Annotated in this window: 64 protein-coding genes and 1 pseudogene; 18 read left to right on the top strand and 47 right to left on the bottom strand. The window is 65.1% G+C overall.

Going from position 1 to position 51,868, the window contains the following annotated elements; translation table 11 throughout:
• The 14 genes from ACYQ8K_RS22200 to ACYQ8K_RS22265 all read right to left on the bottom strand — a co-directional run.
• A partial coding sequence (locus ACYQ8K_RS22200; protein ID WP_459972449.1) for a DnaB-like helicase N-terminal domain-containing protein occupies window positions 1-548 on the bottom strand: 548 nt, incomplete at its 3' end.
• An 11-nt stretch (window positions 549-559) separates the two neighbouring features.
• A complete protein-coding gene (locus tag ACYQ8K_RS22205; RefSeq protein ID WP_459972427.1) occupies window positions 560-1,801 on the bottom strand; it encodes a hypothetical protein in 1,242 nt (413 codons plus the stop codon).
• A gap of 758 nt (window positions 1,802-2,559) precedes the next feature.
• Entirely contained in the window at window positions 2,560-2,820 is a 261-nt protein-coding gene (locus ACYQ8K_RS22210; protein ID WP_084954305.1) for a hypothetical protein, read from the bottom strand.
• A 48-nt stretch (window positions 2,821-2,868) separates the two neighbouring features.
• Complete coding sequence (locus tag ACYQ8K_RS22215) at window positions 2,869-3,606, bottom strand: hypothetical protein (protein WP_051641659.1); 738 nt, start codon at window positions 3,604-3,606, stop codon at window positions 2,869-2,871.
• 169 nt (window positions 3,607-3,775) lie between these two features.
• Entirely contained in the window at window positions 3,776-5,515 is a 1,740-nt protein-coding gene (locus ACYQ8K_RS22220; RefSeq protein WP_051641660.1) for an SNF2-related protein, read from the bottom strand.
• Window positions 5,512-5,925, bottom strand: coding sequence for a hypothetical protein (locus ACYQ8K_RS22225; protein WP_051641661.1), 414 nt, complete (start codon window positions 5,923-5,925; stop codon window positions 5,512-5,514). The genes ACYQ8K_RS22220 and ACYQ8K_RS22225 overlap by 4 nt, the downstream gene beginning before the upstream one ends.
• Entirely contained in the window at window positions 5,922-6,554 is a 633-nt protein-coding gene (locus ACYQ8K_RS22230) for a DUF1643 domain-containing protein (RefSeq protein WP_225337344.1), read from the bottom strand. Before ACYQ8K_RS22230 ends, ACYQ8K_RS22225 begins: the two co-directional genes overlap by 4 nt.
• 42 nt (window positions 6,555-6,596) lie before the next feature.
• Complete coding sequence (locus ACYQ8K_RS22235; RefSeq protein WP_225337335.1) at window positions 6,597-7,412, bottom strand: DUF6551 family protein; 816 nt, start codon at window positions 7,410-7,412, stop codon at window positions 6,597-6,599.
• A 204-nt stretch (window positions 7,413-7,616) separates the two neighbouring features.
• On the bottom strand, window positions 7,617-8,129 hold the full coding sequence (locus ACYQ8K_RS22240; RefSeq protein WP_459972429.1) for a WhiB family transcriptional regulator: 513 nt from the start codon (window positions 8,127-8,129) through the stop codon (window positions 7,617-7,619).
• Complete coding sequence (locus tag ACYQ8K_RS22245) at window positions 8,126-8,689, bottom strand: hypothetical protein (protein WP_225337333.1); 564 nt, start codon at window positions 8,687-8,689, stop codon at window positions 8,126-8,128. The genes ACYQ8K_RS22240 and ACYQ8K_RS22245 overlap by 4 nt, the downstream gene beginning before the upstream one ends.
• Window positions 8,690-8,751: 62 nt before the next feature.
• A complete protein-coding gene (locus tag ACYQ8K_RS22250) occupies window positions 8,752-9,081 on the bottom strand; it encodes a WhiB family transcriptional regulator (RefSeq protein ID WP_051641662.1) in 330 nt (109 codons plus the stop codon).
• On the bottom strand, window positions 9,078-9,638 hold the full coding sequence (locus ACYQ8K_RS22255) for a hypothetical protein (protein ID WP_225337332.1): 561 nt from the start codon (window positions 9,636-9,638) through the stop codon (window positions 9,078-9,080). Before ACYQ8K_RS22255 ends, ACYQ8K_RS22250 begins: the two co-directional genes overlap by 4 nt.
• Window positions 9,635-9,904: a hypothetical protein gene (locus ACYQ8K_RS22260; RefSeq protein WP_240631779.1), complete on the bottom strand. Its 270-nt coding sequence runs from the start codon at window positions 9,902-9,904 to the stop codon at window positions 9,635-9,637. The genes ACYQ8K_RS22255 and ACYQ8K_RS22260 overlap by 4 nt, the downstream gene beginning before the upstream one ends.
• A gap of 288 nt (window positions 9,905-10,192) precedes the next feature.
• Entirely contained in the window at window positions 10,193-10,882 is a 690-nt protein-coding gene (locus ACYQ8K_RS22265; RefSeq protein WP_245845398.1) for a hypothetical protein, read from the bottom strand.
• A gap of 179 nt (window positions 10,883-11,061) precedes the next feature.
• Here ACYQ8K_RS22265 and ACYQ8K_RS22270 point away from each other — a divergent pair, with 179 nt between their 5' ends.
• On the top strand, window positions 11,062-11,508 hold the full coding sequence (locus tag ACYQ8K_RS22270) for a helix-turn-helix domain-containing protein (protein ID WP_064939214.1): 447 nt from the start codon (window positions 11,062-11,064) through the stop codon (window positions 11,506-11,508).
• Window positions 11,509-12,308: 800 nt separating this feature from the next.
• Here ACYQ8K_RS22270 and ACYQ8K_RS22275 read toward each other — a convergent pair.
• A complete protein-coding gene (locus ACYQ8K_RS22275; protein ID WP_036473359.1) occupies window positions 12,309-13,094 on the bottom strand; it encodes a hypothetical protein in 786 nt (261 codons plus the stop codon).
• Between the two features lie 137 nt (window positions 13,095-13,231).
• Here ACYQ8K_RS22275 and ACYQ8K_RS22280 point away from each other — a divergent pair, with 137 nt between their 5' ends.
• Genes ACYQ8K_RS22280 through ACYQ8K_RS22290 form a run of 3 tightly spaced genes read left to right on the top strand, consistent with a single transcriptional unit; the run spans window position 13,232 to window position 16,535 of the window.
• Complete coding sequence (locus tag ACYQ8K_RS22280) at window positions 13,232-13,930, top strand: class I SAM-dependent methyltransferase (protein ID WP_176234870.1); 699 nt, start codon at window positions 13,232-13,234, stop codon at window positions 13,928-13,930.
• A gap of 24 nt (window positions 13,931-13,954) precedes the next feature.
• Window positions 13,955-14,605, top strand: a complete 651-nt coding sequence (locus ACYQ8K_RS22285) for a phosphoribosylanthranilate isomerase (RefSeq protein ID WP_051641663.1) — start codon at window positions 13,955-13,957, stop codon at window positions 14,603-14,605.
• Between the two features lie 49 nt (window positions 14,606-14,654).
• The gene (locus tag ACYQ8K_RS22290; protein ID WP_051641664.1) at window positions 14,655-16,535 is read left to right on the top strand and encodes an ATP-binding protein; all 1,881 of its coding nucleotides are present in this window, start codon (window positions 14,655-14,657) and stop codon (window positions 16,533-16,535) included.
• A gap of 26 nt (window positions 16,536-16,561) precedes the next feature.
• On the opposite strand, the gene ACYQ8K_RS22295 is transcribed toward ACYQ8K_RS22290, so the two are convergent.
• Both ACYQ8K_RS22295 and ACYQ8K_RS22300 read right to left on the bottom strand, forming a co-directional pair.
• Window positions 16,562-16,747 (bottom strand): hypothetical protein, encoded by a 186-nt coding sequence (locus ACYQ8K_RS22295; protein ID WP_036473362.1) that lies wholly within the window; start codon window positions 16,745-16,747, stop codon window positions 16,562-16,564.
• A gap of 137 nt (window positions 16,748-16,884) precedes the next feature.
• Window positions 16,885-17,406, bottom strand: a complete 522-nt coding sequence (locus ACYQ8K_RS22300) for a hypothetical protein (RefSeq protein ID WP_084954308.1) — start codon at window positions 17,404-17,406, stop codon at window positions 16,885-16,887.
• A gap of 342 nt (window positions 17,407-17,748) precedes the next feature.
• Between ACYQ8K_RS22300 and ACYQ8K_RS22305 the strand changes: the two genes are divergently transcribed.
• The 5 genes from ACYQ8K_RS22305 (at window position 17,749) to ACYQ8K_RS22325 (ending at window position 21,935) form a co-directional block, all read left to right on the top strand.
• Window positions 17,749-18,438, top strand: coding sequence for an HNH endonuclease family protein (locus tag ACYQ8K_RS22305; RefSeq protein ID WP_051641665.1), 690 nt, complete (start codon window positions 17,749-17,751; stop codon window positions 18,436-18,438).
• A 161-nt stretch (window positions 18,439-18,599) separates the two neighbouring features.
• Window positions 18,600-19,655: a hypothetical protein gene (locus ACYQ8K_RS22310; RefSeq protein WP_036473372.1), complete on the top strand. Its 1,056-nt coding sequence runs from the start codon at window positions 18,600-18,602 to the stop codon at window positions 19,653-19,655.
• Between the two features lie 3 nt (window positions 19,656-19,658).
• Window positions 19,659-20,120 carry a MerR family transcriptional regulator gene (locus tag ACYQ8K_RS22315; RefSeq protein WP_036473376.1) on the top strand — a complete coding sequence of 154 codons (462 nt, stop codon included), beginning with the start codon at window positions 19,659-19,661 and terminating at the stop codon, window positions 20,118-20,120.
• Between the two features lie 107 nt (window positions 20,121-20,227).
• Complete coding sequence (locus tag ACYQ8K_RS22320) at window positions 20,228-21,178, top strand: HipA domain-containing protein (protein ID WP_036473378.1); 951 nt, start codon at window positions 20,228-20,230, stop codon at window positions 21,176-21,178.
• Between the two features lie 43 nt (window positions 21,179-21,221).
• Complete coding sequence (locus ACYQ8K_RS22325) at window positions 21,222-21,935, top strand: HIRAN domain-containing protein (protein WP_459972434.1); 714 nt, start codon at window positions 21,222-21,224, stop codon at window positions 21,933-21,935.
• A gap of 146 nt (window positions 21,936-22,081) precedes the next feature.
• Here ACYQ8K_RS22325 and ACYQ8K_RS22330 read toward each other — a convergent pair whose 3' ends face one another.
• Window positions 22,082-22,639, bottom strand: coding sequence for a hypothetical protein (locus ACYQ8K_RS22330; protein WP_036473380.1), 558 nt, complete (start codon window positions 22,637-22,639; stop codon window positions 22,082-22,084).
• Window positions 22,636-23,427 carry a hypothetical protein gene (locus tag ACYQ8K_RS22335; RefSeq protein WP_139813871.1) on the bottom strand — a complete coding sequence of 264 codons (792 nt, stop codon included), beginning with the start codon at window positions 23,425-23,427 and terminating at the stop codon, window positions 22,636-22,638. The genes ACYQ8K_RS22330 and ACYQ8K_RS22335 overlap by 4 nt, the downstream gene beginning before the upstream one ends.
• Before the next feature lie 297 nt (window positions 23,428-23,724).
• Here ACYQ8K_RS22335 and ACYQ8K_RS22340 point away from each other — a divergent pair, with 297 nt between their 5' ends.
• Window positions 23,725-24,192, top strand: a complete 468-nt coding sequence (locus ACYQ8K_RS22340) for a hypothetical protein (protein WP_051641668.1) — start codon at window positions 23,725-23,727, stop codon at window positions 24,190-24,192.
• A gap of 42 nt (window positions 24,193-24,234) precedes the next feature.
• Here ACYQ8K_RS22340 and ACYQ8K_RS22345 read toward each other — a convergent pair whose 3' ends face one another.
• Both ACYQ8K_RS22345 and ACYQ8K_RS22350 read right to left on the bottom strand, forming a co-directional pair.
• Window positions 24,235-25,053, bottom strand: coding sequence for a type VII secretion target (locus ACYQ8K_RS22345; RefSeq protein WP_051641669.1), 819 nt, complete (start codon window positions 25,051-25,053; stop codon window positions 24,235-24,237).
• Window positions 25,054-25,153: 100 nt separating this feature from the next.
• A pseudogene (locus tag ACYQ8K_RS22350) lies at window positions 25,154-25,470 on the bottom strand (type II toxin-antitoxin system PemK/MazF family toxin).
• Between ACYQ8K_RS22350 and ACYQ8K_RS22355 the strand changes: the two are divergent.
• Window positions 25,469-25,783 carry a hypothetical protein gene (locus ACYQ8K_RS22355; RefSeq protein ID WP_036473388.1) on the top strand — a complete coding sequence of 105 codons (315 nt, stop codon included), beginning with the start codon at window positions 25,469-25,471 and terminating at the stop codon, window positions 25,781-25,783. The pseudogene ACYQ8K_RS22350 and the gene ACYQ8K_RS22355 sit on opposite strands and share 2 nt — an antisense overlap.
• 1 nt (window position 25,784) lies before the next feature.
• On the opposite strand, the gene ACYQ8K_RS22360 is transcribed toward ACYQ8K_RS22355, so the two are convergent.
• From ACYQ8K_RS22360 to ACYQ8K_RS22370, 3 genes are read right to left on the bottom strand one after another with little or no spacing between them, the layout of a single operon-like run.
• Window positions 25,785-26,108 carry a type II toxin-antitoxin system PemK/MazF family toxin gene (locus tag ACYQ8K_RS22360; protein ID WP_036473389.1) on the bottom strand — a complete coding sequence of 108 codons (324 nt, stop codon included), beginning with the start codon at window positions 26,106-26,108 and terminating at the stop codon, window positions 25,785-25,787.
• A complete protein-coding gene (locus ACYQ8K_RS22365) occupies window positions 26,105-26,347 on the bottom strand; it encodes a hypothetical protein (RefSeq protein WP_036473390.1) in 243 nt (80 codons plus the stop codon). Before ACYQ8K_RS22365 ends, ACYQ8K_RS22360 begins: the two co-directional genes overlap by 4 nt.
• 46 nt (window positions 26,348-26,393) lie before the next feature.
• On the bottom strand, window positions 26,394-26,591 hold the full coding sequence (locus ACYQ8K_RS22370; RefSeq protein ID WP_036473391.1) for a hypothetical protein: 198 nt from the start codon (window positions 26,589-26,591) through the stop codon (window positions 26,394-26,396).
• Between the two features lie 554 nt (window positions 26,592-27,145).
• Between ACYQ8K_RS22370 and ACYQ8K_RS22375 the strand changes: the two genes are divergently transcribed.
• Window positions 27,146-27,457 carry a hypothetical protein gene (locus ACYQ8K_RS22375; protein ID WP_139813872.1) on the top strand — a complete coding sequence of 104 codons (312 nt, stop codon included), beginning with the start codon at window positions 27,146-27,148 and terminating at the stop codon, window positions 27,455-27,457.
• A gap of 110 nt (window positions 27,458-27,567) precedes the next feature.
• On the opposite strand, the gene ACYQ8K_RS22380 is transcribed toward ACYQ8K_RS22375, so the two are convergent.
• From ACYQ8K_RS22380 to ACYQ8K_RS22455, 16 genes are all read right to left on the bottom strand, one after another.
• Window positions 27,568-28,443, bottom strand: coding sequence for a DUF1444 domain-containing protein (locus ACYQ8K_RS22380; RefSeq protein ID WP_155766721.1), 876 nt, complete (start codon window positions 28,441-28,443; stop codon window positions 27,568-27,570).
• A gap of 80 nt (window positions 28,444-28,523) precedes the next feature.
• Window positions 28,524-30,053 (bottom strand): hypothetical protein, encoded by a 1,530-nt coding sequence (locus ACYQ8K_RS22385; RefSeq protein WP_036473396.1) that lies wholly within the window; start codon window positions 30,051-30,053, stop codon window positions 28,524-28,526.
• The gene (locus tag ACYQ8K_RS22390; RefSeq protein WP_036473398.1) at window positions 30,050-30,553 is read right to left on the bottom strand and encodes a hypothetical protein; all 504 of its coding nucleotides are present in this window, start codon (window positions 30,551-30,553) and stop codon (window positions 30,050-30,052) included. The genes ACYQ8K_RS22385 and ACYQ8K_RS22390 overlap by 4 nt, the downstream gene beginning before the upstream one ends.
• Window positions 30,554-30,576: 23 nt before the next feature.
• Window positions 30,577-31,773 carry a C2 family cysteine protease gene (locus ACYQ8K_RS22395; RefSeq protein WP_051641670.1) on the bottom strand — a complete coding sequence of 399 codons (1,197 nt, stop codon included), beginning with the start codon at window positions 31,771-31,773 and terminating at the stop codon, window positions 30,577-30,579.
• A gap of 220 nt (window positions 31,774-31,993) precedes the next feature.
• The gene (locus tag ACYQ8K_RS22400; RefSeq protein ID WP_036473399.1) at window positions 31,994-33,457 is read right to left on the bottom strand and encodes an FAD-dependent monooxygenase; all 1,464 of its coding nucleotides are present in this window, start codon (window positions 33,455-33,457) and stop codon (window positions 31,994-31,996) included.
• 39 nt (window positions 33,458-33,496) lie between these two features.
• A complete protein-coding gene (locus ACYQ8K_RS22405) occupies window positions 33,497-35,158 on the bottom strand; it encodes an FAD-dependent monooxygenase (protein ID WP_158085874.1) in 1,662 nt (553 codons plus the stop codon).
• A gap of 37 nt (window positions 35,159-35,195) precedes the next feature.
• Window positions 35,196-36,290: a biotin synthase BioB gene (gene bioB, locus ACYQ8K_RS22410; RefSeq protein ID WP_244904178.1), complete on the bottom strand. Its 1,095-nt coding sequence runs from the start codon at window positions 36,288-36,290 to the stop codon at window positions 35,196-35,198.
• A 197-nt stretch (window positions 36,291-36,487) separates the two neighbouring features.
• On the bottom strand, window positions 36,488-36,922 hold the full coding sequence (locus tag ACYQ8K_RS22415) for a type II toxin-antitoxin system VapC family toxin (protein WP_225337328.1): 435 nt from the start codon (window positions 36,920-36,922) through the stop codon (window positions 36,488-36,490).
• The gene (locus ACYQ8K_RS22420; RefSeq protein ID WP_139813873.1) at window positions 36,913-38,160 is read right to left on the bottom strand and encodes a hypothetical protein; all 1,248 of its coding nucleotides are present in this window, start codon (window positions 38,158-38,160) and stop codon (window positions 36,913-36,915) included. Before ACYQ8K_RS22420 ends, ACYQ8K_RS22415 begins: the two co-directional genes overlap by 10 nt.
• A 326-nt stretch (window positions 38,161-38,486) precedes the next feature.
• A complete protein-coding gene (locus ACYQ8K_RS22425) occupies window positions 38,487-38,987 on the bottom strand; it encodes a hypothetical protein (RefSeq protein ID WP_459972440.1) in 501 nt (166 codons plus the stop codon).
• Window positions 38,988-39,109: 122 nt separating this feature from the next.
• Window positions 39,110-41,449, bottom strand: coding sequence for a hypothetical protein (locus tag ACYQ8K_RS22430; protein WP_459972452.1), 2,340 nt, complete (start codon window positions 41,447-41,449; stop codon window positions 39,110-39,112).
• A gap of 96 nt (window positions 41,450-41,545) precedes the next feature.
• Window positions 41,546-42,052 (bottom strand): hypothetical protein, encoded by a 507-nt coding sequence (locus ACYQ8K_RS22435; protein WP_081284880.1) that lies wholly within the window; start codon window positions 42,050-42,052, stop codon window positions 41,546-41,548.
• 161 nt (window positions 42,053-42,213) lie between these two features.
• Window positions 42,214-42,813 carry a hypothetical protein gene (locus tag ACYQ8K_RS22440; RefSeq protein ID WP_036473410.1) on the bottom strand — a complete coding sequence of 200 codons (600 nt, stop codon included), beginning with the start codon at window positions 42,811-42,813 and terminating at the stop codon, window positions 42,214-42,216.
• A 15-nt stretch (window positions 42,814-42,828) separates the two neighbouring features.
• Window positions 42,829-43,182 carry a hypothetical protein gene (locus ACYQ8K_RS22445; protein ID WP_051641671.1) on the bottom strand — a complete coding sequence of 118 codons (354 nt, stop codon included), beginning with the start codon at window positions 43,180-43,182 and terminating at the stop codon, window positions 42,829-42,831.
• 68 nt (window positions 43,183-43,250) lie between these two features.
• A complete protein-coding gene (locus ACYQ8K_RS22450) occupies window positions 43,251-43,712 on the bottom strand; it encodes a hypothetical protein (RefSeq protein WP_036473412.1) in 462 nt (153 codons plus the stop codon).
• Window positions 43,709-44,302, bottom strand: coding sequence for a MarR family transcriptional regulator (locus ACYQ8K_RS22455; RefSeq protein ID WP_036473413.1), 594 nt, complete (start codon window positions 44,300-44,302; stop codon window positions 43,709-43,711). Before ACYQ8K_RS22455 ends, ACYQ8K_RS22450 begins: the two co-directional genes overlap by 4 nt.
• A 106-nt stretch (window positions 44,303-44,408) precedes the next feature.
• Between ACYQ8K_RS22455 and ACYQ8K_RS22460 the strand changes: the two genes are divergently transcribed.
• Together ACYQ8K_RS22460 and ACYQ8K_RS22465 are read left to right on the top strand one after the other, a co-directional pair.
• Complete coding sequence (locus ACYQ8K_RS22460; RefSeq protein WP_459972442.1) at window positions 44,409-45,242, top strand: hypothetical protein; 834 nt, start codon at window positions 44,409-44,411, stop codon at window positions 45,240-45,242.
• Window positions 45,239-45,628 carry a nuclear transport factor 2 family protein gene (locus ACYQ8K_RS22465; RefSeq protein ID WP_225337326.1) on the top strand — a complete coding sequence of 130 codons (390 nt, stop codon included), beginning with the start codon at window positions 45,239-45,241 and terminating at the stop codon, window positions 45,626-45,628. Before ACYQ8K_RS22460 ends, ACYQ8K_RS22465 begins: the two co-directional genes overlap by 4 nt.
• On the opposite strand, the gene ACYQ8K_RS22470 is transcribed toward ACYQ8K_RS22465, so the two are convergent.
• The 3 genes from ACYQ8K_RS22470 to ACYQ8K_RS22480 are packed head-to-tail and all read right to left on the bottom strand — an operon-like array spanning window position 45,625 to window position 46,580.
• The gene (locus ACYQ8K_RS22470; protein WP_036473418.1) at window positions 45,625-46,038 is read right to left on the bottom strand and encodes a hypothetical protein; all 414 of its coding nucleotides are present in this window, start codon (window positions 46,036-46,038) and stop codon (window positions 45,625-45,627) included. The two genes, ACYQ8K_RS22465 and ACYQ8K_RS22470, sit on opposite strands and share 4 nt — an antisense overlap.
• A 24-nt stretch (window positions 46,039-46,062) precedes the next feature.
• The gene (locus ACYQ8K_RS22475) at window positions 46,063-46,377 is read right to left on the bottom strand and encodes a type II toxin-antitoxin system PemK/MazF family toxin (protein ID WP_036473419.1); all 315 of its coding nucleotides are present in this window, start codon (window positions 46,375-46,377) and stop codon (window positions 46,063-46,065) included.
• A complete protein-coding gene (locus ACYQ8K_RS22480) occupies window positions 46,374-46,580 on the bottom strand; it encodes a hypothetical protein (protein ID WP_139813875.1) in 207 nt (68 codons plus the stop codon). Before ACYQ8K_RS22480 ends, ACYQ8K_RS22475 begins: the two co-directional genes overlap by 4 nt.
• 17 nt (window positions 46,581-46,597) lie before the next feature.
• Between ACYQ8K_RS22480 and ACYQ8K_RS22485 the strand changes: the two genes are divergently transcribed.
• The 4 genes from ACYQ8K_RS22485 to ACYQ8K_RS22500 all read left to right on the top strand — a co-directional run bounded on the left by ACYQ8K_RS22485 (window position 46,598) and on the right by ACYQ8K_RS22500 (window position 48,775).
• A complete protein-coding gene (locus tag ACYQ8K_RS22485) occupies window positions 46,598-46,744 on the top strand; it encodes a hypothetical protein (RefSeq protein ID WP_156959195.1) in 147 nt (48 codons plus the stop codon).
• A gap of 92 nt (window positions 46,745-46,836) precedes the next feature.
• The gene (locus ACYQ8K_RS22490) at window positions 46,837-47,082 is read left to right on the top strand and encodes a hypothetical protein (protein WP_036474016.1); all 246 of its coding nucleotides are present in this window, start codon (window positions 46,837-46,839) and stop codon (window positions 47,080-47,082) included.
• A gap of 467 nt (window positions 47,083-47,549) precedes the next feature.
• On the top strand, window positions 47,550-47,909 hold the full coding sequence (locus ACYQ8K_RS22495) for a hypothetical protein (protein ID WP_036473420.1): 360 nt from the start codon (window positions 47,550-47,552) through the stop codon (window positions 47,907-47,909).
• Window positions 47,910-47,947: 38 nt separating this feature from the next.
• Window positions 47,948-48,775: a hypothetical protein gene (locus tag ACYQ8K_RS22500; protein ID WP_225337324.1), complete on the top strand. Its 828-nt coding sequence runs from the start codon at window positions 47,948-47,950 to the stop codon at window positions 48,773-48,775.
• A 394-nt stretch (window positions 48,776-49,169) separates the two neighbouring features.
• Here the strand turns inward: ACYQ8K_RS22500 and ACYQ8K_RS22505 are convergent, their stop codons facing one another.
• The 4 genes from ACYQ8K_RS22505 to ACYQ8K_RS22520 form a co-directional block, all read right to left on the bottom strand.
• Window positions 49,170-49,583, bottom strand: coding sequence for a PIN domain nuclease (locus ACYQ8K_RS22505; protein ID WP_036473422.1), 414 nt, complete (start codon window positions 49,581-49,583; stop codon window positions 49,170-49,172).
• Complete coding sequence (locus ACYQ8K_RS22510; protein WP_036473423.1) at window positions 49,574-49,768, bottom strand: hypothetical protein; 195 nt, start codon at window positions 49,766-49,768, stop codon at window positions 49,574-49,576. Before ACYQ8K_RS22510 ends, ACYQ8K_RS22505 begins: the two co-directional genes overlap by 10 nt.
• A 159-nt stretch (window positions 49,769-49,927) precedes the next feature.
• Window positions 49,928-50,911, bottom strand: a complete 984-nt coding sequence (gene ligD / locus ACYQ8K_RS22515) for a non-homologous end-joining DNA ligase (RefSeq protein ID WP_306460743.1) — start codon at window positions 50,909-50,911, stop codon at window positions 49,928-49,930.
• A gap of 141 nt (window positions 50,912-51,052) precedes the next feature.
• Window positions 51,053-51,868: discoidin domain-containing protein (locus tag ACYQ8K_RS22520; protein ID WP_459972447.1), on the bottom strand; the 816-nt coding region annotated here is incomplete at its 5' end.

A 51,868-nucleotide genomic window follows, 5' to 3' on the forward strand; every position in this document is an offset into this window, starting at 1 on the left:
TCTTGGATGAGATCGCCCAGCGGCGCATAGTCCTGGGAGGCGCGGTCTTCGGTGACGTCATAGACCTCGGCTTGGGCGCGATCGACTACCTCGGCGATGTCAGCGCCGTCCGCGCCGGCGTAGCCGTATTGCACCACCCGGGTGCCGGCTTGCACCAGGCGGCGCAGCACGGCCTTTTCGGCGACGATGTCGGCGTAGTAGCCGGCGTTGGCCGCGGTGGGCACCGCGGAGATCAGCGTGTGCAGGTACGGCGCACCGCCGACCCGGGCTAGCAGGCTGCGCCGGTCGAGCTCGGCGGCCACCATTACCGCGTCGGCGGGCTCGCCGCGGCCGTACAGGTCCAGGATCACGTCGTAGATGCTCTGGTGGGCTGGCCGGTAGAAGTCAACCGGGCGCAGCCTTTCCAGCACGTCGGCGATCGCGTCCTTGCTCAACAGCATCCCGCCCAGCACCGATTGCTCGGCGTCGAGGTCCTGCGGGGGCTGGCGCCGATCGTCGAGCTCGGTGTAAGCCTGCAGCCGCTGGCGGGCGCGGGTCGGTGTGGGCATCTCGAGATCGGTCATGCGGCCACCCACTGGGCGCCGTCGTGATCCTCGTCGCGGTCGCCGGCGAGTTCGGCCGCGATCACGGGCCAGCACTGATCACACACCATCGATTTCAGCGGCAGTTCGGGGCGCATGGTGGCGCGGTGTGAACCGCACAGCATGCACTGGCAGCCTCCGCTGATCGCCAGGTCCATCAGCAGGTCGGTGTCGATAGCGGATGGAGCCGCAATGTCTTCGACCGCAACGGGTTCCGCTGCGAAGTGGGCTAGGGTTTCGTGCGCCCAGCGGGTCAAGGCCGCCGCCAAAGGCATCTGCGGGAACAACCGATGGGCCCGCCGTCCCGCCGCGGCCAGCGCGGCGATCGGGTCCACGGGACGGCCGAATTTCACCTCGTGTGCCTTGAGGAGCTCGGCGCGGCCGGCGGGGCTGGTGACCGCGGCCACTTGGGCATACCAGTGCGCAGTGGTGCGTTCCTGTTCCTGGCGGGCCTGGCGTTGGGCCCGCTGCTCCCAGGCGCGTTGCAAGGGCCGCAGCCGGGGTCCGGCACCGGGCACGTTGTGGTGCAGCCGCCACAGCGCGAGGCGCCAGGGCCGCTGCAGGTCCGCCGGCATGGGCCGGCGCAGCTTGTCGAGGATCTGATCGGGCAACCACCCTGCGGCCAGCCGGTTTTGGATCTGCGCACCCAGCATGAACCTCAGGTGCTTGGGCAGCCGTGCCAGCACCTCGGGCAAGCCGGCCAGCACCTGGCGCAGTTCGTCGGTGGATACCTCAACCTCAACCGGTCGGGAGCTGTCGGGCTGCTCGTCGTTGCGGGGGGTAGGGGGGTAGAGAGATTGGTTCTTATAAGGAAGGCGCCGCGAAAAGGTGACCGAATCGGGCTCGCAGTGGCTGCCCGAGGTGATGACCCGGCCGTCGCGATCCCGGGCGAGCACGGCGATATCACCGGTGAATTGGTCGTTGATCGCCACCATTGCGCGGGTGTTGCGGCCTTGGGCTGCCCGATAGACGATCAGCCCGTCGGCCGCCAACGCCGCTAGCGCGCGCCCGACGGTTTTGAGGTCGTAGCGTCGGCCGCCGCCGGCGGCGATGAGCTCGACGAGTTGTCCGAGTGCTACCCGGTCGTCGGTGATTCGGCTCCAGCCGCACAGCAGCTTGAGTACCGCGGTCAGGACGTGGCGTCGGGCGCCTCGCAGGCCAAGCTGGGCAGCGTGTGTTTCGACGCGGCCGCGCACCATTTCGGCGTCGGAAAACGTCACCCGCTGTCGATGCCGGCAAACTTCCTGCGGCCGGCCTCCGCCGCGCCGGCGCGCGCCGACATGTGGCGTCTTTGAGCAGTTCAGACGGTGTTTCTGCGACACTTCGCCTGAATACGTTGAATTGTGTCCTGGGTAAGAGCTACCCTGGGAACTACTTGTCACGCAGTTCTCCCTGTTCAGCACGGGGACCGAGATTCGAAGTTGGCGCTTCGGACCTCACGAAACTCGGAGTTGGCGCTCCGAATTCGACCTTCTGATCGATTCCCAGATCCCCCTTCCGGGGGGTTTCTGTTTTCTGGTCCCGCTATTTTTTTGTGGCGTCTCTCCCCTGGTGTTCGGGGATGTTGGGCGGCTATTGCCTCCTTTCCGACGTGGCTTCCTGATCCGAGTCGTCGGCTTCATCCGACCATGCCTTTGACCGATGAAGGCGGACCGACACGAACTTTCCTGTTTGCTGGCTCTAGCTCGGCGTCATACGGGGGCTCGGAGTCGCTGAAATCGTGTTTGCTGAGCTGCCCCCACCGACGATTTGCCAATTAAAACCGCTGGTAGAGCACCATTTCTACGCATTGTTTGCTGGCGGCCGACCGGCGGCACCGAAGGGCTCCACGCCCTCGAAACCGTGTTTGCTGGCGCGCTAGCCCCTCCATGGGCGTGGGGAAAAGCCCAGGTCGGCCCCGGTTGTCGGGCCGGACAACCGGGACCCCAACCGCCTGGTGCTAACTGTTGCAAGCACCCGCTGTTGGGTCGGGCGCAGATCACGCGGTGGCCTTGGTCAGCTCGGCGCCGAGCGCTAGGTCGACGCCGCTGCCGACGCGTACCGACCACCCGGCGTCGGTCATCTGCTGTCGCAGAAGGGGGTCGGGTTCGAGCAGGGCCATGGCCGTCGCGGGCTCTGTAGCCTGATCACTGCGATACCAGGCGTACGGGTAGCCAGCGGGATCACAGACGACCCAGCCACGATGGCCGGACGGTCGTCCTTTGGTGGCCGCACCGTCAGCGCTCTTGGCGGATGACATGAGAACTCCTTTCCGATTTCAGCTGCACCCCTGCCGGGTGCGGGAACCTCAGAGCCGAGGGGGCATCGACAATGCGCGCCCCGGCGGCTCGGCATCGCTGCCGTCGGCAACATCCACGCCGTAGTGGTGGGCCAGGGTGATCAGCACCGAACACGGGGCGCCGACGACACACTCACCGGTCGGCACGCCCTCGCGCTCCCCCGCCCACGGCCCAGCACTGAACGTGCACTCGGCGCAGACCACGGCAGAGTCGGGACAGCACAGGGTCTCCTCGCCATGGGCCGTTGCAGCGCTCGAGCTCTCGTTGCAGGCCTGGCAGACCATGACCACGGGGCGGTGCCGGGCCGCGTGTGCGAGCAGATCCGAACGATGCCCAGGCTCACCAGCTCGCCCGGGCGGGGCATCAGCCAGAATCGCCACGAAGATGCGCCGCAGCAGATCGGGGTAGCCACCCGCGGTGGCGGCGATGACATCGCGATGCGCGCCATCAGGGAGGTAGTGCGCGATTTCTTGTTCCACTGTGCCTCGGCTCAACGCCACCACCCAGCCGCACCGCTCGCAGCGCCGCGAGGCCAGCCAACGGCTGCCGTAGGTGAAGGGGCCTAACCGCGTGGCGATGTGGTTGCAGCGTTGTCCACACACTGCATAGATTTCGGGCCGGTAGCATTCTTCGACACCTGCCGCGACGCGAGGCCCGAAAACGGCGACATCCACCGCGTGCCAACGCGACTGAAATCCATCGCTGGCCGCCGCGATGGCAAACCGCGATTCGCCATAGCCACTCATCGGGTCACCGTCGCAGTGTCGGCGGCATCGGCGGCAACTGCGCCGGCACCGGACGGCGGCGACAGCCAACGCGGATCGACCTCAACCCCGCCCTGCTGAGCTCGCGCAGTGACCAATTGCCGACGACGCTGCGCGGCAACCGTATTCACCGAAGCCCCATCGTGCTGTCTCACGCTGTTTTCTCCATTGCCGGTAACCGATCGGCCTGCTCCACCACATGGGCGGCCAATCGCCTGATCTGCGCGTAGCGCTCCGGGGTCATCCGATCCGGGGCCGGCTTGCGCACGCCATCACCAGAACCGGTGATGAGCGCATCGGCCTGCAAAGTCTTGATGTCGAGCGTCTCGAGCATCACCGGATCAGACCCGAAATCGGTGGTCGCGAAATAGGCACGCACTGGCCTGGTCTGTCCGGGCCGCCCAGGCCGCCCCATGGCCTGCTTGTGCACGCCCGGGGACCAATCCAGCTCCCCGAATACCAGCGTGTTGACCACCTCTTGCAGCCCGTCGATACCAGCCCCCGAACGCAGCGACATGATCAGCACTCGGGCCCGACCGGCCATGAAATCGTCTAAGGACCGCTCTTTTTCCCTGTCCGTCTCGCGCCCGGTGTACATCGCCGGCCGGTAGGAGCGCAGCCGTTCGGCCCAGATGTCATGCACGGCGTGATGCCACCCCAGCAGGATCACCCGCTGTTCGCTTTGCAACAGCAGCTCCACGAAGTCGGCAACAAACGGCGCCTTGGCAATTCCGGTGTGCTGACGCATCATCCAGTCGAATTGACCTGCCGCCGTCCAGCGTTCGCGAGGGTTAGCAGACTGGTCCAAGATCAGCCGGGCCAGCGCAACCGCATTACCCTCTATCTCGCTGAGCACCTTGGGATCCGACGGCACCGACTGCTCGATCGGAATGATCGGCGGAACCTCGATACCGACCTCTTCAAGCGTGCGCCGCAGCAACAGACCCTGCGAGGTCAAATATGATCTCAACGCCGTCGGGTCATACACCTGGGTTTTGGTGTCCAGCCCCGAGGTGTGGCACCACTCCCGCGCGAACTCATAGCGGTCGCCCAACGCGCCCGGGCGCAGGACGTCGATGACGTTGTAGATCTCCCCGCCGTAGTTGTAGATCGGGGTCCCCGACAGACCAACACGGTAGGTGGCCTCGCGGGCCACGGTCATCGCGGCCTTATACCGGTCGGATTGGTCCCGGCGCAGTTCCTGCACCTCATCGAAAATCACCGTGTTCACAACACCTTTGAGGTGGTGCTGCCACTTGGCCAGCTTCGAGTAACTCATCACAATCAGATCCGCGGTGCGCCCGCGGCGCCGCAGCGAATGAATCGGCCCGGTCTTGACCTCGACCGAGGTGAGCTGAGGGTAGAAGGTGGCCAGCTGGCGCCGCCACTGCTTGGGCATCGTGCCGGTCAACGTGACCGCGAGAGCCGGGCGCGCCTGCGGCCGCTCCAACAGCGCCAGGCTGGTGAACGTCTTGCCCATCCCGAGCTCGTCGGCAACCAGCACCCCGCCGGTCGCCCACACCAGATCCCGCGCGGTGCGCTGATAGCCCCGCAGCGGCACCGCCGGCGACACCCATCCAGGGCCCGCATCGACCGACAGCGCGCCGCCGGAAAGAACATGCTGCACAGCGCTTTCGGCGCGCCGATGCTCGCCGGCCATCGCCCGCAGCCGCTGGCGATCCTGCAACGAGGCCTTCATGGGCCACCGGTCGGTCAGCCATTCCAAATCCCGCGCGACCTCGAGAGTGCCCGTCAGCGTGACCGTGCCACGGGTGGTGGCGGCAACCCGCGGAAAGATCCGCTTGATGCGGATCATGACGTCGGGCTCTGCCTCGATCTCCCACACCCCTTCCGGGGCCCACCGGTACTGACCGACGACGCGCGCCGTCACAGCACCAACCCCGGCCCCGGCAGCGCGACCATCCGCACCGGCACCCCGAAAATTTCGGCGGGCATCCCCGACAGCGAGGACAGCCGCGGCGTCGCGACCACCAGCGCCCCCACCCGCTCATGCGCGGCATACCGGGCCAACTGCGCCAGCACCGACGAACCGCTGGCCCGCATCTTGACCTCGAGAGCCACGCAACCATCAACGAGGAAGTCGGGCCGGTCGCGCTGGGTGAGCCGAAATTCCCGCTCAACCCGAAAGTCGTGCTCCTGCAAGACCTGTTCGATACCGTCTTGCAGGGCGATCTCGCGCGCTGCACGGTAGATCCGCCGCCCCAGGACCGCCACAATATGGTCAGCGATTGCCACCGCATCCGCCGCGGTGTCTTGCGTGGCGTAGTGCGGCGCGCTCACTGTGCCACCACGCTGTCGAACCCAGCGAGCGCATCGCTGTCTGTCAGCAGTGCAGACCACCGCGGGTCGACGTCGATCATGTCGCGGTGCGCTCGTGCAGTCAGGCATTGCAGCGGCGTGTCTTTGCGCAGATATAGCGGGTGGCGCGGCTGTCCGCTGCAGGTCCAGCCCAGTACGGCGAGGCTGCCGCCGGTGGCCTGACAGATCCGCCACATCCGGCTGGCCACGGCCCGGGCCCGCGCCGGGTCGGCGTCAGCACCCCAGGCCAAGACGATCACGTCGTGCGCGGCGGCCTGGGCGTCGAGCTGAGCGTCATTGTCGTACTGCGGATCGTCGCTGGTCCCGATCGGATCATCCATGCCGCCAAGGTCTTTGGGGTTGGTGGCCCGCGCGGCGTACAGGTTGGTCAAGGTGACCGCGCTGTAGCCGAAACCGTCGGCAAACCCGATGTCACGCCGCGATGTGGGGTCGTCGCGGTGCTCGTCGGCGGCCGACGGGTTCAAGGAGATGAACATCAGTGCCGGCCCGGGCCCACGCCGGCAGCTCAGCCAGTACCGGTAGCGCCGATCCGACGAGAAGTGCGCTCGGCGCTCGGGGCGATGCCAGTGCGGCAGGTGAAGATCCAACATCAATGTCACAACACACCTCTTATGAGTGAAAAGCCCTGCGACTCAGGCGCTTTTGGCTGGCAGGGGACGTGAGCGCGCGTTGCGCGCCCCGCCGCCGAAGGTGCGCGCGCAGACCAAGACACGCTGTCCTGGTACGCGGCGGTTCCTGTTGTAGAGCACCATGATCGTGATCGCCATCCGCACACCTGCGGTGCCGGTCAGGGTCTCCCCCAACGCGGCAGCGTGGGTGCGCAGGGCCGGCGGAAGCACACCCAGCAGGGTGTCGGCCAGCCGCTCCGGATCGATACGGTCGCCCAGATGGTGTTGGATCAAGCCGATGCCATGGACAAGCGGCGCATCGTAGGCATCCATGCGCAGGTCCCACACCTGAAAAATCAATTCCAGGGTGTCGCGAATGAGATCGGCGCCGCCGAGGGCAAAAAGCTTCTCCAATGTCGCGGTGCAGCGCACGTTTCCGGCCTTGGGTGCGTGATGAATCTGCAGCTCCAAACTGGTCACGACGCGTTCAATCGCCAGCACGTCAGGATCACCGCTGGCCTTGCGGGCCTGCCAGTGATCCCAGGTGGACGGGCGCCGCCGTTCCCGGTTGAGCCGATCAAACAACCGGGCTTCGTCAGCTACCGTCAGACCCTCATGGATGCGGGCCACCATCGTGGCCTGGGGGTCACGCAATCGCGCAGCCTCCCAACGGTGTTGGCCATCAACCAGCGCGTAGCGCGGGTTGTGGTCGTGACCGCGATCGCTGACCTCGATCACCCCGGCCAGCCGGCGATCCCAGCCGGCGGCCAGCTTGCGGGCCCGGCCCATATCGACCGCGCGCTGATAGGACGGATCGACGAACAACTCCTCGACGCGCACCGCGTCGATGTAGCCGCCCGCGTTGGCCGCCGCCGCGGTGACACTCACACTCATCGTCATGCTGCTGTGGTCCTTCCTCGCCGCGCACCCGGTGTGCGCTCCACGCCGCCGCCGGCATAGATGTCGTGGCAGGCATCGCATCGGGTCCGGCCCGGTGAGTGCCAGGTGGCTTTGCAGTCCACGCACAACCCACGCCGGTACGCGTCATGCCCATCGGCAGGTGCCCCGCTGCCCGCCGCCGCCGGCGCTCGTCTCGCCGTGCCGCCGGCCGCCCTCATGCCGCCCCCTGGTCTTCGGCGACGACTCCTGGCCGCTGCGCGCTGCGCCGCCGTGGACACGTTCGGCCATGGTCATCCCGCCCAGGACACCGCGCTGATCACGGCCCTTGTTCAGCCCATAGCTGCGGCACTCGTCCAACACCGGGCAGTACTGGCAGATCGCCTTGGCTTCGGCCTGCACCAACGGACTACGGCTTAGCCAGTCGACCTCGGGAAACGCAGCGCACGCCCCCTTTGAGACGAAGCTGACCAAGTCCACTTCCTCGCTGGCCGGCGGCGGTTCTGGACAAGGCAACGACAAATACCGGTGCACCGAGCGGGGAGTGACCCGCAAGTAGTCGGCGATCGCATCAGGTGACTGGCCACGATTGCGCATCCGGTGCGCGGTGATTCGGTGGTTGATCGATCGCGTATTCGGTGTTGTCGCAACCTCATTCATGATCGGTCCCCCAACGTGTTCTCACGCAGCCGCCGATACTGCGCGCCGACGTCGGCGATACCCAGCCGCGCCAACGCCTCAGGAACACGGCCCGGGCCGACCGCGGCGCGCGGGCGCCCGTCAGTGGGCTTCGCGTGGATTCCTAACCGCGACATCACCGCGGTGAGCGTCAGCATCATCGACGCGCTCGGGCACGCCACCTTCATCCCTTGTCGATTGAAATGCGCCGCGGCATGCACCGCCCCGCGGCTGACTCCCACCGCTGCGGGCATGCCCTGCCCGAACAGCCACCGACCATCACGAAAGCCATAGCGGCCCAACACGGTTTGCGGATTGGCGATGACGATCGTGCCGCCGTCGGCGCCGACGTCGATCAACTCGACATCCTTGTGCGCCAGAGCCTGCGCCATCCATAAGGCGGTGGGCCCGTCCTCGAAGTGAATCCGCATCCGTTGACCGACACGCTCGATGGGTGTGAACGCCAACACCGCCGCGACGTGACGCGTACGCGTCTCGGGATCCTCACCCACAGCGCACAGATGCAACCGGACCGCAGACACGAACGAAGCGAAATCCTGCGACTGCGGCCGCGGCCGCCGCGGGGGTGCACATTTGGTCGCGTTCATGCCGAGACCCCCAGCCCGGTGAGCTCACCTGAACCCGCCTGCAGGCCAGCGATCTCACCCAACCTGGCCATCGCTAGAGCCCACTGAGTTTTCTTGCGGCGCTCGGGCACCCACACGCCGGCATACAGCCCGCTCTCGGCCCCAGAGGCGACTGCGTCACCCGCGCATTGCCGCCCCACGGGGCAGCGCCGGCACATCTGCTCGAGGTGGACCCGCACATCCTGCTTGGGCCGATGCTCAGGGGTCCACAACTCCGGGGCATCCGAGGTCTCCAGGTAGCACACGGCCTGCTTGCGCCACTGCTGCTCACGGATCACCATCATCATCGCGCACGCCCCAATACCATTGGTGTGCTCGTAATTTCAGCGATAAACCGCACCGCCATGCCGGCTACTCGCGCGGCAGCGGGCCGGGCGGGATCGTCGAAACGAATCGCTGACCACAGCGCGTCGTATTCGCGTCGCAGGAAGCCGAATCCCTCGTGGCTCGACGACAAGGCGCGCCTGGGGCCCACGGCCGCGCGCACGGCGCGCTGCTCGGCCAGTGCGGCACGACACCGGTCGCCGGCGGGCCCAATGGGGTTGTAGAGGTCGGCGATGAACCGGACGGCCATCGCGCCGGCCTGCGTAGCCTCAATGCGGGCGTGGTCGATGCGGTTGGCGCGTACGTCCTCCCAGAGCTCGTCGACCTCCTCGCCCAGCAGCATCGCGCCCTCTTCGACCGATCCCCAGATGCGCGGATAGGCGGTCAGGCTTCGGGTCAACTCCTCCCAGATAGCCAGCTCGGCGCACTGGTAAGGGCCCGCGGGGGCCGCCATCAGCTCGGCGGGTGTTGAGAGGTCTTCGATGGTGCTCGCCTCGACGAACAGCGCTGGTGTGCTCATACCAGCACCGCCTGCCGGTCCAGGCCCAGGTGCCGGATGCACTCGGCGCACGCCTCGTCGCCAGGCACGCACGGCCAGCTGCACAGCAGGCAGGAGCTGGTGCAACTACGGCAGGCCCATTGGCCGTCCACCCGGACTGGCTCGATCGGCTCCTTGCCGCACAGCGGGCAGTCAGCGAAGGCCGCGGATGCGGGCCGACTGAGGCCCAAGGAGGCGGCGACGGCCCCTGCGGCCGCGTCTAGGCCGGTGTTGGTGCACGTCAGCACCGTGGAACGGACATTGAGGGCAGAAAGGCTTGATTCCGCTGATGGGTAGCCTCTACCCTGAGATTGACTCAGCAAAGTCATCTCCTCCTTCAGGGGGGAAGACCCTTGGGCGCGAAGCTGGTACCTTCGTCGTCCAAATCCCAGAGTTAGCCCCCTTCGGGGGGTTCTCTGTTTTCTGGGACAGGGTCATCGCTATTGACATGTGCGAAAAGCGCCGCGTCCGCGGCGGGCGCAGCTAGCTCAGCAGCCGTACCACCACCTTCGAAAAGCCCTGCGCGCCAAGAAACATCACAAGATCCGTCCTTCCCCTGCCGCAGGGTCGGCGATGGCTTGCCGCACCAGCTGGCGTTGGCGGGTGCTAAGCCGGACAAGGTGGTTGGCCAGCGCCGCGGCCTCGGTGCCGTCCGGCGCCATATCCCCGGGGTAGACGACCAGCCTCGGCTCGCCGTCCGGGGCCGGAATCTCGGCAACGAACCCAAACCGAGCAACATCTTCGCCGCAGGCGTGCAGCTGCCACCCCTGGCGCAGCAACGCCAGCGCCCACCAGTACGCGATACGCACCCCGCGGTCGGGTTGGCACACCCGCCCCGGAATCGGCGCCACGCACTTACGGATCGGCGCCGGCGCGTTCATCAAGCCGAGCCCGCGCAGCAGGTCCAGGAGCTCGTCGAGCTGCTCAGTCCACCCGAGGGCACCCAGGCGCCACACCGCTTCGGCGAGCAGGGTGGGCACGTCATGGGGAAGCGCAGGGTTGTGGTCGTTGCTGCGCACCACCTCGACGAGGCGATACGAGGCCAGTCGCACACTCACGCGCGCCGCCAGCTGATTGGCATCGAAGTGCACGCCAAGCAGCAGATCGCCGCGCCGGCGCAGTTCAGTGGTCCACCAGTACACGGGACGCACGGCCTGGGCGGGCTGCTTGATCCGCGAGGTGGGAATGGGGGCGAAGCATGGCTCGAACCCGGCAAGGGAGGGCATCTGAGGCGTTGGGCGATGCCCAAGTGCGTGAGGCAGTTTCACCAAATCCTCCTCATTAAGCCGGTCTTACGCACACCATACTCTAAACTAAGACGATAAAGTAAGACACTAGGATTAACAATTTTCGGGAGCCCTCGGTGAACCTGTCTAGCTATGACGCGCCAGGCCGTAGACCTCGTATGACGCGCCGTGTGCTGCGTGGCTTCAACGCACAGACCTTCGCCGAGATCCGCCGTCACAACGGCATCAGCGTCAGCGACCTCGCCCGGGTCGCCGACGTCTCGCCGGCGACCATCTTCAACTGGGAAGGCGGCAAGGGAACCCCTCAGGTGGATCTGCTTGCCCGCGTTATGCGCATCCTCGACACTCCGATCGAGCAGGTTGTGACCATCCCCGCCGACGAGCGCTACCCCGGTGACTGGCGTGTCCTCAAAGGGCTGACCCAGCCCGAGCTGGCCGCGGCCGCCAAGATCGCCACCACCACGCTGCGCGGCATCGAACGCGCCGACGCGGCACTCACTGACACCAACGCGGCCAAGCTCGCACAACGGCTCGGAATCAGCGTCGAGGAATACCAAGCGGCCTACCAGCGCGCCCGCCAACGGCCTCCCGGCGCCCCGGTGTAACGGCGTCGCAACTCCCAGCAAATCCCTGCGGTCGACATAGCCTCGATCGGTACGCGCCGCGCAGCTGAGCTGCGTGTGGGGCAGGGCCGGCGCGCAACCAGCAGCCACAGCCACAACGGGCCTGCTGGCGAGCCTTTCCATTCCCATCGGTCCTCCGAACGCCCTATGCCTTTGCCCCGGCACCGAGGCTGGGTACAGAAAAATTCCAACAGGTCAAACGCGGAAAGTCACGAAAGTGAGCAAAGGAAAAAACGACAACTCGCCAATAACGATTCGATAACAATCGCTGGGGGCGGAGTCGGGTCGGCGAATGGGGCCAGCCGGTGAGCAGCAGGCACAGGGCGGTGGCGCCGAGGGGTGCCCAGCGGACTGCGGCAGTGGGCCGTGATGCACGGGCGCTGTGCTTTGGCGCGCTGTTTTCCGGCGTCCTTGGGGGTGGTTCTGAGGCGCTCACGGGGCGCGGTCTCCTTGCCTGGGCCTGGTGGGTATGGGTGCAGACGCTACCAACAAAAACACAGCGGTGCAATGGTTTGAAACATTGCGCTAGGTTTTTTGCTGGGGTGTAGTCCAAAGCATGCAGGGCAGCACGGCAGCGCCCGAGGGCTTCACCCCTTGGCTTGGACAGGTCCCGGCCCCTACCGCACCACTACTCGATATCGGTGACATAGCGACACAATGCGCGATCGGGCGGTCGTTCCGCGACGTCTTGCAGACCCGTTTGGTCGCGTACCAAGTCGTATTTCGTCCCGCCACATCGCGCGACTCGACGCGACTCGGCTAACGCGTCTTGCGGCCTGCGTTCAGGCAGAGTCGACGATGTCTGAGAGCGCGAGCGGCCCGTCGAACTGGTTACGCCCGGCGAGGGTGTCATAGACAGCGCCGGGATCGTCCAAGGTGACCGCATCGAGGTCGACGCCCTCGACTGAGTGTGGATCGACCCGCACCCACCGCCACGGATGGGCCACTACCGCAGCGTCATTGAGAAAACCGGTGTAGTAGCCGTCGAGAATCGTTTCACCGGGCAGCATCACAAGATGCAGCGAGCCAAAGAAGTAGCGGTCGTTGTGATTACGGAAATGACCCATCAGGTGTCGACCGAACAGCCGTGCGGTCACATCGGTTTCGTGCCCGGCCGAATGACCTTCAAAGCGCGGCGCCGGCGGATAGTTGCGGGACACGATCCCCGCTCCCCGCACGGTGACCGTCGACAGATCGACGTGCCGGTAGCCGCCACTGATCAGGTAGCCCGTCGCCCAGAGCCCTCCCAACAGCGCAGGATCTAGGCCTGGCCCGATCCCGGCGAGCACATCGTCATCCACTGCAACTGATGGGCCGCGAGGCTGTCCGTGGCCGAACAGCTCTTTGGCCGTCCAGCCCGAGAACATCTGCTCGAGCACCACACAGTGATGCCCTTGGGGAAGGGTCCGCACCTGACCTCCGACCCAGCGGTAATACTGCGATTTCGTGGGCGGAACGGCATTGCGGGGCAGGTCTAATTCCCGGGCCACGCGCTTATATTCAGCGATGAATTCGGAGTAAGCGTGCATGTGACGTTCGTCGAGAAGCGCCTTCAACAAATTCGCCACAAAGCCAGCCTAGAAGCCAAAAGCGACTCTATGCGACTTCACCACGCGACTCGACGCGACTCCGAAAGACGAGAAGAGGCCCGGAAGCGACATCGCTTGGCGCAAACTGGGTGCCCGCGGTGCTTACGATGAAGCCAATGACCGCCACCTCGCTGTTCAAAGACCACGCCAGCGCCTACGCCGCCTGGTCGGTGAAGAATCCGGTCAACAACCAATACGACCGGCCCACCATCCTTGAACTGGCCGGCGATTTGAGCGGAAAACACGTTCTCGAACTGGGATGCGCCGCCGGCGGCCTGACCACCCATCTGGTCCAACGAGCCGCCGAGGTCCTCGCCGTTGACGCCGAGCCGCAAATGATCGAGCTCGCCCGTCAACGGCTCGGCACTGCGGCCCAGTTCGAACTCGTCGACCTCGACCAGCCCACCGACATCGCCCCACCCGCCAGCGTGGACGTCGTCGTGGCCTCGCTAGTCCTGCACTACATCCAAGACTGGGCTCCGCTGATGCGAGAGCTTCACCGCTGCCTCAAGCCCGGCGGAACGCTGGTCTTCTCCATGCACCACCCCATCACCGGATGGCTGTTGTCAGATCGCGCGGATTACCACCGCACGCAGCTGGTCAGCGAGGTGTGGAACTGGGGTGGCCTCGAGGTGACAGCCCAGTCATACCGCCGGCCCCTATCGAGCATCTTCGGTGAACTCCGACGCGCAGGCTTCAGCATCGACACCGTCGAAGAACCACAGATCCAGCCCACCGCTGACATCGACGCCGAGCTGCTCCACGCACTGAACACCCAACCGTTCTTCCTCTACATACGCGCCCAACGCGACTAACTACCCGCCGCCATGAATCCTGCTGTGCGCGTGAAGATTTGCGGCATCGGCACCACTGACGACCTGGCGGCCGCGGTCACCGCCGGCGCCGACGCAATAGGACTGATCGTTGGCACCACACACCTCAGCGAAGATGAACTCGACATCGAACAAGCCCAACACCTCGCCGCGGCCACCCCGGTGTTCGTTTCCACGGTGCTGGTCACCCACCTCACGGAGGCCTCCCGCATCTGCGAAGTGGCAGACCTCCTCGGCGTCGACACCATCCAAGTCCACGGCGAGCTGACCGCCACTGCCGCGCGCGAACTCTGGCGCCACCGCGCACACCGCCGCATTATTCGCACCGTGCACATCACCGGCTCGCAGAGCATCGACGAAGCCGACGAAGCAGCCACCGCCGCCCACGCGCTCCTGCTCGATAGCCGCACCGAAACCCGTTTGGGCGGCACCGGCCTCACGCACGACTGGACCACCAGCCGTCGCATCGTCGAACGCCTCCACCCGCTGCCGGTCATCCTCGCCGGCGGCCTGGCCGCAGACAACGTCGGCCAAGCCATCGACACCGTCCACCCATTCGGCGTCGACGCCAACAGCCGCCTCAAATCCGCGACCGGCCGCAAAGACCCCGCCGCCTGCACAGCCTTCGTCGCAGCCGCCACCACCCGCGTCAGGTAAAAAGCCGCAACGTCGCTCTACGGCGCTATCGTCGCCCCATGAGGCCAGCATGAGCACCCAGGCCGACACCACAAGACCAGGCGCAATCGACCTCGCGCCTGGCGTCCAGCTGCCACCTGAAATCGTGACCGCCGGTGTCGCGGTACTAGCCAACCGCGGCGGCGGAAAATCCGCCGTCACACACCGACTCGTCGAACTCATGCACACCGCCGGCCTGCCAGTGGTCGTACTCGACGTCAAAGGCGACTGGTGGGGCATCCGCTCCAGCGCCGACGGCAAGGGCCCAGGCCTGCCCTTCGTCATCTTCGGCGGAGACCACCACGACGTACCCCTGGAACCAACCGCCGGCCAGTTACTCGCAGACCTCATCGTCGACGACCGGATCCCCGCCGTGCTGGACCTATCACACATGAGCAAGGCACAAGCACGCACATTTGCCACCGCATTCGCCGAACGGCTCTACCACCGCAACCGCGACCCCCTCCACGTGGTGATCGAAGAAGCCGACGTCCTCATCCCCCAGCGCGTATCAGCCGACACCGCGCGACTTTTGGGTGCAATGGAAGACCTCGCCAAACGCGGCCGCCACCGCGGCCTGGGCCTCACAGTGGTCAGTCAGCGCGCACAAGAAACCGCAAAATCCGTACTGGAACTGATGGAGACGGTGATCCTGCTCCGCATGACCGGACCCCGCTCGATCAAAGCCGTCCAAGACTGGATCAACGTCAACGCCGACCACGACGACACCACCGCCCGCCAAGTCATAGCATCCCTGCCATCACTGGCCGTAGGCGAAGGATGGGTGTGGAGCCCCGGGTTCCTCCGAATCCTCAAGCGCACAACGTTTCCGATGTTCAGCACCTTCGATTCGCACGCCACACCCAAGCCAGGACAAACACGGGTGGTCCCGAAGAAACGCGCCGACATCGACCTCGACAAACTCGGCGCAGAGATCGCCGCAACACGAGAACGCGCCCACCACAACGACCCACACACTCTTCACGCCGAAATACAGTCCCTGCGCAGCCAACTCGCCGCCGCCAGCGCACGCGCAGACCAGGCGACCCAGCAGGCGTCCGCCGCCGCGCAGCTCCTCGAGCAGCGCGAGAGTGAAATCGCCACACTGCGCGCACAACTGACCGACCTTCAGACACGACGTCACGAAGACCCCCACGTCGTCAAGTCACTGCGATCAGCGGCCGAACTGATCAACTCGGCACTGCACACCCTCACCACCGCGCCGGCACCGCCTACCGCACCAGCGCACGAGACCACATCCTCGACACGGCCTGCCGAGCCCAAGCACCCGAGCCAACCACGCCCCACCAACGCTGCCACCGCACAGCACAACGGCGACCCATGCTCCCCCACCACCCTCGGCCAACCGGCCGAACCAAACAGTGACGCGCCGTTGCGGTTTCGCTCCGGAGCGCACCGCATGATCACCGCGCTGGCTCGAATGGCCCCGCTGCGACTCACCAAATCCCAGTGGGCCACGGTCGCGCGAATGAAGCACACCGGCGGCACCTGGTCGACCTACCTCGGACAACTGCGCCGCGCAGGACTCATCGATGAAAACGCCACCGGGTTCACCTTGACCGAGGCCGGCTGGCAATACGTCGGCCACCGGCCCAAACCCATGACCGCCCAAGAGCTCCAGCAGCACTACCTCGGCATCCTGCGCGCCGGAGCGGCGCGAATGCTCCAAGCAGCCATCGACGCCTACCCGAACGGGTTGACCAGAGATCAGATCGCCCAGGCAGCCGATGTGAGCGTCAGTGGCGGCACCTTTTCGACCTACCTCGGCCAGCTGCGCCGCAACGGCCTCGTCGAACAACGCGGTGACCTCGTCGTTGCCACCGACGTCCTCATGCGCGCAGCATCAGGCGCAAGCGACTCACTGCCACACAGGGATTCAGAACAGCGCTGAAAGTCACGGGTGTCAGCCTGTTGCTTTTAGGCTGTTCGGCGCAGCCGAAGAACGTCGCGCACCACGCAGCCGACGCGCTCGGCGGCCTCCGCGGCCGATAGCGTCGGATTGAGCAGAATCTGCAGCTCGTCGGCAGTGAACCTGGGTTCGGCATCCCAGGGTGCCTCATCCCACCCGGTTTCGCTGAAGCCGGAAAACAATTCGTCGCGCACAGCAATCCTCACGAAAGTTGATGCTGAAGGGGAGCTTTCGAGCGCCATTACAAGATAGCCATCGCCGAGCGCTCCGCGGGGCGTCATCGCCGCCTCGGAAGAACCGCTCGCGTCGATCGTACCGGCGCCACCTCCCGTCAGTCATTTCGAGATGTCGGCTCAACGAACCTCCACCCGATCACGAATTCGGCCCAGCCACGCGCATGTGGCCGGGGCCGGCCGAGCTCCACCCAGGCTCTATGTGGTTCGTCGAAGACCCAGCGAAACACCAGGCCGGTGTCGCCCTCGCCCAGGAACGGCGCCGCGGCGACGTAGCGGTGACCCGCCGCTGCAAAAGCAGCCGCGAAGGCCGACCACTCACTGTCGTTCTCCCACCACAGCGGAGTGAGCGCGCCGGACTCCTCCAGCTCAGCAAGTGCCGCAACCTCGCCATGGGTGTCCACCGCGTGAACGAAACGGGCCCACCTCGGGTGGGGCCGCCGCGGCTTGCCGAGCCTTTCCCACAGCGCATGCGCGTTGTCCCAATGCCACGGCTTCTCCCAGAATTCCCACGGATCATCCGGCCAGCCGTCGGACTTCGTGGCAGCCAGAACGCACGCGAACTCGAACACCGCGCGGCTGAAATCGATCCACCGCCCACCTCTTTCATGCTCACCCATCGTGGCGTCCGCCGCGTATAGCAGTGTCAGTCACTCCCGAGCGTGGTAATCACGCCCCCTTCTTGGGAGGCATAGTGCTCGGCGAGAGCGTGCTCGGCATCAGTGAACGCGCGGATCGCCTCGGGCCGGCCAGGAACTCGAACCAACATCGTCAGATCTTGGATTCGCGCGGGAGGCAGTTTCGGCGCCTGCCGACTACTGTGCAAAGGCTCAGACACCAGCCCATTATCGACGACCGAACCGACATCACCGACGCAACAGCTCGACGCCCCAAGGGGCAACCGCGCTGTGCCGACGGACGAATTGATCGCCCTGTCATGAGACGGCGTTACGGTCGGCAACGTGCACGCCACCGAGACCACAACCCGAAGGCACCGCGCCAGCCGGTGGGCCGTGGCTGCGGCCGCGGCGATCACTGTCGGCTGCGCCCACCTCGGTGTCAGCCAAGCCGGCCCAGCGGCGCCGCCGCGGGCGACTGGCTCCGTGGCCGGCCTACTCGCACAGGTACGCATCGTCGACCAGATAAACCCCGCACCCGGGTATGACCGCGGATGCGGAAAAGGACACGGCTGCGTGTTCGGCCCCGCCTGGAACGATCCCCTCGATCACACCGGCTGCGACACCCGCAACCGCCTGCTGCACACCGCGTTACACGACATCGAATACAAGCCGGGAACGCGGAACTGCAAGGTCATCGCGGGCCGGCTAGAGCCCGATCCCTACACCGGGCAAATCGTCGACCTCAAACACGTGGCGGTCGATCACATCGTGCCGCTGCGGGCTTCCTGGAATGCAGGTGCGGCCCAATGGGATTTGCAGCAGCGCCGGATCTTCGCCAACGACATGACCGAACTCGTCGCGGTATCCAGCTCAGCCAACAGCAGCAAAGGCGACTCCACCCTGTCCGAATGGCTACCCGCGATCGACAAATGCCCCTACGTCATCCGCTATCTCACCGTCACCGTCAAGTACCAGCTGCCGATCACCGTCAAAGACCGCGCGGCCGCGGCTGCGGCCTGCCAGAGCGACTGAGCGCGCGATCTCTTCGCCGTCCGTGCCACACAATGTCGATAGGTGCCGCCCGGCCGGGGCGGATGGTGTCGCAGAATATTTGGCATGCGGCTCGCCCACATCAAGTGCCTGATCGTCAGCGCCGCGGAAAGCAGGCGCATCGACTCAGTCCCCGAGCTGCCATGAGCCGGCGGCGCGGCGCGCCCTGGGCGGCGACGAGCGTTCCGATCATCCGCCGGCAGTGGTGCAGCGCGCTCGAGGCCACAGCGGAGATCTCATTCGACCAGTACAAGGTCCCACCACCGCCGGATGCCTCAGCGCACGACATCGCCACGGCGAAAAGGATCCAACGTCTGATCGCGAGATTCGCCGACACCGCCCCCATCATCAGAGCCGAAGCCCAGGCCCTGCGCACCGCGGAGCTCTACTGGGTCGCCCGCGACATGGTCGACGTCGTTTTGGATGCTGCCCAATCCCTACCGGAATGGACACCGGCAGCCGCGTTACCGGCTCCCACCGGCATGCTGTGCTGGGCGAAATCCGCGGGCACCGTCCCTTCGGGAACACTCAAACCCGACGCGGTGGAGGCCGGGCTGAACAACCCGGCCTACATCGCCCAAGGCCTCACCCCAGACGTCGCCACCATCATCGACATCTCCTGGGACGGCGTGTGGTGGTGGAGCAGACCAGATGGCCTGCTCCAATTGGTGCCGTTCTCACGCGAGGACCAAAACCCTGAGGTGTTACGGCTCGCCGACACCACCTCCCCGGTCTGGGCAGCGCAAACCATCATGGCCAAACCCGACGTCCCGCGTACTGAGGAAGCCAACAACACCGAAAGCGCGCACCCCTTCGTCAGCGTCGTAGGAGCGGCCTGGTTACTCATGGCCCAAGCCAACGTCGCCGAAACCCGCACCATCGGATCTCCTCGACCCCCGGAGCCCCAACCGGCTGACATCGAAGATGATCACCAGCCCCCAGAGCGACCGCCGCGAGAACCCTCAACCGTGACGATCGTCGACCTGCGTGCCCGAGCAGCCACCTATGAACCCGGCGCCGAGCCCGGCCGCACCTACAACCACCGCTTCCCCGTCGCGGGCCACTGGCGCCAGCAGGCCTGGGGCCCCAACCACAGCTGGCGCAAACCCAAGTACATCGGCGACTACATCAAGGGCCCCAAAGGTGCTCCGCTGATCGCCCCGAAAACCCGGGTGCACGTACTACGCAAAGGCCGCTGACCAGTGACCAATCCTCAAGAGCCGCAAGGCCTCAAGCTCTCCGAGGCCGCGAAACTCTGCGGTATCAGCGCTGACACGCTGCAGTTGCTGATCGCTGATGAGCTGCTGCCGCAAGCGCTGAGATCTGCCCGCGGACACGCCTACCTGCCCGCGGCCAATGTGCCCACCTGGCAGCACTGCCGACAGCTCGTGCTGCGGCAGCGCGACCGACACCTGCAACGCGCGGCGGATTTGATCGCGCGCGTCGAGGTCGAGCTCGAGGCGATCCGCAACGACATCACCGAGGCCCGCGACCACCCGGCTGAGCCCCTTGGCGTCGATCTCCTCGGCGCCACGAGCTATGCGACCTACGGGAACACCACCACTACGCTGGCGGCCACACTGCAGCAACTCGACCTGGTGCGCATGCAGATCGTCCGTTATCACTCTGCGTTGCAGGCGATTACCGACAAGGACCGCGGCTAAAAGCGCTCGCGGGGGTTCATTTGAGCCGCGGCCCACGGTTGGAGACCCCCGTGCTTGTCGCCGGCGTTGTTGACCCTGCCCGCTCGTATGGGTGTTTACGCTGGGTTGTGGCATTTACCGTCGTCGACCTCGCCGGGGCGGGATGGGTGCGTGGTGAACGCGAACCTGGTGGTGATGAAAGCAAGCGGTGGTTCATTCCCCCCGAACGCAGCCCGTACGCGGGCCGAGAGTGGTTGTTCAAGCCGCGCCGAACCAAGGAGTTGTTGCTCTCCACACAGCGCCAACAGCGTGGAGACACGCCCGACGTGCTGGTCCGAGGGGACGACTGGGCGGAGAAGATCTCATTCGAACTGGCCCACCTCATGACGGTGCCGGCCGCGACAACGGAATTGGCCCTGTCGGTGCAGCTCAGCGATCACCGACCGGTCCGGGGCTCGATCAGCCGCGATGTGCGGCCGAGTGGGTGGGTGCTCAGCGCAGGAGCGAGTCGGCTTGAGGAATTCGACGACGCCTTCGACGCCGACACTGGCCACGGACACACCATGGACGCGATCGCGCAGGCGCTCGCCGGGCTGAGCGGGCCACCGGAAACCCCGTACGAGGCGTGGCCGGCGTTCGACGTATTCGTCGGCTACCTCGTGTTGGACGCCTGGATCGTCAATACCGACCGTCACGCCTACAACTGGGCGCTGGTCCAGGCGCCGAGCGGCGTCATGCGCCTGGCCCACAGCTTCGATCACGGCAGTGCCCTGGGCAGCGGGTACGGCGAAGCCCTGCACGCGCGGGCGCTCGAGGAGGGCATCGAAACATGGTCCCGACGCGGGAAAGCCTCTCGGTTTCCTGACTCAGGCCCGCTGACACTGGTCGAGCTGGGGTTGCATGCGCTTCAGGCGGCAAGCCCACCGGCGCGCGCCCACTGGATGCGGCAAATATCGCAGGTCAGCGACCATGCATGCGAAGATATCGTGCAATCAATACCCGACATGTCAGAGGTAACCCGTAGGTTTGTTACCGAAGTTCTCGCAGTGAATCGGAGGCGGCTGATCGATGGCGCATAGCGGTCTTCTGATTCGCACCAACGGGATCCGGACTCCCGCAACGGTGGCGCGGCTCATCGTGACCCGACGCGACCCTGACGGCACGTATCGGGCAATAGGCTTCCTCGACAAACTCGTCGACGGAACCTTCGAGTTCGCGTATTTGCAGGCGGCAGTGCGGCATCCGTCGTTTGTGCCGCTGATCGGCTTCAGCGACGTCGGCCGCCGCTATCGTCGCGCCCACCTGTTTTCCGCGTTCGCCGAGCGCGTCATCGGCGCCAAGCGAGCCGACAGGCCACAGTACTTGGCGAGCCTGAACCTGGCTGAAGACGCTGATTCGTGGGAGATTCTCACCGCCTCGGGCGGATATCGAGAGGGCGACACGATCGAACTCATTGCGCTACCACAGATTGACCAGGCCAGGGGGCGCACCGAGGCGCGGTTCTTGGCGCACGGCATCCGTTACTGCACTGATGAGGCCAGCCGCGCAATTTCGGCGCTGACACGCGACACCGTGCTGGGACTACAGCGTGTACCCGACAACCCGGTGAACCCATCGGCCATCAGGATCACTCACCGCGACCTGCACTTGGGGTACGTGCCCGACCCCCTGATCGACTACGTCAGCGCAGTGATCTCCGGCGGCCAAGCGCGTCTAAGCGTCGTGCAGGCAAACCCTCCGGAGACCAACCCGCATTTGCGGCTCCTGCTGCGCCTGGATGGAGTACTCCGCGGGCCTTCGCCGTTCGATGGCCCACAATGGCGCACAGCGGCCTAACAGGCGATACGTTCGGGTAGACGCGGCGCGCTCGGGTCACACCTACCAACGCAGAAGAGAAGCATGATCACGCTTCTGGCTAGGCACAACGGACAGTTGTGCAGGGTCGAGCCTACGGCCGGCCAGCTGATTCGATAACGGCGATGTCATTGCCCGCCGACGTCGCCAAAGTGCTTCACAGGGGGCGGCCCAACGGGCACACGGGCGTGTAGGTTGCGCGCTTTGTCCCGTTCGTCGGGCCCCTCGGGGCGCGGCTCGTAGAGCAGCACCCAGCTGCTGAACCGGATCGCGAAGTTAAGTTGCTTGTCGAAAAAAGGGCTGCTGTAGACATACCGCTTCGCCTGCGAGAACGTGAAGAACACCTGGCCGCTCTCGTCATCAACTTGCGCGTCAATCCCAATGCTGTCGACTGCGGCGGTGAAGGGTTCGGCGTCGCTGGCCGCCAGGGACGTCAAGACTGCCGTCGAGGAGTGCTCTACGCGCTTTTGGCGCTGGTCTGTCGAGTCAAATCCGTGCAGTATGAGTGGGCTGGGAGAACGAAAAGTCTCGCGCACAATCTGGCCGGCCGCGATGGAAATCGTAAGGCTCTCAAGATCTTCCCTCGTCACGAGATACTGGACGTACGCGAGAGTGTTATACGGGTAGGGGCCGGCGACTGGTATGCGCAGGACCTGCGATTCTGGCGGGATAAGCGGTGCAGTCATCCCAGCTTCTTCTTCAAAGAAGCGGTGAAGTCGATGTCGGAGCGCGTCGGCTGGGCGACGGTGAGGGTCACGAGGTCGCCATGTGGTGCATCGAATAGGACACCGTCGCCGAGGCTGCCATCTTGTGCCACGGTGACTTTCAGTTCGAGCCCCTTGGGAGGTTCGACGATTCGATATACAGCCCGGGTGGTTTCTTCATCGATGCTCACAGAAACAATCTCCCCAGGCGTAATCGGTGTGAGCACCTCAGTGAATTCACCGAATTGCCCGGGGCCACTATTTTTTTCGGTAATCTCCCGCCTATTGGCCACCACGGTGAAGATTCCCGAAACGCCAGCGGGATCCGGTGTAGGCGGCCGGAACCACTGTGTCGGCCACGAGATGGTGCCTGAGATCTCCGCGACCACTTTGCGTGTGGTCAGCACGATCTGGTAGCTGAAACGGGAAAGCGCCGACCACTCACCGATGAGGACGAGGTCAGTATGGAGCACAAGCTCGCCGGCGTCGTCCACGTCGACGGTCGCGGCGTCGGTGGCGAAGGTGTATTCCGATTCCCCATTGGCGACGCTCGCCAATCCGACGAACACCGCGGGCGTGCCTTCTATGTCGTCGACCCGCTCGCGCAGATGAAGAACGCACTTGTCCGCATGGCGGTTATCGTCGTTGATCTTCCAGTTCGGACAAGCTATCCCTGAGATGACGACGAGGTGGCGCCCGAGTACCCCAAGATCAGCGTCAATACGGCGATGACTTGTGACATCTCCGTCACGGAGCCGATCAAGATCCATGGACCCGATCTAAGCGGAAAGCGGGAGACCGCGCAGTCGTATCCGGCTATCGAGCCATGGCATTGGCGGCGGCCCGGCCCGCACTCGCGTCACCAAAACTCACCGGGCAAACGAGTACCTTATAGGGCCTCTGCAGCCATCGGTCATTGATCGACCGACGGTGTCCGCTCGGGTTGTTACCATCCGAATTTAGACGAATGCGATTAGTCTGCGCCGCAATTCTTTCCGGCCGATCTGTTGTCTACCGCTCCCCGTCCGAGGTTCGACCTGAAGGAAAGTAGCGAAGGATCCAAGATCATGATTACGCTTCTGGCCAGCCATAACGAAGAGCTGTACAAGATCGAGCCTTGGTGTGTGGCCGACATCGCCGACCTGGTCCGCGGCGATCGACTGCAAGTGCTCACCAGTAGCGACGGCGTGCTCGATTTCTGGTTCAGTCACAGCCCGTGGCTGCGGGTCAACCGTCAGGCGACGGGGTTGCTGCTGGCCACCACCCGCTTCACCGCCCACGAGGTGCCCCTGCTGCGCGGCGACATCGTCATCGCCGCCCACGATAGCGCCGGCGATCTTGCCAGCCTCACCGACACTCAGATGAGCCGGCTGATCAACAGCGAACACAGCTGGCGCGAAGAACGCATCCTGCGCCGCCGCTTCGACCGAGACCTTCGCGCGCAACGCCGTACTCGTGCCGCCGCCGAGGCCGCCGCCCGAAAATCGCTACTGGGGCGTGCTTTTGGGCGAACGCACACCCAGGGCCGTAGCTGACAAAAACCTCCCCGCCCCCAGGAGGGTTGGAAGGGGCGCGCGTTATTGCGGTGTGGTCTGCCCGGGCAGCATGCTATGCGGGTTATACGGCTCGGGAACCATATCTCCATGCCACAGATAGATCCCTGAGCCCGGCAGCCATTCGTCATACCCGTAGGGCGGCAAAGGGTTTGGCGTAACACCCGGCGAATACATCTTGGCGCCAGGGAAATCCGATTGCGGCACCCACACCCCCGACTTCGGGGTCAGCTCAACGTATTGGATCTCGTTGCCATGTTCGTCATAGAACGGCGCCGGGCCTAATTGATTGGGCGGCAGGACTTTCACCCCGGGGATCTCATCGGAGCGCACGAAACTGTGCGGAACTTGATCAGGATCTTTGGTCCTGTCGTAGATATCAACCCACGGCGGCGCATCGGCAGTGTTCGGCGGCCCCTTTCCGCCTTTGCCTGCGATGTAAGGCATGTGGCGTTTGTCGCCGGGCTTCCACGTCTTGGAGTCCAACGGCGTGGCCGGGGAGTCTTTGCCTTGCCCAGTACCGGGCAGATCGGTGGAGAAGTCCGCTGCCTTGTACCGCTGTGCGTCCTGGCCGTCGACCCGGGTGTAGGTGTCGGCGTGCTCAGTGAGCCGCTGGGCGTAGGTGTTGAAATCAGCAACCTTGGCCTGCACCGGCCCTTCAGCCTTGGCCAGACCGGCCGCGATCCCGACCGCGGTGGGATAGCCCATCGGTCCGTGGGTGTCGATCACCTTCTGCACCTCGTCGGCGGCCTGCGGCGAAATCTGCGCCGCACGGTGCGCCAACTGCGAATAGGCGTCAGCGAAGCGCACCAAATCAGCCGGATTGGCGTCTAACTCAGCCACACCACGTCTCCTACCTGGATCAATCCAACAACTAGCCCCGATTCTCCCCGATAACTGTGACACCAGGCGACACTTGCGCGCCGATTGCAGCGTCCTTTTCTCAAGCCCGCCAGTCCACAGCGACAGCCAGCGCCGCGCACACCGTCCGCATCGGCTCCTCAGCCAGTCGCCCCAGGCGGGCATGCAGCGCGACGACGGGAACGCAGTCGACCAGATCCAGGTTCACCGCCCCGGGACGGGACACGGGCTCATCCTCGGGCTGCAACACCACTTCGCTGGCACAGCCCGCGCACCGTCGTCGTGCACGGCGCCACCAGGACCCGCTGCAACCGTGCGATGGCCTCCATCACGCGCGAGCACTGCTAGTACCCGAACGGCGCGCGGCGCCGCCCTCGGCCGGTACGGTTCAGCCACGATGACGAAAGCACGCCGCTCCCCCTGGCTCGACGACCGCGCCGCGCTGCTGGTCTCCCTGCTCGCCGACCGGCACGGACTCACCGTCAGCGAGGACACCGCCCGCCAGGACATCTCTGACGACCTCGACCACGTCGCCCGCCTCGTGCGCATCGGCCGCCAGGCTGCCAAGGTCTACATCACCGACGACATGATCAGCAAGATGGCTGACCGCATCGCCGCCGCCGTCGCCGAACACCAGACCGCCACCGCAGCCGGGGGCATCGAGCATCAGCACGTCGTCGACCTCGACACCGAACGCCGCCGGCGCCGCTGAATCAACGGCCGCCCACCGCCACGATCAACGCGGCGCACACCGCCGCCATCCTCGAATCCGCTAGCCGACCCAGCCGCGTCCCCAGCGCCGCCACCGGCACACTTTCCACCAGATCCAGATTCACCGCCGCACGCTGGGGCACCGGATCGCCACTCGGGTCGAGCACCACCTCGCTGGCCAGTCCCCGCACCGTCGTCGTGCATGGCGCCACGAGCACACGCCGCAACTTCGGAATCGCCGCATCACGGGACAGCACCACGACAGGCCGCGCGCCCGAGCCGGGGATCTCGCACCACCACAGCTCACCGCGCGCCGGCAGGGTCATATTCGACCCGCAGACCGGCGCCAGTCGGCGACCTCGCCCCACTGGTCGGGCTCGTCGGCCGGGTGCTCGTCGTAGGCGGCGTAGCTCGCGTCGACCTCGGCGGCCCGGTTGGCGGCCAGGAGCGCCCCCAGGGCCTCATCGAACAAGGCGTGGTCCTTGGCGCCGGCCCGCAGTGTGCGCGCGCTGGCGAGCAGATCGGCGTCCACCGTTGTGCTCACCCTGGTGCGATTGCCGGGCATGGCATAAGTGTGGCACGCACGCGGGACACCAGGCAGGAGTCCGCGCTCACCGCGACGGCCGCCCGAAGGTCTCGCGCAGCAAGCTCAGCGCCACACCGGTAGCGGTGAGGGCCTGGCCGACATCGTGGGTGCAATACCCGTAGCCGATGCCGACGGCCACGGCCATAGCCGCGCGGGTGATCGCGCCCACCCGGCCACGCCGTTCGGATGTCGGTTCGGGGGTGGTGTCCTGATGCTCGGTCATCGGCTGTGTGGTCCTTCCATGAGATCAACGGTGCCCCTTCTTAGGCACCTACCTACGAAGTACCGACCCGAGCGACCGTTTCCGTCGGAACGATCCGGACGAATTTTAGTCGGAATCCACCCGCTCAGACCCCAGGTGTGGCTACCCACACCGGAGCCAGCGTCTTCTGGATAGGCGTCGCAGATCCTCCAGCGCCGCGCCCAGGCCCTCGATGAGCGGAAGGGGCATCAGCGCGTCGGCGGCTGCTGCTTTGCGAGGTAGGCCTGCGCTGCGGCCGATCGTTGGTGGCCGGCCGGAACGACCCGTCCCTCCAACTTGGCCGACGCCTTCACAGCGCGCATCGCAGAGCGTTTCACCGCAGCCTTCGAGACCACGACCTTCTTCGGCGTTCTACGTTCCACGGGGCACACCTCCTTGACGACTCGACCAGCGGATTCGATGCTACCGGCCCCGCGGGCGCCCACCTAGCCCGATGCGCGGCATCAACCACAGCGTGCTGCGTCGCCGGCCGCCTTCGAGGATGAATGTCGTACCGCGAGAGGATGATGCTTGGCATGACTGTCTTTGAGCTTCTGATGGCTTCTTCGGCGGTGTGTATGTTGCTCGGTTCGTTTATTTACCGTGCGGCTGCGACGTCGGAGGGCCAGCGACGGCGTGGTGTCGTCTATGGGCTATGGCTGACTGCGGGACTGCTTGGCGTCAGCACTGTCGTAGCTTCTGTGATCCGTTGTGCGACCGGAGGTATGGTCGGCTACGCGGCCGGTGAGATCGTTGCCGGAATTTTTTTCGGCGCATTGTTTAGCGCGGTGTCGGTGTGCTTGCTTGGTTTAACTGGATTTTGGGCAGTGGTTCGCCGCCACTTCTGATGCCGTTACTCGGACGACCGCACGGCGCGCTGACCCACCAGCCGCCCGGGCTTCCCGGATCACCTATCGGTGACCGTGGCCGGTAGAACCGTCGTCGGCCGACGCGGCGCTCAGGGCGCATTCAGCGGCACGGCGTGCAGGCGCAGGTACTCCATCAGTGCTGGTTCGGGCCACCCGGAGACCCGATAGCGCCGCGGGAACACCGCCGAGGTTGGCGCGATCCCGACCACGTCGACGACCACCGAGAAGGGCACCAGGAACTGCTCGTGGTTGTTGTCGATGAACACGATGTAGTCGACCTCGGGTAAGTCGTAGGTCACGCCTTCACCCCACACGGTGGCCGAGGCCAGGCCGTGCCCGGTTTCGATGACTTGCGCGGCCGCCACATACACCGCGACCAGGTCATCCTCGTAGGCCTGCTTCAAGAACTCGGTCTGTTCCTCGTATTGGCGAAACGCCGCGCACGTGCGCGCCCGCACTGCCAACCGTCTTAACGGATGCGGACCGGCCTTGTCGAAGGGGACCAGCCGCCCGCCGTGGACGGTGAATCCCTCTGGGGAGACCGGTCTTTCGGCCTCGCAATACATCTTCTCGGCGACCTCGAAGAACTTCGCCCCCTCATCAGGGTCGTCGCTGCCGATGATCAAGACGTCTTCGCTGGGCACAAACGCCACCGGGCGCGGACCCTCAGGCCGGCCGAACCCTGCCAGCCACCCGGGCGTCAGAATCGCCGAGCTGATGTAGGTCGCCTGCTCGACGTCGTAGAAGGCCGGCGCCTCGGTGCACGACACCTCGGTGCTCACCGGGTGAAGCGCTGCAACATTGTCTCGGCCGGCGGCGAAAGCCTCCCGCCAACTCACACCCCACTGCTTGGTGTTCGCGACGGTGACGATGAGGCGCGCCTGCGGGAAGTCCAGCGCCACCAACTCATGTGCGAACGCCGACACCGGCTGCCGCCACGCGACCGCCTCACCAGGTCGGCGCAAGCTGGCGTAGGTTGACGGCCGCAAGATGGACCGCAACAACGGCCTGGCTTCCTCCCAGGTTTGCGGTGGCTCAGGCAGCATCAGTGTCGTCCCCAATTCTCGATCGCCAGGACCGGGTCGCCCGGTCTGATCACCAACGGCGGCTTCGTGCCAGCGACCAGCTGCGCCAACGGCGAGGTGGGACTGTAGGGCACCTCGTAGCGTGTGATGTCGCCGCTGGCGTCCAGAATCAAGTTCGTCAGGATCTGCACCAACGTCTGCTTGCCTGCTCTGCCGCCGCTAGGCCCGGTGTCTGTCACTCCGAAACCTGTTGCGGGCAAAGGCCACACCGCGCCCCGTGAGTCGCGGAACATACCGCCGTCGCGCTCGTAGAACAATTCGGTCAGTTGGCCAGTCGCCGGGACCGATCGCCCCACCGTCGAGTAGATGGTGTCCCGGCTCGCCATGACCCAGCAGTGGGGATTGAACGGGTCCCGGTAGGTCATCATGTCCGCCGCGGCGGCGCGGTTGGCCCGCGCCCGCCAGAACCCGAGCTCGCGGCCATCAGCAGGCTCGAGGCGGGTGATCCATTCCTGTGCCAACGGATTGGAAGCGATGGGGATCGCAAGAACGTCGGAGATCGGGCTATGACCCACAAGCAGCTTGAGCATGTCCTCGGCGATCGCGGGATCGTCGCAGACTTGGTGCAGCAGCACCGCCACCTCCGCCTTGGTGATCTGCACTGCCGGGCGGCTGAGGTCGACATCGGCTACCGCGGCATGCAGCAGACCGGGCCGGGCGGGTATCTGCTGGCGATCCTGATCACCGATGCATCCCGATGCCGCGTCCCGGTTGAGGTACTCGATCGCACGGCCCACCAGAGAGCTCACGTATTCCGTCGTGTCGGTGGTGACAAGAGCTGCCAGCCGTCGCGGATCCGGGCCATCTCCCACCCGGGCTCGGATGCGCTGTACCGGGGCACCCGGCTGCCAGGCCGCGATCGCGTCGACGTTCCGCAACGCCGGCGGCCACCACGGGAGGTCGACCCGTAGGAGCCCGGCCACCTCGAACCAGCCGCAGGTGGCCACGCGATGATGGCGGTCTGCCACGGCGACGTAGGGCGCTGAACCGCCGTCGTTGGCCCTGTGGGTCGACATTTCCGGTAGGTAGACCGCCGTGGCCCACGGCAGGCGCGCCAACAACGGTGCGGCGAGCGGATAGAGCTCGTTTTCGTGCTGCTCGTGTCCGGCATAGGCCACCGCGATCGGGCCCCGTCCATCGCCGGGCTGCCACGCGTGCACGGCCATCCCGTCGACAACCTGACCGAACAGGAACGCGGCCGGGGCCAGTGCCGCGGTGAACGGATACAGCCGAGGGACCCGGTCCCGCAGTTCTGGTTGGTGCAGCAGAATGTAGTTGTAAATCGTTGCGTGCGACCACCGTTGAGCACCGCCAGGCTCACGCTGCGGGCTGGGCAGCCGGGGTGCGCGCCGCGGCAAGTCTGCGGGGTCACCGATATCGAGTAGCTCGGCGACGTCGCCGGCAGACAGCTCCGGCTGTGACCACCGGGTGCCCATCATGCGAAGCCAGTAGGCGTCGTCCTGGTCAATCCGATCTTGGTCGATGCTCATGCGCGCTCCGGTGTGAGGTCGAAGTAGGCGTAGACGTGGACTTGGTCGCCGGGCGCTGCGGGCTGCAGGGCGTCTTGAGAGCCGACGGCCAGGATCTGGGTGGGGTTAAACCACCGCTGTAACCGGTTGGTGCGCGACCACACCACGAATGCAAGGTCCTCACCATTGGGCCTGGTTTGCCCCGCGTTGTGAACCCGCAAGCTCGTTGCGGACAGGTAGCCGCCAACGCTGTTACGCACTGCGTCCCAGATGAAGTCGCCCTTGCTCGCCAGAAACCGTTCCGCGGTCGGCCGGTAGCCGGGCTCAACACCGGCGGCGAATTGACGCAACGCCGCTTCGGCACGGGCACGCTCGGGCCCGGGCACGGCATCGAGTGGGTAGGCGGAGCCGACGAACGGATACTCGGGCAGGCTGGCCAGCGAGGACGGCTTGTGCGCGAACACATACTGCGCCCCGATATATGCTGCGGCCGCGATGATGACCAATGTGGTTGCCGCCAAAGCCCATAGCTTTGTTGAACGGTTCATTTCCCCAGTTCTCCAATGTTGACATTGAACGTTGGATGGGTTCCTAGCCCGCCGAACTTGCCGGTCGGTCCGGAGCCGATGACATCGCCAAGCCGAACCTGAATCAGAGGGTTCCCCGGATCGTTGGGGTTGTTTCCCCAGGGGTTACGCAGCGTCAGCTGGGCGTCGCTGCCGCTGCCGCTGATGCCTTCGACGATGTAGACGTGAGTGTTCAGCAGTGGGCCACCGGTGGGGGTGGTCGAGATCGTCACCGGTTGATGACTTGCCAGCGCCCCTGAAATCGACTGATCGATGTGCTGATTGGTCCACCACACCTCCCGCGGGTCGATACTCACCCCGCGGTTACCGGTCAACGCCTGCAACGCATCTGGGGCTGAGCCGCCGCGCCCGATCCCGTAATCGAGTGCATGTCCGAGGTCATCGCCAGGGCATTGCATTTTCGCGTACGCCGACTCCATCACGCTGGGCCACAACGGCGCATTGGGCTGCCCGTTATCCAACCAACTGGCTCCGTGATGGTCGATATCGGTCTGGATGTCGTCTTGGGTGACCGTAATGTGTTGCCACGCATGGCCGTTCCACAACGTCACATCAAAGGAGTTGTTGTCCTCGTCGAAATGGACCCGGTCTTTGATCCACTGAGGGTTGGCCTCCGCGATCGCCCCGATCGTGGCGTCAAAGTAGCAGTCACCAACGCTGTCCTGCTTGATGTCGGCCGCCGAGGGCGGGTGAGGGAACAGATCTTTATCGGTCCAGCGCCGGTGAAACTCGATGCCACCACCGGTGTCCAGGGGAACCGGTCCTCCGTCGATGCCGGGCCCGCGCTCTCCGAAGCCCGCTTCATGGACATCGCCGGTGTGTCCGTTGGGTGGAGGGTTGCTGGGATCGAAGTCAAGACCGTCGAGTTTCGCGGTCCCGCTGCCGTCGGCGGTGGTGTAGGTGGCGGCGTGTTCAGTCAACCGCTGCGCATACGCGTCGAAGTCGTCGACCTTCGCCTGCAGCGGACCTTCCGCCTTCGCGAGTCCCGCAGCGATCCCGACCGCGGTGGGATAACCCATCAGGCCGTGGGTGTCGGCGATGCGCTGCACCTCCTGGGCTGCCTGCGGGGAAATCTGTGCCGCACGCGTGGCCAGCTCGGAATAGGCGTCGGCGAACCGCAACAGGTCAGCTGGGTTGGCATCGAGTGCACCCACGACCCCGTCCTCCTACCTGTTGTTTCGACTGCCGTTGATTGTCGCCGACGACAGCGACATCGCGCGCTGAACGGCTGCGCCGGTCCGGCTCGGCGCTGGCGGAGACCCCGCCACTACAGATCGCCGCGCGACTCCCCCGAGTTCTCGCAGAAATGAAGTCTTCCCCGGTTATGACCCGGGGGCCGGCGAAGCAGTTATGCCGCCCACCATCGATTGACTCTCAATTTTCCTTGAGCCCGAGCCGCGTAGTCAGGGCCGCGTGCAGGCCCGTATCGGTGCCATCTCCCACCCAGGCGATGTATCCATCGGGTCGAACCAATACGGCTTCGGGGGCTGTTACTTCGCCCAGAACGGGAATTTCCCACGGCCCGGCGTACTCGGCGTCGATGGCTTTCACCCGATGTGCCCACGAAGAGATGTCGAAATCCCAAGGCGTGCCGAGGTTGAGCAGCACCGCACGGGCGTCGTGGAGAAGTGTGAATAGTCGCAGTGGACCAGTGGGGGTGAGGAGGTCGAGATCAGGCATCCGGTGCCCGAGTAGTGGGTGTCCGTTGCCGAGGTCGTACTGAATGTCGAGACCAGTCATCATCGCGGCGATTCGCTTGCGCGGCTCGTCCATGTTCAGCAGCTCAGATACGGTGTCGCGCAACGCGTCGAGACGTTCGCCGGGGGCGATGAGCGCGGTTTGGGCCATGGTGTTGCGTAGCACACCAGCGGCGACCGGGTGCCGCTCGTCTTGGTAGGTGTCCAGCAGGCGTTCCGGCGAGGTCGTGTTGATGACCTGGGCCAGCTTCCAGCCCAGGTTCGCCGCGTCCTGGATACCGGTGTTGAGGCCTTGCCCGCCGACCGGGAAGTGCACGTGCGCGGCGTCGCCGGCTAAAAGCACGCGCCTGTCCCGGTAGTACGCCGCTTGTCGCGTCACATCGGTGAACCGGGAAACCCAGATGGCACTGCGTATTCCGTAATCGGTTCCGCGAACGGCGATAAGCGCATCCCTGAGTTCACGCAAGGTAGGCTCACCGGTTTGCTCGAGATGCGGTTCGGCGACCATGACCCGAACCGGCCCGCCATCCTCGAGTTTGAAGAATGAATGAAATCCGCCGTGTCGGTGCATGCCCCACGGCGGGTGATCGTCCATCTCGACATCAGCGAGCAGGCAACTCATCGATGGATCCCACCCCGGGAATTCGATGCCGGCGACTTTGCGGATGACGCTGCGTCCTCCGTCGCACCCGACAAGATATGCGGCCCGTAGCGGCGGGCCGTCGCAGATCTCGACGTCGACACGAGCGTCGTCTTGGGTGAAACTTTTCACCTCGCGGCCGCGATAGATCGGCACCCCCAACTCGCTCACCCAGTCGGCCAGGATGCCCTCGATGCGGTACTGCGGCAGCCCCAACCCATAGTTATGCCGGGTGGGCAAGTCGCTGATGTCGATCGAAATCCCTGAGTAGTGCCCGATCTGGCCCGTCCATCCTTGCGACAGGAATCGATCAGCAATCCCGCGCTGATCGAGAACCTCAATCGTGCGCGACGTCATCCCGCCCGCGCGCGAGCCGATCAACTCATCGCTGTTGCCGCGGCGCTCGACGATCGCAACGTCGATTCCTGCCAGCGCCAACTCACCGGCCAGCATCAGCCCGGTCGGGCCCGCGCCGGCAACAACTACCGCATGGTCTGCCACATGCAACCTTTCGTGTTCGCTGGTCCCCGGAAAGTCCAGTTACGTGCGGCGATCCAGGATCTGTTCGACGGCTTGAATGAGCGGCGCGCCGTCGCAGCAGCCGGCCGAGCTGCGCCAGGCGACATACCCGTCGGGACGCACGAGGACCGCCCCGTCGCAGCCGATTCCATAAAGGTCGAAGAACGTGTTGGTGTGGTCGGCCAATCCCGGATCGCCGATCGCGTAGCTGGCGATAGGCACGCCGAGCTCTCGAGCTGCAACCGCGGCTGCTTTTCGCCAGATCGTCCCGCCTGGACCGGTAAGCACCGTGAACCCGGCGCCAAAGAGATCGAGTGTGGAGACCGGTTCAGACTCGGCGCCGAGCCAGACATGTGGGGCCCGGCAGCCCGGTGTCGCGCAGGGCGCGTAGTCGCTGTAGTCGTCGTCGACGTCGGGAGCCGGTGTGCCATCGGAGATGACGGCGGTCGAGCGATACGCGGTGCCGAACTCGACGCCGAAATGATTACCGAAGCGTCGACTGGCCCGCTCGGCCTCCTGGGCACTTAGGTCACTGCTGGCCGGATAGTAGTAAGCCGCGGCAAGCCGCGCGAGATTGCCGTGATTCTGCAAACACTGTTCGATGGTGGTGATCGCGGGTTCTCGCCGCTCGTGCTCATAGGTCTCGAGCAACGACCACCCAGCCAGCCCACGCACGCACAGGGCCAACTTCCACATGGCGTTGTGCATGCCCTGCAGGCCGGTATTGACGCCCAGTCCCCCGGTGGGCGGAAACTGGTGAGCGGCATCGCCACACAACACCACGCGCCCTTGGACCCAACGATCGGCGACCGCGGCGTTCATCTGCCACAGCCCAACGCCTTTCACCTCAACCTCGAGATCTGGAACCCCGACCGCGCCGCGGACCCAGCTCCTCACCCGCTCGGCGTCCCAGAGCTCGAGCACCCACTGGTCAGGCGACACACCGATCTGACACAGCCAGCGCCCGCGCGCGTCCAGTGGTTGCAGCAGACCGGCGGCGTCGGGGTTGGCGACGAAAAACACGACTCCCCGGCGGTCTCCGACGTGGTGTTCGATATCGGCGCGGAAGTAGCAGTTGACGAAATGATGGATGCCCTGCTCGCCGTTCAAGGCGATGCCCAGCTGGCGACGTACCGTGCTGTCGGCACCGTCGGCGGCCACCAGCGCATCCCCGGCCAGGGTGTAGGTGTCTCCCGTGGCGGTGACGCGCACCGCCACGGCCGCCTCGACGTCGTGCTCGCGTGACCCGGACAGAATGTCGGTGACCTGGTGACCGAACCGAAGGTCGACGATGCCCGTGGCCCGTGCCGCGTCGCGCAGGATGGCTTCGGTCAGATCCTGCGACGACATGATCGGCAGCACCGGGCTGATCGCCGGCCCGGGCCCTTCGAAACCTCCCGTCTCGATCTGACCCACCTGCTGGCCGACAATCGTGTCCATATACCTCATCGGGCTCTTCCAGCCCGGCGGGGTATCGATGCCGCGCAGCCGTTGATACACCACACTTCCCCACCCTCGGGCGATCTCCATCGTCCGCGCATTCAGATTGCGCGCCTTGGGATGCCACGACGTCGAATCATGGCGCTCGACAACAACGCTGGGAACCGAGAACCTGGCGAGTTCCAGGGCGGCGGCCAATCCGACGGGGCCGCCACCGACGATGATCACCGGTTTGTGCGACACGATTGAGTTCACCTCGTTGTGCGAAGTCATCAACGGCTTAGGTGTTGGCCGGAGTGGTGGTGCCGGCACCGCGCTGGCGGGTGATGACCAGGTCGTGGCGCTCGACTGGCAGCGCGGGTTCCTCGAGGCCTTCGATCACGAAACCGGCTTCGGCAATCATCGCCCGATCGTCCTGGCCTGGCTGTCCTTGGCTGGTGAGGTAATCGCCGAGGAACATCGAATTGGCCAGGTGCAAGGCCAGCGGTTGCAGTGTGCGCAAATGTATTTCGCGTCCACCGGCGATGCGCACTTCGACGTCAGGGAAGGCGAACCGGAACATCGCCAGGATGCGCAGACAGCGTTGCGGGGTCAATTCCCAATGCCCACCCAGCGGGGTGCCCTCAAACGGGATCAGAAAGTTCACCGGCACCGAATCCGGCTGGAGCTCGCGCAATGCCAGCGCGACGTCGACGATGTCGTCGTCGGATTCGCCCATTCCAACGATGGCCCCTGAGCATGGCGACAGACCAGCGGATTTGGCAGCGGCGACGGTGGCGGCCCGATCGTTGAAGGTGTGGGTTGAGCAGATCCGCGCGTAGTTCTCTGCGCTGGTGTTCAGGTTGTGGTTGTACGCGTCGGCGCCGGCCCCACGCAGCCGCTCGGCTTGCCCCTGTTTCAGTAATCCCAGGCAGGCGCACACCTCCACTTCTGGGGCGGAGCTTTTAATCGCGGCGATCGTGTCGGCGACGCGCTCGATATCGCGATCGGCGGGCCCGCGGCCGGCGGCGACCAGGCAGATGCGTTTGGCGCCGGCGTCGATCGCGCAGCGCGCGTGGCCGGCGGCCTCATCGGGGTTGATCCAGGAGTACTTGAGGATCTCAGCGCTTGAGCCGCGTCGTTGCGAGCAGTACCCGCAATCCTCCGGGCACATACCGGATTTCATGTTCACCAGGTAATTGAGCTTGACCCGCCGACCGAAAAACTTGCGCCGCACCCGTGCCGCCGCGGCGATCACATCGAGCAGGTCATCGTCACTGCTTGCCAGCACGGCGAGCAAGTCGTCACGAACCACGCATCGTCGCTGCAACGCTGCGGCGGTCATCACTGACAACCGCTGCTCAAAGTCCGTATTCGTCCCGGCTGAGTCGTGCATAGGCTTCTCCTTTTCTGGTTGCCGATCAACGCGGTGGGCCCTCGGGCGTGCGGGATGTCGACCCGAAACGGGTTGTTTGACCGGCCCCGAACGCAAAGGCGTGTTGCTGGCCTCTCAAGCCCATGACGAGCGACCGTACACCAAATTTAAGAAAAATAAGAGTATCTTAAGGTAACATTAAGGGGGTGTGGACACGGCTAGGTGTCGTCGTAAGGCAGAAGCGTGAACGCTGGGCAGTGGCGAGGTTCCACGTTCCGAAAGTGCCTTAGGTCGACGGTCGCGACCTGGGTGATTTCGAGGCGTTCAGCAGTCGCAACGACCGATGCGTCCACCGTGCCGAGCGGAAATCCTCGGTACTGGGCGACCAGTTCGCGGATCCGCGGCCAGTCCTCATCGACGACGGGCTCCACCTGGAAGTCGTCCTCATCGAGGTCGTTGAGGAACTTCTGCTCGGCCACTACACCTAGGTCGCGACACAGAACATGAGTGACTTCCGCGATGACGAGCATGGGCACAATGAAAGGGCCCGAATGGGTTTCGAGAAAATCGAGGAACGTCTCGTGATGTTTATCGCCGGCGTTGCCGTAGGCGATCAACGGCCCGGCGTCGACGATGACCGCGGTTATTTCCACACCTCATTGGCCAGGATTTCGTCGACACGCTCGGAGCTATCACTGCGCGCGCTGCGCCCGGCGGCCGCGGCATGCAAACGCCGCCGGCGCCTCGCCGAGGGCCGCTCAGGATGTGGCGCTAACTGCGAGGCCGCCTGTTGACCGTTGCCGGTCAAGGTGAGCCAGGGACCCTCGGTCCACGCTGGCCGCCCGCCCTGTTCAACCTCCGCGGTGACTGTGTCCAAAACGGCGTTGAGGTGTTCCTGTTCGTCGGCCAGCGGCGTCGCGTCGCCGGTGGTCTCGTCTGCGAGGGTGATCAGGCCGTCGGCGGCCAGCGACCGCACCGCCGCCGCGGCATCAGCCCACGCTTGCTGCCGTGTCGCGAAGGGGCTTTCGTCGACGGCATGCCACAACGCCTGCCGCAGTGACACCGGTTCGGCCAGCGCATCGACCAAGACGCGTGTACGCAGCGCCGCATGCACCGCGACGCTGTCGCGCTCAGGCAACGTTTCAGGCCTCTCAGCTTCTGCCGACGCCGCGCTCGCCTCGGGGTGGTCGATGAAGCCGACCGGTCTGCCTTTCACGGGGCGATGGGAACGCTTCGGTACCGGCTCCCCTGGCGCGAATGTCCGCCGCATCGTGTCGTTGAGGAAGGGCTGGGCCCGCAGGCGTTCGTCGTCGACGACGAACCGTACCGACGGCAAGTGTGTGTGCATGGCGCCCAGCGTGTAGGTGTGTGTGCCGACGGGCACGATTAGCGGCTCAACGATGATCAGTTCGTAGTGCGCCCTGGGGTCGATGGCTGTTCCCGGCGCCAGAGTGAAGGCTTCCCATTCGCCCTCGACTGTGTCGCCTCCGACTAGGCGGGCAGCGTCTTTGACAGCTCGCGCGTCCCGGCGGCTCACCCTGCTCAAGTCGGGAATCACCACCGGCGTACCCGCGTATGGCTGCAGGCTCGCCAACGCGCGCAAGTACTCCATCAGCGATTCCGGGAACATTTCGTCCGAAGGCGGGAGCTCCTGGAAGTCGACGAACTCCCCCGACGCCCAGGACACCTGTAACACGTTCGGCGCCCGAAAGTCCTGAAGTAGCTCGATGCTCGGTAGCGCGTCAACAACTTTGGCCCCTACGATGCCGGCCCGTGTGAAAGTGAATGTTCCCGTCATCATCGCGGTGTCGCTACGCAGCTCGAACGACAAGAAACCGGACTTATCAGATCCGCGCTGGGTGACAACGGTTTTCGTGCTTTCAACGGTCACTGAAAGCAGCACGCTCGGGCCTGCGGTGTTATCGGGCCGTCGGACACGGAATTGCGCCTGATGAGCGTTGCGATCATCAGGGTTGAGCCAGAACGCGTGGCGGGCGCCCGCCATCGTCGTTGTGGCCGCCGGCGTCGAGACGGTCTGCTGTCGACGCACGCTGCTAGCTGGTGGTGCAACCCAACGCTCATCGACCGCAGGGACTACCGGAGTCGCCGGCAGTGCCGCGTCAAGCAATGAAGTGGGCGGCACTCAACGACTCCTCGGCGAATTCAACACTGCCGCAGCAGGATCGGCGTGGCATGCAAGGCGAGCGCCGCCTGACGTCAAGGCTGAGTGCGGGTCCAACATTCGGGAAGAACCTCCATCCAGCTGTTCGCGTCGACGCCCGCTAAGCTGCGATCGCGGCCGCGGATCCGCAGCGGATCGGTCTCCTCACGCAATCTGATCCGCTGTTTGAACCAGCTCCTCCAGTCGCACGGCTCGCCGCCGGCGGCAAGTCCGGCGCGATACCACGCGCCAATGAAGTCTCGGCCGCGCTGCTGGTCGCGCCACCAGCTGCTCTCTCTTGCACGGGCAAGGTTGATCAGCCCGGTCCGCCCGGCCGCCTCGTAAGCTTCCTCGACGGCCAACCGATCCTCATACCACGTCTCGAGCGCGAGCCGCCAGTCGCCGTTGGCGGCATACGGCTCCCACGGCCGACAGGGCCAGCCGGCCACCTCCATCGCCACCATCACATCGATGTCGACGTAGGTTTGCATGATGGGAACCGCGGCGACGCGCAGCAAAGCCGCGTCGACGAGTTGGTCGCGCCAATCAACCTCCAACGCGCCCCGCCGCGACCGATCGAGAATCGATTCCGCGCAGCTGCGGCGCCGTTCGACGTAGGTGACGGTTGCCGCCTTCTGCCAACACTCACTGCCGTACTCCACCCGCCACACGCCCCTGCTCAGGCGACGGCGGCCGCGGGACTCAACGGGGCGCCGGCCAACCGCGTCGCATACAACAAGTCCGCACACCCCTCCGCGGTGTCGTAGTGACGCAACGACTCAATTACTTCAGCGGCCCGCACCGTCGCCAAGGACAACGCTGGCTCTGATCCGCCATGGCCCTGGCCGCCTATGGCCTGTTCGTATTCGATCAGCGCCATGAACCGCTCTTGGCGAACCTGCGCCCATAACTCGTCCCCGATCGGTTTGCGTTCCTCGAACAGCCGCATAACCTTCTCGCTCGCAGCCCCGTGCAGGTGACCAGAAAGGGCCGCCATGTGCATGTGCCGGGCCGCGATCTGCAACCGCTGTTGCTCATCAAAAGCGTTGGCCTGCCGCCACTCCCACGGCATCGCGACTTGGCAGCGATGCACAAAATGCCCGCCTGGGTTGGTGGTCGGCGAGACGTCGCGAGGGTTGACCTCGACAGCCCGCGCATTGACTTGATGGGTCCAGTCGGTCATCTGCTGCATAGGCAGTGATGAGGCGATCGCCAACACGCGTGCACCTGGAGCGGCCATCTCTCGGGCTTGGGCGTGACGCACCACCACATCAAGGGGATTGATCCCGCCGACGGCGGCGCTGGCCTCCCACAGCTCGCGACCCACGACCGGATCGGTGACCGCTAGCCGCACATCCTGCGGCACCCGTACCCCCAGCGGGATGCTCGAGGGGCCCTCGCTTGTCGCCAGCCACGCCGTAACTCCCCCGGTGCGTTCGTAAATCAGCGAGACCGCGTAGTGAGTCTGGATATAGCCCTGGGCCAGGGTCTGGGCCAGCATGGCCTCGATGACGTCATGGCCGGCGTCCATGGCCTGCTGGAACAACACCTCACCGCTGGCACCGTCGGCACCGATGGCCTGAATACGGGCATGCTGCTGGGGCATCGCCAACGGCGCCACCTGCGCCCCATTCGGCGCGCCGCCCGCCGCCGGGGGCGGCCCACTACCCCCTGGCGGACCGCCCGCGGGCGTTGACGGCGTCACAGGCCCGGCCGGCCCCGTGCTACTCACCGGAGTCACCGGTGTCGCACCCGCGGCGGCCGACGGCATCATCGCCATCGGGGCACCACCAACGCCGGGTGCGGCAGCCGCAGGAGTTGTTACCGCGGACGAACTGACAGTGGTAGCAGCCGGCACCGCCGCCGCGGCAACATTCTGCGCGACCTGGTGACCCACATTGGCTGCCGCGCCAAGACCATTCGCGACACCGCTGACCGCTCCAGTCGCCATCCGCGCCGATGTCTCAGCAATACCGGACCCCAAACCCGCCAACCCCGGCGCACGACCGGCCCCCGCGCCCGCGCCGGTGCCGGTCCCGACTCCAGTGCCCGCGCCGGTAGCGTTGGGGAACTGCCCGGCTTGTGTCCCAGCAGGATTCATCCCACCCGGGTTACCCATACCGTTGCCAGCACCTGCCGATCCGGGCGACATCATCGATCCCATCGACGCGGGCGATCCGCCTCCCCCGGCGCCCGACGAGATCGGTTTCATCATCTGTCCGATCACCGAACTCGGATTGCTACCGCCCGATCCCATCTGCGGAGCAGCCGGTGCCTGCTTCGGGTTAGTCCCGTTCTGATCAGTTCCATCCGGCTTGTGAAAGGCGGTCTGCTGCACCTGATTCTGCTGCTGGGACTGCGGAGTGTCACCCTTGTTGAACTGGGTTGTATCCGGGCTATCTTTTAGCCCGGTGCCGTTATGAACGGACTCGACCTTAGGGCCACCGCCTTGAGGCGCAGGTAGAGCTGGTGCGGCAGGCGCGGGAGCGCCGACGCCGGGGACGCCGCCGGATTCGGGCAGTGTTGGGTTGCCGTACGGCACCGCCCACTTGCCGACATCGGCCGCCAATGTCGCTATCTTCCCTGCACCCTCGGCATCGCGCGCCTGGGCCAGACCCGCGGCGCCGGCAACGATTGAAGCGATGTCCGCCTTGAGCTGAGCGTCGATCGCTGCAGCAGCACCCGGGACGGCCGCGGCCGCCTGCTTGGCCTTTTCGGCGGCCTCGCGTGCGGCTTTGATGTCCTCTTCGGCCTTATTGACGATTTCGACCAAATCGGCCTTCGTGGCATGGATCTCGCCCGAGGCCCACAACGCTCTCTTGGCGAGGTAACGGTAGCCCTCAATACGATTCTCCAGCGTCGTCTGACGACCGTCGACGAGTCTGCGGGCCGCATCGATAAAGGCGCCCTCCATCGGCGCGACGATGCTGCGGATGTCGTGCTGCGTATGGAGTTCAGGGAATAACTTGTTTGCCGCGCCCATGAAGCTCTCCGCATAAGCCGACCACGCGGAGGCCATCTGCAACGGCCAGGACGTCCCCAAGATCGCCTGCGAGTGCTCAGTAGTAGGTTTTGCGGGATCGCCAGCGCCAGAAGCCATTCCAGTCCTTTCGGCCTAAGGTGCCAAGCGATTGCACAGAGTGCCAACTTCCTTGGCGGCGGCGTCGGCGATGCCGAACGCGTTGCCATTGGCAGGCGAGCCGGTGGCGATAGCGGTTCCTAACGTCTGCAGTGCTTTGACTGCGGTGTTTGACGCTTCAAGCAGAACCGGCGTCGTGCCCGGCGCAATCTGTGAGCGCAAGGCATCGCTAGCCTGCTGGTAAAGGCTGCCAGACTTTTGCAAGGCGGCTGTCCAATCCGGATTGGACTGGATCGCGGGGTCGCCGATCTTGACGTCCTTCGGCAATACCGGCAGTGCATCGTGCGCCATGTTGGCGTAGTGGTCGGCGGAGTCCCAGCCTTGGTAGCAGGTCTGGTGGTCTGCTTGCGCGCTCGGCAGAGGCGCCGGGGACGCCGGCGCCGGCGGCTGAACGGTCTTCGTCACGGGCGCGTGCGTCGGCGCGGCGGCCGGCGTGGTGTCGCGGACCTGCATGGTGATCACCGCGGCGATGATCGCGGCCACAACCGCGCCCGCCGCTGCTGCGGCGGCGAGTGCGGGCCAGCTCCGCCGCGACCCGCCAGGAGGAGGAGGTGGCGGCGGCCCGGGCGGGGGCGGCCACTTCCCTGGATCCGGCGGCGGAGGCAGCGGCGGCGGGAAAGCGATGTCGACGGTGTGGTGCTGAGTCATCGTCCGCACACCCAATCGAGGGAGTCACGGCCGGCGGTGAACATGTCGACAACTTTTCCTGAGGTGGGGTCGAAGGTCTTGTAGGCCACCGCGAGGGTGCGTAGCGCGCTGACGGTGCTGTCAGCGAACCCAGCCAGCATTGGGCTGGTGCCGGGCGCGATCTGGCCTGCCAGGGTTTCGGCGGCCTGGCCGTAGAGCTGGCTGGCGCGGTCCACTGCTGCCTTCCAGGTGGGGTTGGCCTGTACGGCGGGGTCGGTGAACGGCATGTTCTGCGGGATGACGTTGAGGCCCGAGGCCGCGGTGGTGACCAGGTCGTCGGTGATCGCCCACGCTTGGCAGGTCTTCTTGTCGGCCTCAGCGGCCGGCAGTGGAGCGGTTGGTGCTGGGGGTGCGGCGGTCACGGTGACCGTCGGTGCCTGGGCTGGCGTGCTGTTATTGGCCACGCGGGGTGTGGCGGCGATGGTGACCAGTGTGGTGATGACTCCGGCGATGACTGCCCCGACGCCTGCGGCTGCCGCGATCGCCGGCCAGCGGCGCAGCCGCTGCAGCGGTGGGGGCGGCGGCCACGCGGGTTGGGCCGGTGGGGCGATCGACATGGTGAAAACTCCTGGTTAAGTAGCTTTTGGCAGGTTGGGTCCGCTGCCTGGTTTCATGACCGGCATCGGGAACTGGACCTGGTTGTAGTCCTGGGCGGCGTGCTGATCCTGTTGGGCCAGCACCGGTGGTGACTGGGTGAGTGCCGCTTGCTGCTTGGTGGCCCACAGCGAGTCTTGGGTGTCCACGTTCGTGCGTACAGCTTCGGTTTTCGCGATCACGCCAACCAATGCTGCGTCGAGTTTGGATGCGGCGGCAGGCGGTGGCGGGGCGAACGTCGGCGCGGCGCTACCGGTCAGCGTCTGCGTTGCTTTACCGCCCGCAGACGCCAACTCTTGGGTGTCGATCTGCAGCTTCGATTTGGTCCCCATGGGTGCATTGTCCCAGCATCTGCCGACAATGGAAACCGCTTTGAACGCTGACCTGCGCCTTGTCGAGGTCATGGCCACATCCCCAGTTCGGGGAGAAGTTTGTCGGCGGCGTCGATGATCTGTTCGGCGTCAGCGAGCGCATGGTCGGTGTCTGCGGCAGGAAGATCGAGATCGGTTGTGCTGCGTGGGTATTCGAGCTGGTTACGGATTCTGCGCATTCGGTTGAACGCCCGAAACGATGCGCCGAACTGTGCTTCGGCCGCATCGGCGACAGCGATGTGGCCCCCTGCAGTCGTCGGACGCAGGCCCTGCTGCACCAGGAGCGCGGTGAGCGCCTGGCGGGTAGCGTCGTAGGCCAGCTCAAAAGCCCCGATGTGATCTGCAGCGAGGGCGGCGCGTGCACCGGCCAACCGCTGTCGAGCCTGTTGAAGCAGGTAAGCGCCGTTGGCGGCGTCCCCGCTGACCCGCTCAAGGTGCCCGCGCTCAACCAGCGCAGAGATCTCCGCTCGGCCCGTCTTCCAACCGCTCATGCTGCGTCCTGTGTGGGAAAGACTTGGACATAGGGTCGCCGCTGAATCTCGGCAAGTAGAGCCCACTGGCTGGGGTCGGCCCATTGCGCCGGTGTGGCCTGCTCGGGATTGACCGGAATGCCGATGCGCTTCTGGGCGCGGTCGGCCCCATCAAACAGATCGGTACGCGTGGGTTGGCCGATGACGAGGACATCGATGTCATTGGCCGGCGGCCCGGGCTGCCCGGTGTAGCGCGCGGCCCAGGACCCGAAGATCAGGACTTGCTCCACAGCGGGGATGGCGCCGAATTCCTCGGCAATGACCGTGTGCGGACCGAAAGTCAGCAGCGCGAGCTGGGTCAGTGGCGTGTAGGCAGGATGACTGGTGTTGGCGCTGATCAGTCGGTTGCGGCCCTGGCGGCGATCGCGCAACACGTGGGCGGTGACGAGGCGTTCGACCTCTTGTTGGGCGGTTTGCTTCGAAACGCCAAGTGTGCGCGCGAGGTCGGTGACCGTGTACTCCCGGTCGGGATTGAGCAGCAGCTGCGCCAGGAGTTCGCCCTGGTGCTGGGACCGAAAGACCGGAAGCAACGCCGGCGCCGCAGTACGCATAAACCGATCATATGTCCGGATAAAACCGACAGTCAATATAATATGGACATATAGCCTAGGGAAAGACGACCTAAAGCCGTAGGCGTCTAGCCCTTCGAAGGGGCGCGTGGAGTGCGCGGTAAGTCTCTCTGCGTCTCGTTCAGTCTCGTTGATAGGTAGGCTGATCAACGTGCGTGTGATAGCTCTGAAATCCCTCCTCGAGGAACGCCACCTGCACGCCTATTCAGAGTTCGTCGCCGAATACAACCGGACCGCAAAGGAATTGGGCGTCTCACGCCAAGCAGCACCCCCCACGAAGGCGCAGTACTACCGCTGGCTCGGAGGCGAAATCCAGAATCTCCCACGCGGCTACCATTGCGCCGTGTTAGAGCGGATGTTCCCCGGCTGGTCCGCCAAAGAACTGTTTGGACACCCCGACACCCCGCACCGGGGCGATTTGCTGACCGGTGTCCGGCCCGGCATTGAACCGACCGACCTCGCCGGCCTATGGGTGACGAGCTACATGGTCGACGGGCTGCATCACGCCGATCTATCACAGGTCGACGTCACCAAAGGCGGCATAACAGCGACCAACTACCCACCGAGCCCACGACTCGAAGACCACGAACGCGGCTATGCCAACGACATCGAAGCCGAAGTCTTCGGCCGCCACATCATCGGAAAGTGGCGCAATGTCAACGACCGCTACTTCTATGGCTCCATCCATCTGGCCGTCTTGCCCGGCGAAACGTCAATGGACGGCTACTACACCGCAGTCCTAACCGACACCGAGGTCACTTCGGAGCGATGGCGATGGGCTCGAGTAGATCCTGGATCCCGCGCGGGCGTGGATCTAACGACCGTGAAGCTGGCAGAACCCAAAACGATCTTCCAAATCCTCAGCGACCGAACACGTTTCGACGGGCCAATCCCGCTCGCCCAGGTAACGGAGCACCCGTGAACGCACCCACACGCCACCAGCACGTGCGCCAACTCATCGACACCTATCTGCGCGCATGGACAACGCAAGACCCCGACCTGATCGTCACGATCTTCACGCCCGGGGCGACGTATCACGAACGCGTCCTCGACGAGCCGATGCGCACCACCGCCGAGATTCGACGGTACTGGGAAACCAAAGTTGCGCGCGAGCAGGCCAACATCGACGCGCGGCTCATCACCTTGTACGTCGACGGATCCACCGTCATCGCGGAATGGGAAGCCCGATTCGACGACCTCGTCAAAGGCCACCGCAAACTGATGCGAGAGGTGGCCATCCTCGAGCTCGACGGCGATCGGATCGCCAGCTTGCGCGAATACTGGGCGTCGAAACCGATAGACGCTTAGAGCGCCGCCTGCCCGTTCTCAGCCCGTTCCGCGGCAAGAAGGAGTTCGTTCCCGCGCTGCAGCAGGCCGTTCGCCGCCCGCATCAGCTCATCGAGCACCGCGCCGCGGTCGAGCTGGGCGAGCGCTTTGCGGATCAGGTTATCCCCAACCAGCACCAACTCGTCGGCGACAACTCGCGCCTCAGGCGGGGTGAGTTGCATGTCGAGCCCGATTCCGTTGTGCCGCACTGTATGTGCAGCGGGCTCCTCTGTCGAGCCGTCAGTGATCGCAAGCATGCGGCGGATATCGACACTTCGGAGTCGGTCCTGCAACTCGCGGTCGTCGAGGGCATCCAAGTCCGCGGCCGGGAGCTGGCGCGCTCGGACAATCAACGCGATCGCGGTATCCCGGTCCAGTGACATGGTGAGCATTCAGATCCCCTCCGATTCCATCCCCTAGGGCAGAGATATCCGCAGCCCTGCGCTGATCTCCCGCATTGTCGGTAGCGAAAGGCTGCCGAGCGATTCGATGAGTTCGTCGTGATAGAGCTGCACGATGTCGTCGACAAGCACAAAGCCGTCGAGCGGGTCAGCGTCGGTCAACGAGACAACGGTGGGTAGGCGGCGTTCACTCATGGTCGTCGTGGTGACCCGCGCCGCCAACACAGTGTCGAGGTTCCTGTTGCGAGAGTTGTTGCTCAGGACCACCCAGGATTCGGGTCCGTGTCCAAAATCGACGCGGTATACGTTGCTCCGCACCCCGCGATTCACCGCTCGGCCCTGCTCCTACGGACGTGCAGGTTGCGCGCAGTTCGCCGCTCAACGCTGGCGGGTTCACTGTTGAACTCGGCCGCCAGTTCGGCGTACCCGACGTCGAGCACGCGCTCCCCCACCGCTTCCGCGCCGGCGTGGAGCAACGCGCGAAGCGCGCCGGCTTCTGATTTGATGTCGCCTTCGCCATGAAGGCTGGCCAACTGGCGTAATGCTGGCGATGACCGCGACCTGGTGGCAGTTGATGGTGCCGTTTTGGAGGTTGATGAGTTCGACGACGGCGTTTCTGGCCACGATCTTTGCGACGTCGTCGAAGGCATCGAGCCGGCTGACGGCGTCCTGGCATGCTTCGCCGGCGCTGAGATAGTCGCCGGCCTTGAAAGGCACCGTGGGGGTGGGCATACCACGAACCTTACAGCGAACACGCTGTAAGGTCAATTGTGTTGTAAAGTCGTGCGTGTGATCGAGCTGCTGTCCCTGCGTGGCTTCGCCAACCGCCGCGGCCTCGCACACGGGACCGTGCGCCGCTACCACGTCGAAGGCCGACTCCCGCAGCCCGATGGAGAACTGACCGACGGCGCCGACATCCGCCACCCAGGCTGGCTCCCAGACACCGTCGACAACTGGCAGCGGCCAGGACAAGGCGCTCGCACCGACCTTCAGTCGGTCAAAGGTTGCGGCGACGCAGCCAACGCGCGCCGATGAAAATCACCACCGCGACCACCGTGAGGATGACGAGTCCTGGCGCTAGGCGGAAGAGAGCGCCGGCCGCGTCACTGCCAGTGCGCCAAGCGAATCCGTGTACCAGCGTGTTGAAAAATCCGTGACCGGTGTGGTGTGCGCTCGCGAGGTGAGTCATGTGTCTTCCGCCTTTCGTTGGTGGGACTGTAAGTCCGCGAAGCGACAGCAGCGGATATACCGGTGGCCCGGTCGGCTGGCGATCCCCGTGAGGCGGCAGATCAACGAGCAGCCCTCCCCCACCATTGAAGGGATCAGCACCTGCGCCGGCGACCTGCCCGAGAAGAAAGAGACGCATATCCTCGCCCCGGCCCAGCGGAAGCTATCGCAAGAGGCCCGCTGAAGGTACGAGCCAGATAGGTGGATTTGTTCCCTCAATCGTCACGTGATGCAGGCTGCATCACCTTGTCAGCGGTGGACCGCATAATCCAGGGATGCGGCAGGATGGGAACGCTGGGCGGCCGCGCAACGCGGTTGAGGCATATCTCGAACAGCTTCGGCAGGCTGAGCTGGTCGCCGAAGCAGAGGATGCGGCGCACGGGAAGCACTATTTGTCTGTTGCCACAGGAGATTTGGAGACCAGTGATGACGTGGCGCGGGTCGAGCAGCTCACCGCTACGGCCTGGGCCGGGCGTGAAGGCGCACACATGACCTCCTCTCGAGGAGGCAGTGACTACGTGACGCTGGTGATCGAGGGTCCGTCTGCCGCGCAGTTCGTCGACGAGCTGGCAGACCTGGCCGAAGAACTCGATCCGGGATTCTGGCGCATCTCCCGCTCGTCGAGCCAATTTTGATGTACGGCTCGGTTGCGCGGGCCAGACAAGGACCAAGGATGACCGCCACCCATCGCGCGTTGCCCAGGTTCGCCGCGGTCTCGACCATCATCGCGACCCTTTGTGCCACCGCGAGCTGCGATTCAACGCGTCACGCTCAGGGAAGTCCAACGCCGACGGCCCGCGCCTCCGGCTGGCCGACAACCCTGAACGACTTCACGGTGGTCTGGACCGCTGAACCCGGCATCGACGTCACGACCGGGCCCGTGGTAGCGGTACGCGCCTACGCCGAGTCCTACCTACTCGCCTCCATCACAGGAGACAATCGCTACCTGTATCCCGGCTTCCAGCAGTCCGTCGATCCCAACCAATCCATCGACCATCCCACCGGCACGCAATACCTCTGGCCGAAGCACTACGAACGCGAACACCCGTGGGTGGGCACTGACCAGGTGCACATCTCCTCTGTAACGACGTCCGGCCGCGACGTGACGGTGCTGGCTTGCGAATACACGTTTGGCACAGCTCAACTAGCCCGAGACGGGTACGAACCCAACATCGCTCTGCCGCCACCGCATTCAGGCATTACATCCATGCGGATCACCATGACGGCTCCCGCAAAGCCGGCACCCCAATTCCCCCAGCAGGGACCGGCTCGCGCACCGTCGGCCGACGTCTTCAACGGCTGGCGGATCACCAGCCATCAAGGCGGCTACTTCGCGCAGACCGGGATCGGCGACGAATGGCCAAATGTCATCGAAGACGAAAACACCTGTATCGCCAAGGCGCCTCAACACCCCGATCTCAAACGCGGCGGCCGATATCCTCGCGGCGACTTTCCTACCCAACCGGCATCTCCCGGATGGCCGGCCCCCAGCGCGGTATAGCCGATTGCTATACGCGCCTATACGTGGCTATAAATCGTGGGCCTCGCGAGCGTAAGGGTCGCTGACCAACCACCGCGTGATGGTGGGGTCACCACCATCCCAACGTCCGGCTTGTAGCAGCTTCGTTGCGCTTCAACGTGATTGAGGGCAGTTCGGTTTAGCGGGCGGGGAAAAGAGCCTCGGTCGTAGCCGGCGCTGGATCCGCTGTCAGCTAATCGCGGACATGGCCAGATTCCCCAGTTTCGATGAGAATGCTGCCCAAGGTTCACTGAGATCGGACAAGTATCGCACCGGCGTCTGAAGGTTATGGCGTCGATTTCACGCGTCCTCTGACCCTCTCCGCGTTTCGTCACGTGACGGGCTGTCGTTGTGCCCGTAACTGGTCAAGGGCGCTCTAGTCGACGGTCCCAGCAGGCACCACCCACTGGCAAGGTTGGCCAGTCACTGCCGAAATCAGGTCGAAGTCTGCGTCGTAGTGAAGAACAGTGAGTCCGTGTTCTTCTCCGGCGGCGGCGATGAGTAGGTCAGGAATCTTGCGGCCGCGCTGGCTTCGCTGAGCCAGGAGTCGCTGGACCTGAAGCGCGCGACGATGATGCGATTCGGTCGATTCCACAAGCTCGAATGCATCCAACGCCGCTATTAAGTCGTCCCACTCGGCTTCATTCCTCGCCGAATAGCCGACCTCGAGATCGGTGATACGGGCCCGCGCGAGTTCGCCCGAAGCCGCGAGCGGTTCCACCACCTCCCGGACGCTGGGCTGGCTGAGTCGCTTTATCACACTGGTGTCGATAAGAAACGTCAGCGCCATGCCTCGGCGCGATCTTCGGACGGCGCGGCGGCCAGTGCATCCAGAGCGGAGGCCACGTGTTCTGCGCGGTGCGACGTCGCGCGGCGCAGAGCCGCGTTCACCGTCTCTTTGATCGTGGTTGTTCCCAGTTCTGCGCGAGCCATCTCCAATGCCTGTTCGTCAATGTCGATCAGATGCTTGCCCACGTGCCTAGTATATACAGGGAGGCGCGCGATATATACCCGCGGTACGGCCCGGTCGCGAGTCACCAGAAGGCGGTTCGCCCCGGGTTCGATGAGAAAGCGTGAGGTCCCCCAACAGGGTCCGGGTTTGTCCCCGCCTGAGGCAACCGCGTCGTAGCTGCTTCAGCGGTCGCTCGGGATACGGATGTGGGCGGGGTCGGTGTTCCGTAATCCTTTGAAGCTGGCGTGGCGAAGCCAGCGGTGGGCCACATATTCGCGGTAAGCGACTTCGCAGACCAGTTCGGGTTCGACCCACGACACCCCGTGTGCCTCAACGGGATTGGCGGCGGGTGTGGCGGTGCGCGTGATGGGGTGGAGCATGGCATAGAGGTACCGGCGGGTGGTGTCGCTGAATCCGGTTCCGACTTGTCCGACGACGATCAGGTCGCCGTCGTCGTTGTGGCCGGCTAGCAGCAGTGAGCCGATACTGGTGCGTCCCCCGGGACCGGCGGCGTGGCAGTAGCCCACGATGATCAGTTCGCAAGTTGGGCGGACGAGGGACTTGATCCACTGGGTGGTGCGGCCGGGCCGGTAGGGCGCGTCAAGGCGCTTGGCGACGATTCCCTCCATCTGGTGGCGGGCCGCGACGTCGAGCATGTCTGCCGGGACCACCGCGGTCAGGGCACGCGGAATGGTCAGGGTGGGCGACTTGTCGACGACCATGAGTGCGTCGAGCAGTTCGCGGCGTTGGATATACGCCTGAGTGGTGAGGCTGCGGTTGTCGAGCGCTAGGAGGTCGAAAGCCAGCAGGCGGACGGGCACTTCGCGCAGCAGCTCGGGGTGTGGTCGACGTTGCTGTGGCCAGCGGCGCTGCAGGCGGGTGAACGATGGCCGGCCGGTGTGATCGACGGCGACGATCTCGCCGTCGAGAACCGCTTGGCGATCGCCGATGGCGGCGGCCACGCCGGCGAGTTCGGGGAAGGTCCGCGACACGTCTGCACCATGGCGGGTGAAGACCGTGACCGCGCCGTGCTGGACGTGGACGGTTGCTCTCTGGCCGTCAAACTTCCACTCGACGGCCCAGCCATCCGCGCGTCGTGGCGGGGTGCCGAGCGTCGCCAGCATCGGTGCCCATGCCGGATTTCGCACAGGCGTCTGGGTGGCCACCGGATCGACGGTACCCGCCCGCTCGGCGGTGGGATCTATCTGCGTGGTGATGGTCCGGTGATGCAGCCTGCATCACGGCTTAGTGGGCGTGGACGATATTCCGCGGCGCTTCGCCGGCGCGACGGATCTGCACGTCATACCTCACGTCGGGTGGGTGCCTTCGGTGCCGATGAATTGAATCTCGCTGATAGCTACGGTGGTCACCTCATCGGGAGTCCCCGACGCGGTTGGGCTTGGGGACGTTGCGGATTGAGGCGGATCAGAGGTTGCTTTGACGCGGATGAGTAGTTTGCTGACAGTGGCTGGTGGATTGAAGGTGATGAAGCGCCAATCCCTGGCCCCTGCGGTGTCGATGACGACGGGGTCGCGTTTGAGGTCCTTGGGGAACCACACCTCGAGTTGGGTGACAATGCGGTGCTTGGACCATTGGTCGGAGCCGTCGGGCGCGGTGGCGTCGAAGCCGCCGATGGCCCGGAGTTGGGTCAGGGTGACTTGGCGGCCGAAGTCGACTTGCAGGGTTTGTCCGTCCTGGTTCTTGACCCGGGTGCAGACCCATGCGGTGTTGAAGTCGCCGTCGAAGGCCCGGTTGGCGTCGGAGTAGTTGGCGTCGCGCGGGCACACGTCGCTGGCGGTGACCCCTTTGAGGATGGTGTCTTGCCGTAGCGGCGCCTGTGAGGGTGGTGGCGGTGCGGTCGCGGCCGGTGTGGTGATGTGGGGTTGCGGGTTGATGTCAGAGGTGAGGTAGTTGACGGCGGCCAGGGCCACCAGCAGGATCACCACGGCGGCCGCGGTGATGAATGCGGTGTGCATTCGGCGATCGGGCGGCACTCGCTTGTTGAACGCGCGGCCGCCGGCGCGGGCCGCGCGTCCGGACGCGCGTAGGGCGCGGGTGAGCAGGCCCGGCTTGTCCGGCGGTTGACTGTCGTTGGGGGTGTCGTCGTCGGGTGGTGGGGGTAG

This window comes from Mycobacterium sp. MUNTM1, assembly GCF_054660795.1.

Bases quoted from the DNA above. Each gene is read 5' to 3' on its own strand.
- ACYQ8K_RS22265 (WP_245845398.1), bottom strand. From the start codon at position 10,882: ATGCCCTCCCTTGCCGGGTTCGAGCCATGCTTCGCCCCCATTCCCACC.
- ACYQ8K_RS22340 (WP_051641668.1), top strand. From the start codon at position 23,725: ATGATTACGCTTCTGGCCAGCCATAACGAAGAGCTGTACAAGATCGAG.
- ACYQ8K_RS22210 (WP_084954305.1), bottom strand. From the start codon at position 2,820: ATGTCATCCGCCAAGAGCGCTGACGGTGCGGCCACCAAAGGACGACCG.
- ACYQ8K_RS22505 (WP_036473422.1), bottom strand. From the start codon at position 49,583: ATGGCGCTGACGTTTCTTATCGACACCAGTGTGATAAAGCGACTCAGC.
- ACYQ8K_RS22430 (WP_459972452.1), bottom strand. From the start codon at position 41,449: ATGGCCTCCGCGTGGTCGGCTTATGCGGAGAGCTTCATGGGCGCGGCA.
- ACYQ8K_RS22445 (WP_051641671.1), bottom strand. From the start codon at position 43,182: ATGGGGACCAAATCGAAGCTGCAGATCGACACCCAAGAGTTGGCGTCT.
- bioB (WP_244904178.1), bottom strand. From the start codon at position 36,290: ATGCACGACTCAGCCGGGACGAATACGGACTTTGAGCAGCGGTTGTCA.
- ACYQ8K_RS22375 (WP_139813872.1), top strand. From the start codon at position 27,146: ATGACTGTCTTTGAGCTTCTGATGGCTTCTTCGGCGGTGTGTATGTTG.
- ACYQ8K_RS22250 (WP_051641662.1), bottom strand. From the start codon at position 9,081: ATGATGATGGTGATCCGTGAGCAGCAGTGGCGCAAGCAGGCCGTGTGC.
- ACYQ8K_RS22450 (WP_036473412.1), bottom strand. From the start codon at position 43,712: ATGAGCGGTTGGAAGACGGGCCGAGCGGAGATCTCTGCGCTGGTTGAG.
- ACYQ8K_RS22240 (WP_459972429.1), bottom strand. From the start codon at position 8,129: ATGAATGAGGTTGCGACAACACCGAATACGCGATCGATCAACCACCGA.
- ACYQ8K_RS22280 (WP_176234870.1), top strand. From the start codon at position 13,232: ATGACCGCCACCTCGCTGTTCAAAGACCACGCCAGCGCCTACGCCGCC.
- ACYQ8K_RS22215 (WP_051641659.1), bottom strand. From the start codon at position 3,606: ATGAGTGGCTATGGCGAATCGCGGTTTGCCATCGCGGCGGCCAGCGAT.
- ACYQ8K_RS22500 (WP_225337324.1), top strand. From the start codon at position 47,948: ATGACCGCCACCCATCGCGCGTTGCCCAGGTTCGCCGCGGTCTCGACC.
- ACYQ8K_RS22255 (WP_225337332.1), bottom strand. From the start codon at position 9,638: ATGAGCACACCAGCGCTGTTCGTCGAGGCGAGCACCATCGAAGACCTC.
- ACYQ8K_RS22230 (WP_225337344.1), bottom strand. From the start codon at position 6,554: ATGTTGGATCTTCACCTGCCGCACTGGCATCGCCCCGAGCGCCGAGCG.
- ACYQ8K_RS22360 (WP_036473389.1), bottom strand. From the start codon at position 26,108: ATGACCCTGCCGGCGCGCGGTGAGCTGTGGTGGTGCGAGATCCCCGGC.
- ACYQ8K_RS22485 (WP_156959195.1), top strand. From the start codon at position 46,598: ATGACCGCGACCTGGTGGCAGTTGATGGTGCCGTTTTGGAGGTTGATG.
- ACYQ8K_RS22270 (WP_064939214.1), top strand. From the start codon at position 11,062: ATGACGCGCCGTGTGCTGCGTGGCTTCAACGCACAGACCTTCGCCGAG.
- ACYQ8K_RS22355 (WP_036473388.1), top strand. From the start codon at position 25,469: ATGACGAAAGCACGCCGCTCCCCCTGGCTCGACGACCGCGCCGCGCTG.
- ACYQ8K_RS22290 (WP_051641664.1), top strand. From the start codon at position 14,655: ATGAGCACCCAGGCCGACACCACAAGACCAGGCGCAATCGACCTCGCG.
- ACYQ8K_RS22300 (WP_084954308.1), bottom strand. From the start codon at position 17,406: ATGGGTGAGCATGAAAGAGGTGGGCGGTGGATCGATTTCAGCCGCGCG.
- ACYQ8K_RS22495 (WP_036473420.1), top strand. From the start codon at position 47,550: ATGCGGCAGGATGGGAACGCTGGGCGGCCGCGCAACGCGGTTGAGGCA.
- ACYQ8K_RS22310 (WP_036473372.1), top strand. From the start codon at position 18,600: ATGAGCCGGCGGCGCGGCGCGCCCTGGGCGGCGACGAGCGTTCCGATC.
- ACYQ8K_RS22330 (WP_036473380.1), bottom strand. From the start codon at position 22,639: ATGACTGCACCGCTTATCCCGCCAGAATCGCAGGTCCTGCGCATACCA.
- ACYQ8K_RS22365 (WP_036473390.1), bottom strand. From the start codon at position 26,347: ATGCCCGGCAATCGCACCAGGGTGAGCACAACGGTGGACGCCGATCTG.
- ACYQ8K_RS22385 (WP_036473396.1), bottom strand. From the start codon at position 30,053: ATGAGCATCGACCAAGATCGGATTGACCAGGACGACGCCTACTGGCTT.
- ACYQ8K_RS22335 (WP_139813871.1), bottom strand. From the start codon at position 23,427: ATGGATCTTGATCGGCTCCGTGACGGAGATGTCACAAGTCATCGCCGT.
- ACYQ8K_RS22440 (WP_036473410.1), bottom strand. From the start codon at position 42,813: ATGTCGATCGCCCCACCGGCCCAACCCGCGTGGCCGCCGCCCCCACCG.
- ACYQ8K_RS22455 (WP_036473413.1), bottom strand. From the start codon at position 44,302: ATGCGTACTGCGGCGCCGGCGTTGCTTCCGGTCTTTCGGTCCCAGCAC.
- ACYQ8K_RS22370 (WP_036473391.1), bottom strand. From the start codon at position 26,591: ATGACCGAGCATCAGGACACCACCCCCGAACCGACATCCGAACGGCGT.
- ACYQ8K_RS22470 (WP_036473418.1), bottom strand. From the start codon at position 46,038: ATGCTCACCATGTCACTGGACCGGGATACCGCGATCGCGTTGATTGTC.